Source organism: Pseudomonas sp. FP2338, assembly GCF_030687515.1.
Taxonomy (GTDB): domain Bacteria; phylum Pseudomonadota; class Gammaproteobacteria; order Pseudomonadales; family Pseudomonadaceae; genus Aquipseudomonas; species Aquipseudomonas salomonii.
In genome coordinates this window covers 2,245,231-2,302,031 of sequence record NZ_CP117436.1, presented here as the reverse complement: position 1 = coordinate 2,302,031, position 56,801 = coordinate 2,245,231, and the positions used below count along the sequence as shown (strand labels likewise).

53 protein-coding genes and 3 pseudogenes (2 of these 56 only partly in view) are annotated in these 56,801 nt (G+C 60.0%); 30 read left to right on the top strand and 26 right to left on the bottom strand.

Translation table 11 applies throughout. From position 1 onward, the window contains the following. The 4 genes from PSH96_RS10555 to PSH96_RS10540 all read left to right on the top strand — a co-directional run. Nucleotides 1-1,875, top strand: partial view of a DNA topoisomerase III gene (locus tag PSH96_RS10555; RefSeq protein WP_305459073.1) — the 3' portion only. It extends 75 nt beyond the left edge of the window; the window shows 1,875 of its 1,950 coding nt (coding positions 76-1,950); the start codon falls outside the window, past its left edge; the stop codon is at nt 1,873-1,875. A gap of 132 nt (nt 1,876-2,007) precedes the next feature. After that, a complete protein-coding gene (locus tag PSH96_RS10550; RefSeq protein ID WP_305459072.1) occupies nt 2,008-2,448 on the top strand; it encodes a CBS domain-containing protein in 441 nt (146 codons plus the stop codon). An 8-nt stretch (nt 2,449-2,456) separates the two neighbouring features. Continuing rightward, nucleotides 2,457-3,302 carry an NAD-dependent protein deacetylase gene (locus PSH96_RS10545; RefSeq protein WP_305459071.1) on the top strand — a complete coding sequence of 282 codons (846 nt, stop codon included), beginning with the start codon at nt 2,457-2,459 and terminating at the stop codon, nt 3,300-3,302. A 607-nt stretch (nt 3,303-3,909) separates the two neighbouring features. Further along, nucleotides 3,910-4,239, top strand: coding sequence for a hypothetical protein (locus PSH96_RS10540; protein ID WP_305459070.1), 330 nt, complete (start codon nt 3,910-3,912; stop codon nt 4,237-4,239). A 122-nt stretch (nt 4,240-4,361) separates the two neighbouring features. On the opposite strand, the gene PSH96_RS10535 is transcribed toward PSH96_RS10540, so the two are convergent. Next, a complete protein-coding gene (locus tag PSH96_RS10535; protein ID WP_056860408.1) occupies nt 4,362-5,264 on the bottom strand; it encodes a LysR family transcriptional regulator in 903 nt (300 codons plus the stop codon). A gap of 133 nt (nt 5,265-5,397) precedes the next feature. On the opposite strand from PSH96_RS10535, the gene PSH96_RS10530 reads away from it, so the two are divergent. From PSH96_RS10530 to PSH96_RS10520, 3 genes are read left to right on the top strand one after another with little or no spacing between them, the layout of a single operon-like run. Then, the gene (locus PSH96_RS10530; RefSeq protein WP_058420641.1) at nt 5,398-6,096 is read left to right on the top strand and encodes a CoA transferase subunit A; all 699 of its coding nucleotides are present in this window, start codon (nt 5,398-5,400) and stop codon (nt 6,094-6,096) included. A gap of 31 nt (nt 6,097-6,127) precedes the next feature. Continuing rightward, complete coding sequence (locus tag PSH96_RS10525; protein ID WP_017135011.1) at nt 6,128-6,787, top strand: CoA transferase subunit B; 660 nt, start codon at nt 6,128-6,130, stop codon at nt 6,785-6,787. Nucleotides 6,788-6,798: 11 nt separating this feature from the next. After that, complete coding sequence (locus PSH96_RS10520; RefSeq protein ID WP_305459069.1) at nt 6,799-7,980, top strand: acetyl-CoA C-acetyltransferase; 1,182 nt, start codon at nt 6,799-6,801, stop codon at nt 7,978-7,980. A 254-nt stretch (nt 7,981-8,234) separates the two neighbouring features. Here PSH96_RS10520 and PSH96_RS10515 read toward each other — a convergent pair whose 3' ends face one another. Then, a complete protein-coding gene (locus tag PSH96_RS10515) occupies nt 8,235-8,654 on the bottom strand; it encodes a PaaI family thioesterase (RefSeq protein WP_305459068.1) in 420 nt (139 codons plus the stop codon). Nucleotides 8,655-8,744: 90 nt separating this feature from the next. After that, the gene (locus tag PSH96_RS10510) at nt 8,745-9,830 is read right to left on the bottom strand and encodes a DUF1615 domain-containing protein (protein WP_305459067.1); all 1,086 of its coding nucleotides are present in this window, start codon (nt 9,828-9,830) and stop codon (nt 8,745-8,747) included. A gap of 146 nt (nt 9,831-9,976) precedes the next feature. Between PSH96_RS10510 and PSH96_RS10505 the strand changes: the two genes are divergently transcribed. The 4 genes from PSH96_RS10505 (at nt 9,977) to PSH96_RS10490 (ending at nt 16,520) form a co-directional block, all read left to right on the top strand. Next, nucleotides 9,977-10,591, top strand: a complete 615-nt coding sequence (locus PSH96_RS10505) for a LysE family translocator (protein WP_305459066.1) — start codon at nt 9,977-9,979, stop codon at nt 10,589-10,591. Between the two features lie 184 nt (nt 10,592-10,775). After that, nucleotides 10,776-15,515, top strand: a complete 4,740-nt coding sequence (locus PSH96_RS10500) for an RHS repeat-associated core domain-containing protein (RefSeq protein ID WP_305460029.1) — start codon at nt 10,776-10,778, stop codon at nt 15,513-15,515. Between the two features lie 3 nt (nt 15,516-15,518). Continuing rightward, complete coding sequence (locus PSH96_RS10495) at nt 15,519-15,899, top strand: hypothetical protein (protein ID WP_305459064.1); 381 nt, start codon at nt 15,519-15,521, stop codon at nt 15,897-15,899. 207 nt (nt 15,900-16,106) lie between these two features. Continuing rightward, nucleotides 16,107-16,520 (top strand): hypothetical protein, encoded by a 414-nt coding sequence (locus PSH96_RS10490; protein ID WP_305459062.1) that lies wholly within the window; start codon nt 16,107-16,109, stop codon nt 16,518-16,520. Between the two features lie 75 nt (nt 16,521-16,595). On the opposite strand, the gene hemB is transcribed toward PSH96_RS10490, so the two are convergent. The 3 genes from hemB to PSH96_RS10475 all read right to left on the bottom strand — a co-directional run bounded on the left by hemB (nt 16,596) and on the right by PSH96_RS10475 (nt 19,229). Then, nucleotides 16,596-17,570: a porphobilinogen synthase gene (gene hemB / locus PSH96_RS10485; protein ID WP_305459060.1), complete on the bottom strand. Its 975-nt coding sequence runs from the start codon at nt 17,568-17,570 to the stop codon at nt 16,596-16,598. A 114-nt stretch (nt 17,571-17,684) separates the two neighbouring features. Next, nucleotides 17,685-18,527, bottom strand: a complete 843-nt coding sequence (locus PSH96_RS10480; protein WP_305459058.1) for a PhzF family phenazine biosynthesis protein — start codon at nt 18,525-18,527, stop codon at nt 17,685-17,687. A 3-nt stretch (nt 18,528-18,530) separates the two neighbouring features. After that, nucleotides 18,531-19,229 carry a glutathione S-transferase N-terminal domain-containing protein gene (locus tag PSH96_RS10475; protein ID WP_058420871.1) on the bottom strand — a complete coding sequence of 233 codons (699 nt, stop codon included), beginning with the start codon at nt 19,227-19,229 and terminating at the stop codon, nt 18,531-18,533. Between the two features lie 252 nt (nt 19,230-19,481). Here PSH96_RS10475 and PSH96_RS10470 point away from each other — a divergent pair, with 252 nt between their 5' ends. Further along, nucleotides 19,482-20,183, top strand: coding sequence for a histidine phosphatase family protein (locus tag PSH96_RS10470; protein ID WP_305459056.1), 702 nt, complete (start codon nt 19,482-19,484; stop codon nt 20,181-20,183). A 177-nt stretch (nt 20,184-20,360) separates the two neighbouring features. Continuing rightward, nucleotides 20,361-21,416, top strand: a complete 1,056-nt coding sequence (locus tag PSH96_RS10465; protein WP_305459054.1) for a permease — start codon at nt 20,361-20,363, stop codon at nt 21,414-21,416. Nucleotides 21,417-21,534: 118 nt separating this feature from the next. Here the strand turns inward: PSH96_RS10465 and mnmH are convergent, their stop codons facing one another. From mnmH to PSH96_RS10445, 4 genes are all read right to left on the bottom strand, one after another. Continuing rightward, complete coding sequence (gene mnmH, locus PSH96_RS10460; RefSeq protein ID WP_305459052.1) at nt 21,535-22,638, bottom strand: tRNA 2-selenouridine(34) synthase MnmH; 1,104 nt, start codon at nt 22,636-22,638, stop codon at nt 21,535-21,537. Then, nucleotides 22,638-23,672, bottom strand: coding sequence for a selenide, water dikinase SelD (selD, locus tag PSH96_RS10455; protein WP_305459050.1), 1,035 nt, complete (start codon nt 23,670-23,672; stop codon nt 22,638-22,640). The genes mnmH and selD overlap by 1 nt, the downstream gene beginning before the upstream one ends. 93 nt (nt 23,673-23,765) lie before the next feature. Next, nucleotides 23,766-24,515: a TerC family protein gene (locus PSH96_RS10450; protein WP_305459048.1), complete on the bottom strand. Its 750-nt coding sequence runs from the start codon at nt 24,513-24,515 to the stop codon at nt 23,766-23,768. Nucleotides 24,516-24,543: 28 nt separating this feature from the next. Next, nucleotides 24,544-24,795, bottom strand: a complete 252-nt coding sequence (locus tag PSH96_RS10445; protein WP_305459046.1) for a hypothetical protein — start codon at nt 24,793-24,795, stop codon at nt 24,544-24,546. A 134-nt stretch (nt 24,796-24,929) separates the two neighbouring features. Between PSH96_RS10445 and nhaR the strand changes: the two genes are divergently transcribed. After that, complete coding sequence (nhaR, locus tag PSH96_RS10440) at nt 24,930-25,832, top strand: transcriptional activator NhaR (RefSeq protein WP_065912365.1); 903 nt, start codon at nt 24,930-24,932, stop codon at nt 25,830-25,832. 101 nt (nt 25,833-25,933) lie between these two features. Here nhaR and PSH96_RS10435 read toward each other — a convergent pair whose 3' ends face one another. Continuing rightward, nucleotides 25,934-27,088 carry an MFS transporter gene (locus tag PSH96_RS10435; protein WP_305459044.1) on the bottom strand — a complete coding sequence of 385 codons (1,155 nt, stop codon included), beginning with the start codon at nt 27,086-27,088 and terminating at the stop codon, nt 25,934-25,936. A gap of 241 nt (nt 27,089-27,329) precedes the next feature. On the opposite strand from PSH96_RS10435, the gene sstT reads away from it, so the two are divergent. Beyond that, on the top strand, nt 27,330-28,550 hold the full coding sequence (sstT, locus tag PSH96_RS10430) for a serine/threonine transporter SstT (RefSeq protein WP_305459042.1): 1,221 nt from the start codon (nt 27,330-27,332) through the stop codon (nt 28,548-28,550). 67 nt (nt 28,551-28,617) lie between these two features. Here sstT and PSH96_RS10425 read toward each other — a convergent pair whose 3' ends face one another. Beyond that, entirely contained in the window at nt 28,618-29,127 is a 510-nt protein-coding gene (locus tag PSH96_RS10425; RefSeq protein WP_053255427.1) for a DUF1993 family protein, read from the bottom strand. A gap of 116 nt (nt 29,128-29,243) precedes the next feature. Here PSH96_RS10425 and PSH96_RS10420 point away from each other — a divergent pair, with 116 nt between their 5' ends. Next, nucleotides 29,244-29,894 (top strand): YceH family protein, encoded by a 651-nt coding sequence (locus tag PSH96_RS10420; protein ID WP_305459040.1) that lies wholly within the window; start codon nt 29,244-29,246, stop codon nt 29,892-29,894. Between the two features lie 120 nt (nt 29,895-30,014). Here PSH96_RS10420 and PSH96_RS10415 read toward each other — a convergent pair whose 3' ends face one another. Next, nucleotides 30,015-30,833: a shikimate 5-dehydrogenase gene (locus PSH96_RS10415; RefSeq protein WP_305459039.1), complete on the bottom strand. Its 819-nt coding sequence runs from the start codon at nt 30,831-30,833 to the stop codon at nt 30,015-30,017. A gap of 156 nt (nt 30,834-30,989) precedes the next feature. Between PSH96_RS10415 and PSH96_RS10410 the strand changes: the two genes are divergently transcribed. The 3 genes from PSH96_RS10410 to PSH96_RS10400 all read left to right on the top strand — a co-directional run bounded on the left by PSH96_RS10410 (nt 30,990) and on the right by PSH96_RS10400 (nt 32,069). Then, nucleotides 30,990-31,343 (top strand): hypothetical protein, encoded by a 354-nt coding sequence (locus PSH96_RS10410; RefSeq protein ID WP_017135284.1) that lies wholly within the window; start codon nt 30,990-30,992, stop codon nt 31,341-31,343. A 257-nt stretch (nt 31,344-31,600) separates the two neighbouring features. After that, nucleotides 31,601-31,795, top strand: a complete 195-nt coding sequence (locus PSH96_RS10405; RefSeq protein ID WP_010211349.1) for a hypothetical protein — start codon at nt 31,601-31,603, stop codon at nt 31,793-31,795. Nucleotides 31,796-31,886: 91 nt separating this feature from the next. Then, the gene (locus PSH96_RS10400; protein ID WP_305459036.1) at nt 31,887-32,069 is read left to right on the top strand and encodes a hypothetical protein; all 183 of its coding nucleotides are present in this window, start codon (nt 31,887-31,889) and stop codon (nt 32,067-32,069) included. A 17-nt stretch (nt 32,070-32,086) separates the two neighbouring features. On the opposite strand, the gene PSH96_RS10395 is transcribed toward PSH96_RS10400, so the two are convergent. Both PSH96_RS10395 and PSH96_RS10390 read right to left on the bottom strand, forming a co-directional pair. Then, nucleotides 32,087-33,154, bottom strand: coding sequence for an AI-2E family transporter (locus tag PSH96_RS10395; RefSeq protein ID WP_305459035.1), 1,068 nt, complete (start codon nt 33,152-33,154; stop codon nt 32,087-32,089). A gap of 93 nt (nt 33,155-33,247) precedes the next feature. After that, nucleotides 33,248-33,787, bottom strand: coding sequence for a thioredoxin family protein (locus PSH96_RS10390; RefSeq protein WP_305459033.1), 540 nt, complete (start codon nt 33,785-33,787; stop codon nt 33,248-33,250). Between the two features lie 173 nt (nt 33,788-33,960). On the opposite strand from PSH96_RS10390, the gene yegQ reads away from it, so the two are divergent. Further along, a complete protein-coding gene (gene yegQ / locus PSH96_RS10385) occupies nt 33,961-35,274 on the top strand; it encodes a tRNA 5-hydroxyuridine modification protein YegQ (RefSeq protein WP_305459031.1) in 1,314 nt (437 codons plus the stop codon). Between the two features lie 65 nt (nt 35,275-35,339). Here yegQ and PSH96_RS29565 read toward each other — a convergent pair. The 3 genes and pseudogenes from PSH96_RS29565 to PSH96_RS10375 form a co-directional block, all read right to left on the bottom strand. After that, a pseudogene (locus PSH96_RS29565) lies at nt 35,340-35,930 on the bottom strand (methyl-accepting chemotaxis protein); the annotation flags it as partial. 315 nt (nt 35,931-36,245) lie between these two features. Continuing rightward, nucleotides 36,246-37,019, bottom strand: a pseudogene (locus tag PSH96_RS29560) (cache domain-containing protein); the annotation flags it as partial. Between the two features lie 247 nt (nt 37,020-37,266). Next, nucleotides 37,267-38,586: a Na+/H+ antiporter family protein gene (locus tag PSH96_RS10375; RefSeq protein WP_305460027.1), complete on the bottom strand. Its 1,320-nt coding sequence runs from the start codon at nt 38,584-38,586 to the stop codon at nt 37,267-37,269. A 332-nt stretch (nt 38,587-38,918) separates the two neighbouring features. Here PSH96_RS10375 and PSH96_RS29555 point away from each other — a divergent pair. Both PSH96_RS29555 and PSH96_RS29550 read left to right on the top strand, forming a co-directional pair. Then, nucleotides 38,919-40,160: pseudogene (locus PSH96_RS29555) on the top strand (chemotaxis protein); the annotation flags it as partial. Nucleotides 40,161-40,310: 150 nt separating this feature from the next. Then, nucleotides 40,311-41,066, top strand: coding sequence for a methyl-accepting chemotaxis protein (locus PSH96_RS29550; RefSeq protein WP_370694359.1), 756 nt, complete (start codon nt 40,311-40,313; stop codon nt 41,064-41,066). Nucleotides 41,067-41,144: 78 nt separating this feature from the next. Here the strand turns inward: PSH96_RS29550 and PSH96_RS10365 are convergent, their stop codons facing one another. From PSH96_RS10365 to PSH96_RS10355, 3 genes are read right to left on the bottom strand one after another with little or no spacing between them, the layout of a single operon-like run. Beyond that, the gene (locus PSH96_RS10365) at nt 41,145-42,458 is read right to left on the bottom strand and encodes a sensor histidine kinase (protein ID WP_305459026.1); all 1,314 of its coding nucleotides are present in this window, start codon (nt 42,456-42,458) and stop codon (nt 41,145-41,147) included. After that, nucleotides 42,455-43,123: a response regulator transcription factor gene (locus PSH96_RS10360; RefSeq protein ID WP_017135293.1), complete on the bottom strand. Its 669-nt coding sequence runs from the start codon at nt 43,121-43,123 to the stop codon at nt 42,455-42,457. The genes PSH96_RS10365 and PSH96_RS10360 overlap by 4 nt, the downstream gene beginning before the upstream one ends. Beyond that, on the bottom strand, nt 43,123-43,446 hold the full coding sequence (locus tag PSH96_RS10355; protein ID WP_305459024.1) for a PepSY domain-containing protein: 324 nt from the start codon (nt 43,444-43,446) through the stop codon (nt 43,123-43,125). Before PSH96_RS10355 ends, PSH96_RS10360 begins: the two co-directional genes overlap by 1 nt. A 171-nt stretch (nt 43,447-43,617) precedes the next feature. Here PSH96_RS10355 and PSH96_RS10350 point away from each other — a divergent pair, with 171 nt between their 5' ends. After that, nucleotides 43,618-44,697 carry a patatin-like phospholipase family protein gene (locus PSH96_RS10350; protein WP_305459022.1) on the top strand — a complete coding sequence of 360 codons (1,080 nt, stop codon included), beginning with the start codon at nt 43,618-43,620 and terminating at the stop codon, nt 44,695-44,697. Nucleotides 44,698-44,771: 74 nt separating this feature from the next. Here the strand turns inward: PSH96_RS10350 and PSH96_RS10345 are convergent, their stop codons facing one another. Next, on the bottom strand, nt 44,772-46,364 hold the full coding sequence (locus PSH96_RS10345) for an SGNH/GDSL hydrolase family protein (RefSeq protein WP_305459020.1): 1,593 nt from the start codon (nt 46,362-46,364) through the stop codon (nt 44,772-44,774). A gap of 56 nt (nt 46,365-46,420) precedes the next feature. Continuing rightward, nucleotides 46,421-47,821, bottom strand: a complete 1,401-nt coding sequence (locus PSH96_RS10340; protein WP_305459018.1) for an SGNH/GDSL hydrolase family protein — start codon at nt 47,819-47,821, stop codon at nt 46,421-46,423. A gap of 342 nt (nt 47,822-48,163) precedes the next feature. Here PSH96_RS10340 and queD point away from each other — a divergent pair, with 342 nt between their 5' ends. The 7 genes from queD (at nt 48,164) to codA (ending at nt 53,057) form a co-directional block, all read left to right on the top strand. Then, nucleotides 48,164-48,520, top strand: a complete 357-nt coding sequence (queD, locus tag PSH96_RS10335) for a 6-carboxytetrahydropterin synthase QueD (RefSeq protein WP_003237990.1) — start codon at nt 48,164-48,166, stop codon at nt 48,518-48,520. Nucleotides 48,521-48,646: 126 nt separating this feature from the next. Beyond that, complete coding sequence (locus PSH96_RS10330; RefSeq protein WP_305459015.1) at nt 48,647-49,021, top strand: hypothetical protein; 375 nt, start codon at nt 48,647-48,649, stop codon at nt 49,019-49,021. Next, nucleotides 49,018-49,215 carry a helix-turn-helix transcriptional regulator gene (locus PSH96_RS10325; RefSeq protein ID WP_056858770.1) on the top strand — a complete coding sequence of 66 codons (198 nt, stop codon included), beginning with the start codon at nt 49,018-49,020 and terminating at the stop codon, nt 49,213-49,215. Before PSH96_RS10330 ends, PSH96_RS10325 begins: the two co-directional genes overlap by 4 nt. Before the next feature lie 25 nt (nt 49,216-49,240). Then, on the top strand, nt 49,241-49,681 hold the full coding sequence (locus PSH96_RS10320; RefSeq protein ID WP_305459013.1) for a GNAT family N-acetyltransferase: 441 nt from the start codon (nt 49,241-49,243) through the stop codon (nt 49,679-49,681). Nucleotides 49,682-49,690: 9 nt separating this feature from the next. Further along, the gene (locus PSH96_RS10315; protein WP_305459011.1) at nt 49,691-50,314 is read left to right on the top strand and encodes an NUDIX hydrolase; all 624 of its coding nucleotides are present in this window, start codon (nt 49,691-49,693) and stop codon (nt 50,312-50,314) included. Nucleotides 50,315-50,454: 140 nt separating this feature from the next. Next, the gene (gene codB, locus PSH96_RS10310; protein WP_305459009.1) at nt 50,455-51,723 is read left to right on the top strand and encodes a cytosine permease; all 1,269 of its coding nucleotides are present in this window, start codon (nt 50,455-50,457) and stop codon (nt 51,721-51,723) included. 98 nt (nt 51,724-51,821) lie between these two features. Further along, nucleotides 51,822-53,057, top strand: coding sequence for a cytosine deaminase (gene codA, locus PSH96_RS10305; RefSeq protein WP_305459007.1), 1,236 nt, complete (start codon nt 51,822-51,824; stop codon nt 53,055-53,057). 25 nt (nt 53,058-53,082) lie between these two features. Here codA and PSH96_RS10300 read toward each other — a convergent pair whose 3' ends face one another. The 3 genes in view from PSH96_RS10300 to PSH96_RS10290 are tightly spaced (at most 14 nt apart) and all read right to left on the bottom strand, a layout consistent with a single transcriptional unit that may run on beyond the window. Continuing rightward, nucleotides 53,083-55,239, bottom strand: coding sequence for a lipase family protein (locus PSH96_RS10300; protein WP_305459006.1), 2,157 nt, complete (start codon nt 55,237-55,239; stop codon nt 53,083-53,085). Between the two features lie 14 nt (nt 55,240-55,253). Beyond that, nucleotides 55,254-56,039: a hypothetical protein gene (locus PSH96_RS10295; RefSeq protein ID WP_305459004.1), complete on the bottom strand. Its 786-nt coding sequence runs from the start codon at nt 56,037-56,039 to the stop codon at nt 55,254-55,256. Beyond that, nucleotides 56,032-56,801, bottom strand: partial view of a DUF4123 domain-containing protein gene (locus PSH96_RS10290; protein WP_305459003.1) — the 3' portion only. The gene runs 55 nt beyond the window's last position; the window shows 770 of its 825 coding nt (coding positions 56-825); its start codon lies off the right edge, out of view; the stop codon is at nt 56,032-56,034. The genes PSH96_RS10295 and PSH96_RS10290 overlap by 8 nt, the downstream gene beginning before the upstream one ends.

The window sequence follows — 56,801 nt, the reverse complement described above, 5'->3', positions numbered from 1 at the left end:
GACGGCTGCTGGCTGGGTAATGGGGTCACAGTCACCTGGTGCATCGGCCACCTGCTGGAAACCGCCCCGCCCGACGCCTACGACGCCAAATACAAGCGCTGGGTGCTGGCCGACCTGCCAATCGTGCCGGAAAAATGGAAGATGCTGGTCAAGCCCAAGACCGCCAGCCAGTTCAAGGCCGTCAAGCGTTTGCTCGGGGAAGCCCAGGAACTGGTGATCGCCACCGACGCCGACCGCGAAGGCGAAATGATCGCCCGTGAGCTGGTGGAGCATTGCCGCTATCGCGGGCCGATCCAGCGCTTATGGTTATCGGCGCTGGATGAAGCCTCCATCCGCAAGGCCTTGGCGGCCCTCAAACCCGGCGCCGAAACCTTCAGCCTGTACCACTCGGCCCTGGGCCGCTCGCGCGCCGACTGGCTGATCGGCATGAACATGAGTCGCCTGTTTACCCTGCTCGGGCGTCAATCCGGCTATCAAGGCGTATTGCCGGTGGGCCGCGTGCAAACCCCGACCTTGCGCCTGGTGGTGGACCGCGATCGCAGCATCGCCGACTTTGTGCCGGTGGCTTACTGGGCCATTGATGTCGACCTGCGCCACGGCCCCATGACCTTCACGGCTCAATGGCGCGCCGCTGAGGATGCCTGCGACGATCAAGGCCGCTGTCTTAACCCGCAACTGGCCCGCGATGCCGCCGATGCGATGACCAGCGCCGCCAGCGCCAGGCTGGTCAAGCTGCGTACCGAGCGCGTGCGCGAGGTGGCGCCCCTGCCCTTCGACCTCGGCACATTGCAGGAAATCTGCTCCAAAAAGCTCGGACTCGGCGCCCAGGAAACCCTGGACATCGCACAGTCCCTATACGAAACCCACAAAGTCATCACCTACCCTCGCAGTGATTGCGGCTACCTGCCGCTCAGCCAACACGGTGACGCGCCGAAGATCCTGGCCGCGCTGGCCCGCGCGGATGCGGCGGTGAATGAGCTGATGGCGCATATCGACCCGCAACGCCGTTCGCGGGCCTGGAACGACGCCAAGGTCAGCGCGCACCACGGCATCATTCCTACGGGTGCCGGTAAGGATGTCGCGCAACTGGCCGGCAAACACCGTGCGGTCTACACGCTGATTCGCGCACGTTACCTGGCGCAGTTCCTGCCCAACCATGAATACGATCGCACCCAGGCGGATTTCGACTGCGCAGGCCAAGCCTTGCGCGCGGTAGGTAAAGTCATCATCGAGCCGGGCTGGAAGCGCGCCCTGCCCGAGGCTCTCGCGCCCGCCAAAGGCCGCGAAGCCCCCGCACCGCAGGCCTTGCCGACCTTGGTGCAAGGCCAGGATTATGCGGTGGCCAAGGTCAACCTCAAGGACCTGTGGACCCAGCCGCCCAAGCCCTTCACCGAGGGTGACCTGATCAAGGCGATGAAAAACGTCGCCAAACTGGTGCAAGACCCGCTGCTCAAGCAAAAGCTCAAGGACACCACCGGCATCGGCACCGAAGCCACCCGCGCCGGGATTATCCAGGGTTTGCTCGACCGGGGTTATCTGGTCAAAAACGGCAAGGCACTGTCGGCCACTCCGGCGGCGTTCAGCCTGATCGACGCGGTGCCGCGAGCGATTGCCGACCCAGGCACCACTGCGATCTGGGAGCAGGCACTGGACATGGTGCAAAGCGGAGAAATGAGCCTGGAAGAATTCGTCGCCAAGCAGGCGGCCTGGATGAGCAAACAAGTGGCACGCTGCAATGGCATGCGCATGACCATCACCGGTCCGGCCAGCCCGGCGGGCCGAGGCGCCACGCCGTGGAAAAACAAACGCAAGGCCGCACCGCGCAAGACGACAGGGGCTCCAAAGCGGGCGAAAAAACCGAAAAGTGCCAGCTAAAACGCGAAATAAACCAGTGTATGACGTTTTTCGACGGGTTTAACGCCGCTTTAGGCCTTGCAGCGCTGTAGCCCGTCTAGGATTCTGTAAGGGACTCGCTGACTTCCTAACAACAACACCGGAGTGGCCGCCATGAAAACCGTTGCACAAGTGCTCAAAGCCAAGGACCAGAAGAATCAGGACGTGCATACCATCCAATGGGATCACACGGTGTTTGAGGCGCTGGTGCGGATGTCAGAGAAAAACGTCGGAGCCTTGCCGGTGGTCAAGGACGGTGCAGTTGTCGGGATCATCAGCGAACGCGATTACGCACGCAAACTCATCCTCAAGGGCCTGTCGTCGGTCAAAACCCGAGTGGATGAGGTGATGAGTTCCCCTGTGATCACCGTTGATACCCATAAAAGTGTCGAAGAATGCATGAACATCATGACCGACAGTCACCTGCGCCACCTGCCCGTGGTCGAAGACGGCAAACTGCTGGGCCTGCTGTCCATCGGTGACTTGGTAAAAGAGGCCATTGCCGAACAGGCCGACCTGATCAAACAGCTGGAGCAGTACATCCGCGGCGAATAGGGGAACCCATGCTCGATACGCTGGACCATCAAGAAAATCACCTCGACACCCTGTACCGGGCCATGGCTGAACGACGCTTTTTGGTCTTGACCGGTGCAGGTATCAGCACGTCATCGGGCATCCCGGACTATCGCGACAGCGAAGGCGTGCGCCGTGGCAAGGCGCCGATGATGTACCAGGAATTCCTCGCCACCGCGCAAGCGCGCCGCCGCTATTGGGCACGCGCCATGCTGGGTTGGCCACGGGTGCGTATTGCGCAGCCGAACCAGGCTCATCTGGCGCTGGCAACACTGCAGCAGCGTGGCCGTATCAGCGGGCTGATCACGCAAAACGTCGACACCCTGCATGATCAGGCCGGCAGCCATGATGTGATCGAACTGCATGGCAGCCTGCATCGTGTGCTCTGCCTGGACTGCCAGCAGCGCAGTACCCGGGATGTGATCCAGCGGCAGATGGAAATCGACAATCCTTACCTGACCCAGGTCCACGCGGTGCAGGCGCCTGACGGTGACACCCTGCTCGATCCGACGTTTGAAGAACGCTTCCAGGTGCCGCGCTGTCCCCATTGCAATGGCGAGCGCTTGAAGCCAGACGTTGTATTTTTTGGCGAGAACGTGGCACCGGCGACGGCAGCCAGGGCCATGGCTGCCGTGGAGCATGCCGACGGGCTGCTGGTGGTGGGTTCTTCGCTGATGGCCTATTCCGCATTTCGCCTGTGCAAGGCGATGGTGGAGCAAGGCAAGCCGGTGATAGCCATCAACCTGGGCAAGACCCGTGGGGATGAGCTGTTGCAGGTGAAAATCGAGGCGTCATGCGAGCGCTTGTTGCCTCTGCTGGCCGAACGACTGAGTTAGCAAAACCACCGAAAAACCAACTGTGGGAACTGGCTTGCCTGCGATAGCGGTGTATCAATCAACAACTCTTTGGCTGACACACCGCTATCGCAGGCAAGCCAGCTCCCACAGGGTTTGCGCGTTGGATTGGCTAGCTGCCCACCACGACCCACCGCACAAAAAATGACGCCCAAGTCACGTTTTCCCGCATTCTCCCGTCCCCACAGCAATTTATGTAGTGACTGAAAATAATCACTACATAACCGTTGACGTAACCTTTTTGTCCTTGCATTATCGAGACGTCTCCCGGATCGGGAGCGTTGGTAACACGCGTTTTGAGCAAGCTCGTCTGACCGCCGAGCTGTTTTTTCCGGATGTGCACTGCCCACAAGGCAGATTGATGAAGCTGACCGGCCCGCAAGGGTTGGTACAAGGAGCTCAAACGCTGCTTGTCTTCGTGATGAAACCATTGCGTAGCCGTTCATCAGCAAGACTACATGCATCAGGTTCAAGACCCTGCCCGTATTCGGCAGACCGTCACTGACGCCCGGTTTTCGCAACCGGAGACAACTAAGCAGTTTTAACGGAATCAACTGATAGATCGCCAACTGGTCAAGGGGCTTACATTATGAATCTGAACAACCAACCAACTATCGATGAATTGGCTGAGATGTTCGCAGCGCAGAAAGACAAACTCGACGACCATATCCTTTGGGTTGGCAAATCGGGCGAAGTCAAAATTGACTGCCTGGCGCCCCATACCGAAGAAGCCGAGTTCGACCGCAACCACCGCGAACTGGCGGCGCGCCTGAGGATGTACCGCCGCGGCCAGGGTTATGTTGGCAAGAAAGCGGCAGCCGATCGCAATTTTATCGAGCAAGTATTCGACACACTTAACAGTGCCTGGGCGTCTTTCAAAGACAACTCGCAAGTTAAAGTGATCGACCGCTACTACTAATTAAAACTTGCCCACTGTGGGAGCTGGTCTGTTTACGATAACGGTTTAACTGCCAACACTGTTGTTGAATGTTAACTAGCTATCGCAGGCAAGCCAGCTCCCACATTTGTTTTGTGGCACGCTCAAAAAGTTGGAAAGCGCCCTTTTGCCGCTTCATCGCGAAAAATATCAAACAACACCTGCGCCGCCGCCGACAACTCATGCCCAGGTTTGGTCAGCACGCCAATCGGCCGCTCGATCACCGGATCGCTCAAGGTGATGCAATGGGCGCCCGCCTCCTCCATCTGACGTGCGCACAATGCAGGCACGGCGCTGACACCCAGGCCACTGGCAACCATCTTGCCCACCGTGGCCAATTGATGACTTTCCAAGGCCACCGGCAATTTCATCCGCAAGGCCCCCAAGTGCTCCTCCAGCATCACTCGCACCGTCGAAGGCCGTTGCAGCGTGATGAAGGGGTGTTCCAACAGGGTTTTCCAGTCGACTTCGGTACATTGCGCCAGGGGCGAATCACCGGGCACCACCGCAATAAACCGGTCCAGGTATAAAGGCGTGAAGGCCAGGGACGAGCCTTCAGATGGCTCGAACGCCACGCCCAGCTCCACTTGGCGATCGCGGACCATCTCCAGCACCTGTTCATTGATCAGGTCGTGCACCGTCACATTCACCTGCGGGTAACGCGCGCGGAATATCTTCAGGATCGGCGGCAGCAGGTTGCCCGCGAACGACGGCATCGCCGCCACCGTGACGCGACCACGTTGCAGGGTGAAACGCTGGCGCAGTTCATCTTCGGCATTGTCCCAATCGGCAATCAACCGACGTGCCAGCGGCAGCAGCGATTCACCCTCGGGCGTCAGCGCAACATTGCGGGTATTACGGCTGAACAGGCGGCCACCCAGGCCCTCTTCCAAGCCCTTGATGGTCAGGCTCAGCGCCGACTGGGAAAGGTGCAGGCGCTCGCAGGCAGCGGCAAAACTCAGGCTTTGGGCCACGGCGAGAAAGGCACGCATCTGTTTGACGGTCATGAGGCTGCTCCGGGTGCGGATTGGACTATGCTGTTTTCTAAATCAATCAACCTTAAAAAACAACTTAACAAATCAATCCGTCGGCGCAACACTCAGTTCATTGGCTGGCCCACAAACAATAAAAGAGGTGCATATGGCAGGTTTCGATAAACGCGTGGCGTCCTATGAAGAAGCACTGGCAGGCCTGGAAGACGGCATGACCGTGCTCTCCGGTGGTTTTGGCCTGTGCGGCATTCCAGAAAACCTCATCGCAGAGATCAAGCGCAAAGGCACCCGCGACCTGACCGTGGTTTCCAACAACTGCGGCGTCGACGGGTTTGGCCTGGGCGTATTGCTGGAAGAAAAGCAGATCAGCAAGGTAATCGCCTCCTACGTCGGTGAAAACGCGCTGTTCGAAAAGCAACTGCTCAGCGGCGAAATCGAAGTGGTGCTCACGCCCCAAGGCACACTGGCCGAGAAAATGCGCGCAGGCGGCGCCGGCATCCCGGCTTTCTTCACCGCCACCGGCGTCGGCACTCCAGTGGCCGAAGGCAAGGAGACCCGCGAGTTCAACGGTCGCCCGTACCTGATGGAAGAGTCCATCACCGGCGACTTCGCCATTGTCAAAGGCTGGAAAGCCGACCACTTCGGCAACGTCATCTACCGCCATACCGCGCAGAACTTCAACCCGCTGGCGGCTACTGCGGGCAAGATCACCGTGGTCGAAGTTGAGGAAATCGTCGAACCGGGCGAGCTGGACCCGGCGCAGATCCACACCCCAGGCATCTACGTCGACCGAGTCATTTGCGGCACCTTCGAGAAGCGCATCGAACAGCGCACCGTCCGCAAATAATCCGCCAGCCCAAATAATAAGGAGACAACACATGGCTCTTACCCGCGAACAAATGGCTCAACGCGTCGCCCGCGAAATGCAGGACGGTTTCTACGTCAACCTCGGCATCGGCATCCCCACCCTGGTAGCCAACTACATTCCCGAAGGCATGGAAGTGATGCTGCAATCGGAAAACGGCCTGCTTGGCATGGGCCCGTTTCCGACCGAGGAAACCATCGATGCCGACATGATCAACGCCGGCAAACAAACCGTGACCGCACGCATCGGCGCCTCGATCTTCTCCTCTGCGGAATCCTTCGCGATGATTCGCGGCGGGCATGTCGACCTCACCGTGCTCGGTGCTTTTGAAGTGGACGTGCAGGGCAACATCGCGTCGTGGATGATCCCCGGCAAGCTGGTCAAGGGCATGGGCGGCGCCATGGACCTGGTGGCCGGTGCAGAAAACATCATCGTGATCATGACCCACGCGTCCAAGGACGGTGAGTCCAAATTGCTCAGCCAATGCAGCCTGCCGCTGACCGGCGCCAAGTGCATCAAGCGCGTGCTGACAGACCTTGCGTACCTGGAAATCGAAAATGGCGCTTTTGTCCTCAAGGAACGCGCACCTGGCGTCAGCGTTGAAGAGATTGTGAGCAAGACCGCCGGTAAACTGATCGTCCCGGACCACGTTCCAGAAATGCACTTCCAGTGAGGACAGATTCCATGCAAGACGTCGTGATTGTTGCTGCCACCCGCACCGCCGTGGGCAGCTTTCAAGGAGCGCTGGCCAGCATTCCGGCACCGGAGTTGGGCGCGGCGGTGATCCGTCGCCTGCTGGAGCAGACCGGCCTGGACCCGGCTCAGGTCGATGAAGTGATCCTCGGCCAGGTACTGACCGCAGGCAGCGGCCAGAACCCGGCGCGCCAGGCCTCGATTCTGGCTGGCCTGCCCCACGCCGTACCGGCTTTGACCCTGAACAAGGTCTGCGGCTCCGGCCTCAAAGCCCTGCACCTGGGCGCTCAAGCCATCCGTTGTGGTGACGCTGATGTGATCATCGCCGGCGGCATGGAGAACATGAGCCTGGCGCCGTACGTCTTGCCCGCTGCGCGCACCGGCTTGCGCATGGGCCACGCCAAGATGCTCGACAGCATGATCACCGACGGCCTGTGGGATGCGTTCAACGACTATCACATGGGCATCACCGCCGAGAATCTGGTGGACAAGTACGGCATCAGCCGTGAGGCCCAGGACGCCTTCGCCGCAGCCTCCCAACAGAAAGCCGCCGCCGCTATCGAAGCCGGCCGGTTTGTCGATGAGATCACCCCGGTCCTGATCCCGCAGCGCAAGGGCGACCCGGTGGCCTTCGCCGTGGATGAACAACCGCGCGCCGGCACCACTGCCGAGTCCTTGGCCAAGCTCAAGCCCGCGTTCAAGAAAGACGGCAGCGTCACCGCCGGCAACGCCTCCAGCCTCAACGATGGCGCCGCCGCTGTGCTGCTGATGAGCGCTGACAAAGCCAAGGCTCTCGGCTTGCCTGTATTGGCGCGTATCGCCAGCTACGCCAACGCCGGTGTCGACCCTGCGATCATGGGCATCGGCCCGGTCTCGGCTACCCGCCGCTGCCTGGACAAAGCCGGTTGGAGCCTGGGCGAGCTGGACCTGATCGAAGCCAACGAAGCCTTCGCTGCGCAATCTTTGGCGGTGGGCAAAGAGCTGGAATGGGACGCGAACAAGGTCAACGTCAATGGCGGCGCCATCGCCATCGGCCACCCGATCGGCGCCTCAGGCTGCCGCGTGCTGGTGACCCTGCTGCATGAAATGATCAAGCGCGACGCCAAGAAAGGCCTGGCCACCCTGTGCATCGGCGGCGGCCAAGGCGTAGCCCTGGCCCTCGAGCGCAGTTGATCTAAAGAGCAACAGGCTAATTGTGGCGAGGGAGCTTGCTCCCGTTGGGCTGCGCAGCAGCCCCTGTCGACAAGAGCAACATGAGAAAAGGCTCGATTCCACGAAAAATCGGGCCTTTTCTTTGCCCGGTTTTCCTGAAAAAACACAATACTCATGTGGGAGCTGGCTTGCCTGCGATAGCGGTGTGTCAGCCAAGCCGTTGTTACCTGATACACCGCTATCGCAGGCAAGCCAGCTCCCACAGTTGATCGCGGTTATCCTTCGGTATGAGGCACCGCAAACACCGCATTCGCCCGTGCCACCACCTTGTCCCCCACTTGCAGGCTCACTGTGGCAAACGCCATCTGCCGGCCACGCTTGTGGTGCTCCAGGCGCACCACAATCCACTCCCCCACCTGCACGGCACCCAGGTAGTCCAACGTCATGCTAGCGGTTATCAACGGTAACGGCGGTTCGCTGGAAAACGCCATCGAATAACCCATGCCGACATCCGCCAGGGTCGCCAACACCCCACCGTGCACCGTGCCGCGCCCATTGGCGTGGCGGTTGTCGGCACGCAGGCCGATTTCCAGTTGCAACCCTTCACCCCGGCAATACGCCGGACCTAACAGGTCGAGCAACGGGCTGCTGCGTGGCAGCGAGACAAAGCCTTCGGGCACGGCGTGCGTGATCATGGCGAGTGCTTCCTTGGCCAAAACACGAGGTGTAACCCAGCTGCCGCAAGACCGCTATCAAGATCAGCCAAGCCAATGATCAACAATCAGCTAACGCTTCATGCAACGCTGATAGCGCTCATCTACGCGCTTGGCAAACCACGCGGTGGTGAGGTTGCGGGTGATCTTCGGGCTTTTGAGCACGATGCCCGGCAAAATCGCGCGCGGCACCGGCTTGCCGGCGGCCTTGTCGGCCAGGGCAAAGACGCGCTTGTAGAGGGTGGTTTCCTCGAAATCGAACTGCTCACCCTTTTCCAGCTGGCTGCGGATGCTGGGGTTGCGCATATCCAGCTTCGCGCCCAGGGAACGCACCGCCAACTCGGTGGTGCCGGGCAGCAGTGAGCCATAACGAATCAGATCCCCATCCAGCGCCAGCTCGGTGCCGCTGACTCGGCTGACAGCGGCCTGGAACGCGGCATTGCGGCTGGCATACCACCCTGCGTTGAAATCGGCAAAGCGGTACAACGGCTGATCGTAGCTCACCGGGTAACCGAGCAAATGCGTAATGCCGAAGTACATGCCGCCACGACGGGTGAAGACTTCGCGGCGAATGGTGCCATCCACGGTGTAGGGATAATCGCGGGCGTGTTGCTGTGCAAAGTCGATACTGACCTGCATGGGGCCGGCGGTGTGCACCGGGTTGAACCCTGCGAACAAGGTATTACCCAAGGGCACCATGCTGATGAAATCGTCAAAAATGCCGCTCAAGTCCCTCTCTGTGCGTGCGGCACTGAGGCGCTCGGCGTAGGTCTTGCCGGTGGGCGAACGCAATTGCAGCGTGGTGCGCACCACAAAGGCCGGCACATGGACCTTGCCGGCGCGGCGCAGGATTTCATCCTGGGCGATCTTGCCCATATTCGGCACCGGCGGGTCTACCTGGTAGGTGGACTCTTGCTCGGTGACCGCCAGCACGGCGCAGATATTTTCGCTGCTGGGGTAGATTTTCTGGGTGTCGAAGGCGGTGTAGATGTCTGTGGCCCAGCCGTTGCGGTCCGCCACCGTGGCCGGTAACAGCCGCACAATCTGCGCCTTCACCTCGGCCTCGCTGCGCTCAGGCTGCTGCGGGCCGCGTGGGGTGGAGCAACCGGCCAGCAACAGCAACATGGTGAGGCACAGGATCAGGCGGCTTGAATACATGGGGCTTCCTTGAGTAACGACGGGCCGGGTGGTGCGGATATCGACAGGTAAGTCTAACCGGGGTTCGCCGACCTGCTGCACTCGCCAGTTATCACTGAACGTGACAGGATCGGTCATCGACCATTCGTACAAGGAGTTTGAATGCCATGCTCAGCCTGAATTTCCTCGTTACCTGCCTGGTCGTCGTGCTGATCCCCGGCACTGGCGTGATCTTTACCGTGTCCACCGGCCTCACCGCCGGCAAGCGTGCCAGCCTGTTTGCCGCGTTGGGCTGTACCGCCGGGATCATCCCCCACTTGCTCGCATCGATATTGGGCGTTTCCGCCCTGCTGCACACCAGCGCCCTGGCTTTTGAGGCGTTGAAATTCGCTGGGGCGGCCTACCTTTTGTATCTGGCCTATGCCACCTGGCGCGACCGCTCGGCCTTCGCCATGAGCGACACGCCGACGGTCGCGACTGCACGCAGCCTGATGTTGCGCGGCTTTCTGCTGAATATTCTGAACCCCAAGCTGACGATTTTCTTCCTGGCCTTCCTGCCGCAATTCGTCACCCACGGCAGCACGGCGCCCGCTTTGCAGATGCTGGTACTAAGTGGCGTTTTCATGGCGATGACATTTGCGGTGTTTGTGGTGTATGGCCTGCTGGCCAATGTATTTCGCCGTGCCGTGATCGAGTCGCCACGGGTACAGAATTGGTTACGCCGCAGTTTTGCCGCAGCCTTTGCGGGGCTGGGGTTGAACCTGGCGTTTGCACAGCGCTGACAAGGACTACCGAAACCTCCTACCCAACACCCGGATAAGCTCTACAGCTATCGCCTGAAAACCTCTGCAAAGTCCTTCGCCTGATCACACAGTGCGAGGGATTGCAGATGGTTTTGTTTGTTAGAGCCCGGGCCAAAGGGGCTACCGCTTGAACCCGGCCATTGGCAGGCTGGCCCTGACCCCAATGGACGTAAAGACGGTCGACGTTGAAAGCGTCTTCCGCGATTTTCGCGAATGCCTGAATACCTTTGACGACTGGGCGTCGAGCTTCTGGAGCTTCTCGGCGCTGGATGTCGAGCAGGTGTTCAAGGTCGGGGATGAGGTGGCGCTGGTCGCCCCGATAAACCGCTCCATCATTCCCAGCAGCACCGTCGCCACGTGCCAGGCCAACGGTACGTTGACCCTGGTGCATATGTTCCAAAGCACGCGTTTTGTGCCCATCGGCAATACGCCGGTGGTGCTGCAACGCGTCGACCCCAACGGCGGCCCATTGGGCGAGCCGATCCACCACACCATCGGCCCCAGCGGCATTCTCGAAATCACCGAGTGTGATCGTAATCAATCGTACCGAATCAGTTTTTATCCCGATGTTTCCAAAGATCACGTCAAGGCACTGTACGCGTCTTATCAGACAGTGATTGCGGGGTTGGAAGAGCGCCTGCGTAAAGCGTGGAACGACACCTTCCAGGCGCAGTGGGCAATTTATACCGACGCCAAACCGCTCGACCAGCGCAGGATGCTGGAGAAGGCGGTTCTCAATGGCATGGGCACGGCGCTCTACACCCTTTGGGACAACTTAACGCAGCTGTATGAACTGTTGGCGGACATCAGGCCCAACAGCGAAAAGTTGCTGAAGTACATCTCCCAGGCCGAGCTTGATGAGCTGCTGACACTCAGCAACGACGCGATCGCCAACGGCCTGCTGGTACTCAGCGATGAGCCGCTGTTGTTCATTTACGTGTCGGCGATGGTCAGCTGGATGCGCCTGCTGCCGCCGCAAGACATGCACGAGCTGATGGGCGAAATCACCGGCGAGGTGTTGATCAACTTGCTGTTGATTCGGGCGACGGCGGGCATGGGCGTGGCGGTACGCCTGGGCACTCAAGTCCTCGGGCACATCAAGTCCGGACGGGCGCGGAGTTTGCTCGAGTTGCTGGCAAAACAGCATGTGGGGCCGACGTTGGAGCCCCATGTAGCGGCGGTAAAACCTCTGTTGCTAGGCAGTGCCGCGACGCCGATAAAGACTGTGCCGGTTGCCCCGTTGAAGGCTGGGGACCAGTTGGTTGCCAACCCCGTGCCGGCGGTGCGCGGCAAGACGCAACAGACGACGTTGGTGCGCCAGGAACCTGTGGATGATGTGCCGGCTTCGGGCAAAAACCTTAATGGCGATGCGGCGGCACCTGCGGACAAAACTGTCACCCACGGTTGCCCCGTTTCGATGGTCACCGGCGAGGAATTGCTGACCCTCACCGATGGCACGCTGGACGGGGTTTTGCCGTTTGAGTGGACGCGGCTGTATCGCACCAGTGCGGTGGAAGTGGATTGCGGGCTGGGGTTTGGCTGGAGTCATTCGCTGGCGCACAGGCTTTCTGTTTCCGGTGAGTCGGTGGTGTGGACGGATCATGAAAATCGCCGTACTGAGTTTGTGCTGCCTACCGCTGCTCGACCGGCGATTACCAATAGCTTGGCTGAAGCGGCGATCTATTTGGGCGACTTGCCCGATGAACTGGTGCTGGCCCAGGCGTCGAGGTTTTATCACTTTCAAGAGGGCGTGCTGACCGCCATCAGCGATGCGTATGACAACCGACTGCGGGTTTTTCGTGATCGTTTGGGGCGGGTTGAACGGCTGGACAATGGCGTAGGCCGCTCGCTGCTGTTGCGGTATGAATTTGGCCGCATTGTGGCGGTGAACTATCAGGTTCATCGGGCCAAAGGGCATGAACCCTTCGAATGGGTGACGGAGCAGAAGGTTGTTTCCTACGCCTATGACGACCTTGGCCGACTGGTTTCCGCGACCAATGCTGTAGGCGAAAGCGAGGTTTATCGCTACGACGAGCAGCACGTCATTCTTGAACGCGGGCTGGCCGGTGGGGCGAGCTTCTTTTGGGCATGGGAACGGGCTGGCAAGGCGGCGCGGTGTGTTCGGCATTGGGCCAGCTTTTCGCAGATGGATACGCGGTATGCCTGGGGCGATGACGGCCGTGTCACGGTGCATAACGCCGATGGCAGCCGGGAAGTGTATGTCCACGATGATCGCGCACGCCTGGTGCAGCGTATTGATCCGGACGGTGCTGAGCACTTCAAATCCTATGACGACAAGGGCCGGCTGACGGTCGAGCAGGACCCGCTTGGGGCGGTGACGGCGTACCAGTACGACGAAGCCGGACGCTTGGTGGCGTTGTTTCCGGGGTACGATGAGCCGACGTCCTACGAGCATGACAACGGGTTCGTACGGGTCGTAAGGCGTGGGCTCGCCGTTTGGAAATACGAGCGTAACGATCAGGGCGACGTCATTCGCAAGACCGATCCTGACGGCAATGTCACGGACTACAGCTACAACAAATATGGGCAGCTGACAGGAGTTTGGTTTCCCGACAACAGTTGCCATCGGCTGGTCTGGAATGAGCGGGGGCAGTTGCTTGAGGAACTGTTGCCCAATGGGGGTATCAAGCGTTATCGCTATGACGACCTTGGTCGGCAGGTTGCCCGCGAGGATGAACAGGGAGCGCTGACCCAGTATCAGTGGGACAGCGTGGGTCGGTTGAATCGCGTCGTACTTCCAGGCGGCGCAACACGCGAATACAGCTACAACGCCTACGGAAAAATCATCGCCGAACACGACGAACTCGGCCACGTCACCCGTTACGAATACGCCGACGGCCTGCACCTGATCAGCCGCCGTATCAACGCCGATGGCAGCCACATCAAGTACCGCTACGACAATGCGCGCTTGCTGCTGACCTCGATCGAGAACGAGGCAGGCGAAACCTACCGGCTCGATTACCACCCCAACGGCCTGATCCAGCAGGAAATCGGCTTTGATGGCCAGCGCACGGCCTATGTGTATGACCTCAACGGCAACCTGGCGGAGAAAACCGAACACGGCGACGACGGCAGTCAGCTCGTTACCCGCTACAAGCGAGACCACGCCGGTCGCCTCGTAAGAAAAACCCTGCCAGACGGCAATATTGTCGACTATGCCTACGACCGCCAAGGCAATCTCCTCAGCGTCAACGACGGCCACTGGGCGCTGGCCTACGAATACGATCCACAAAACCGCCTCACCGCCGAACACCAAGGCTGGGGCACCTTGCGCTATGGCTATGACGCCTGCGGCCAACTGCACAAACTGCGCCTGCCGGACAATAACCGGCTGGTGTTCAACCACGACAAAGGCGGCCACCTTTCCACCGTCGAACTGAACGGCGAAACCCTCACCTCCCACCTGTTCAAAACCGGCCGCGAACACCAGCGCCAGCAGGGCCAGCTCCTCAGCCACTACCACTACGACGACCAAAACCGCCTGCACGCCCACGCCGTCAGCCAACAGCAACACACGCTCTACCAACGCCAATACGACTACGATAAAACCGGCAACCTCACCCGTCTGCTCGACACCCGCAAAGGCGAACACCACTACCACTACGACCCCCTCACCCGCCTGACCCGCGCCGACCACTCGCAAGACGTACAGGAACGCTTCGGCCACGACCCGGCCGGCAACCTGCTCATGCAAGACCGCCCCGGCCCGGACATCGTGGCCGGGAATCGGTTGATGATTCAGGGCGATCATCACTACGACTACGACGCCTTCGGCAATCTGATCCGCCAGCGGCGTGGCAAGTGCCATCAGCTCGTTACGGAATACCGCTACGACTGCCAGCATCGGTTGATTGGCATTACCCAACCCAACGGGCAAACCGCCAGCTATCGCTATGACCCGTTTGGGCGGCGGATCAGCAAGACCGTTAACGACATAACCACGGAGTTTTTCTGGCAAGGCGACAAGCTGGTAGCTGAACACCACGCGGATCGGCATCGCAGCTATATCTACGAGCCAGACAGTTTTCGGCCGTTGGCACTGCTGGAAGGCTTTGGGCCTGAAGACACCAAGCCCTTCCACTACCAACTCGACCACCTCGGCACGCCACAGGAACTGACAAACCCCGAAGGCGAAATCGTCTGGTCCGCGCACTACCGCGCCTACGGTGAAATCGCCCGTCTAGACGTCAGAAAAATCGACAACCCGCTGCGTTTTCAGGGCCAATATTTTGATGCGGAAAGCGGGCTGCACTACAACCGCCATCGCTACTACAATCCAGATATTGGTCGTTACCTGACGCCGGATCCGGTGAAGTTGGCGGGTGGGATTAATGCATACCGGTACGTCAAAAATCCTACTGAGTGGGTGGATCCGCTAGGCCTGAGTAGTTGCCCGGGTGGGGATGGATGCAAGCCAACTACAAATACAGAAAACACGGGCAAACAACCAAATGTTGATGATCGAAGCCCCTCACTACCCACTTCCGATCAAAAACGAGAATATCTGTATCGTGGAGACTCGAGGCATCCAGATGAGATTTTTGAGGGGGGCTTTGAAAGTAGAGGCAAAAGCACAGATCTCTATCTGCACTCACAAAATAATGCGAATCCCCCAAGCAATTTTGTGAGTACATCAGTATCTAGATTGCAAGGCGTGATGTTCGCAACGACTTACGGGCTAGAAGATGGCTATCTTTACATCTTGAAAAAAATTCCAGGCCGAGATGTCAACAAAGAGCTCGGAATTCTATCCGACTTCCAAAAAGAACGTGAAATTGCTATACCTGGCCGAATAGACACAAAAGATATTTTAGGAGCCACGCCCCTACACGATGATGGCACACATAAAGGCTACTCACTAATTAACCCCAACAGAAGCTAAAAAATGAAAGAATTAGAGATAACCATAATAAAAAATTCGATTCGCGAAAATGCGACCATCGAATATGACAGAAAAACAGCAACACTCTCGATAACATTTTCTAACGGCGTAAAAAAAACTTACACCGACATTGACATCTATATGTGTTTCGGCTTAATGAGAAAAGACTTTAATGACATAAAATTTCTCTGCAAAGGAGCAAAGGTCAACGTGTATCCTTCAGCAATGGCATCACAAATGTCTAGTGGAGTGGTGGCTTACGAAACAAAACTAGGCGATCCGGATGCAAAGCTTGTTCGTATATTTGATTATGATGAAAATGAACTAACAAACGACATCAACGAACAGATTGCATACCGCACAAAATGGTCTGAATCGCTGTAGGTGCTGAGTGAAAACCTGTGACGAGCAACCTTTCTAGCCACAGGCCAGTGACCTCACCTCGAAATTTTAGGATCAGAATCCCTCCCCAAAATAAAAAAGAACTTTCATTCACCACAAAATATACACAGCAGGCACTCTAGCTTCCATGCCAATAAAACCCAATGAAGGCCATGAAACCCACTCAACCCAACCCCAAACAGAAAAAATATGGAAACGAAAAAAATAAACATACTGATAAATGATAAAAAAATAGAAACAACAGTAAAGTTTGACACAAGAAAACTCATCATGAAATTTTCAGAAGCAGAAAACTTCAAGAAAATTTATGAGGGAAGGGATATTTACGTTTGCCTCGCAAAAGTCAGAGCCGACTTCCCCCATATGACCTTCTTATGCAAAGGCGCAAAATTAAATGTAATGCCTTCAAGAATGGCATCTCAAATGAGTGCAGGACTTGTTGCTTACGAAATAACCTTAGGCAAACAAGCCACCAGAAAAGATATAGTTCACATCTTTGATTACGAGGAAGAAAACCTAACGAACGATCCAAAAGAACAAATCGACTTCTTTAAAAAATGGCTCGCATCATTGGGTGCACAAGACTATGAAAAATTCAACTGAGCGTGATCGCAAAACATCCAAGAGCACTGCTCCTGTGACGAGCAACCTCACTCGCCACAGGCCCACCAAACAAAATCAGATCCCAGCCAACGCCAGATCCATCGCAAAATACGTAAAAATCAAATCCGCGCCTGCCCGCTTGATCGACCCCAACGTCTCGCGCACCACCCGCGCCTCATCAATTGCCCCTGCCTGGGCGCCAAACTTGATCATCGCGTATTCGCCACTTACCTGATACGCCGCCACCGGCAAGCGTGAGGCTTCGCGAATGTCGCGGATGATGTCGAGGTAGGCGCCAGCCGGTTTGACCATCAGCGCATCGGCGCCTTCCTGTTCGTCGAGCAGGGATTCGCGCACGGCTTCGCGGCGGTTCATTGGGTTCATCTGGTAGCTTTTGCGGTCGCCTTTGAGGGCGCTGCCGCCGGCTTCGCGGAACGGGCCGTAGAGGGCCGAGGCGAATTTGGTGGAGTAGGCCATGATCGGGATATGGGTGAAACCCGCGTCATCCAAGGCGCGGCGGATGGCCTGGACCTGGCCGTCCATGGCGGCCGACGGTGCGATGACATCGGCGCCGGCACGGGCGGCGGCCACGGCTTGTTTGCCGAGGTTGACCAGGGTCGCATCGTTGTCGACGTGGGCGCCGTGCATCACGCCGCAGTGGCCGTGGTCGGTGTATTCGCAGAAGCAGGTGTCGGACATCACGATCATGTTCGGCACAGCATCCTTGATGATTGAGGACATGCGCGAGACCAGGCCGCGCTCTTTCCAGGTGTCGCTGCCGTTGGCGTCCAGGTGGTGGGACACGCCGAAGGTCATCACCGACTTGATCCCGGCACGGGCATAACGCTCGATTTCACCGGCCAGTTTTTTCTCAGGAATACGCACCACGCCCGGCATGCTGGTAATCGGCACAAAGTCGTCGATTTCTTCTTCGACAAAAATCGGCAGTACCAGGTCGTTGAGGGTGAATTCGGTTTCCTGGAACAGGCCACGCAGCTCCGGGGAGCGGCGCAGGCGGCGAGGACGGGCTTGGGGGAACTGGCTGGTCATGGCTTTCCTGGATAGCATCAGAATATTTGGGCAAAAGCTTATGCCCCATGGCCCCCGCAGCACAAACGCCTGGGGACCAATAGTGTATTGCGTGGGTCGTAACAATATATTGATCTAGAGCTGGACTCGCCCTTCGATACACGCCGCCACTGCGCCGCCCACCCAGATTTCATCGCCCTGGCGCTCTACGCGAATCCGCCCGGCGCGCCCAATCGCGGTGCCCTGGCTGACCACATACCGCTCGGGCGCAAGGCCTTCGGCCAGCAACCATTGGGCAACACCGGCATTCAAGCTGCCGGTGGCCGGGTCTTCCTGGGCGCCGTCACCGGCGATAAAAGCGCGCACTTCAAAATGGCTGTCCACCTCGTCACGCGCCGGGTCACAGAGTGCGATGACGCCAATGGCCAAGCCGTGCAATTGCGAGTAATCGGGCTGCAAGGCCAACACTTGATCGCGGTCGGCCAGCATCACCGCCAACCAGCCAGCGCCGTTATCCACCCACTGGCTGCGCACAATGGCTTCAGGCGCCAGGCCCAACCCCAGGCGCACGCGCTCCAGCAAGGGCGCGTCCACCGGCCCCATGCGCAACAACGGTGGTGCAATAAAGGCCAGTTCATCGCCTTGACGTCGGACACGCACCAGGCCGATTTCGCACTCCTGGATAATCTCCTCGCCTTTGGGCACGCCGCCTGCCTGCAGCCACGCATGGCAGCTGCCCAATGTCGGGTGCCCGGCAAACGGTAGCTCTTTAAGCGTGGTGAAAATTCTTACTCGGTAATCCGCCCGTGGATCACGCGGCGTCAGCAAAAACGTGGTCTCGCTGAGGTTGGTCCAGTTGGCGAAGTCGGCCATTTGCTGGTCCGTGAGGCTATCGGCGCCGAGCACGACCGCCAGGGGGTTGCCCTTGAGCGAAACACGGCTGAACACATCCAGTTGCTTGAAATCGAAAGTCGGCATGTCTTAGCTCGGAATACTCAGACCGCGCATCACCGCCGGGCGGGCGACAAAACCGTCCAGTGCACGCAGCACATTAGGGAAATCAGCGATGCCGACCAGGTCACCGGACTCGTAAAACCCGATCAAATTGCGGATCCACGGAAAGGTGGCAATGTCGGCGATGCTGTATTCATCACCCATGATCCAGGTGCGACCCAGCAAGTGTTTTTCCAGCACGCCGAGCAAACGCCGAGATTCGGCGGCGTAGCGGTCACGCGGACGTTTGTCTTCGTATGCTTTGCCGGCGAACTTGTTGAAGAACCCGACCTGGCCGAACATCGGACCGATACCGGCCATCTGAAACATCAGCCACTGCAGGGTTTCGTAACGGGTGGCCGGGTCTTCGGAGAGCAACTGGCTGGTTTTTTCCGCCAGGTAAATCAGGATCGCGCCGGACTCGAACAACGCCAGCGGCTGGCCGCTCGGGCCATTGGGGTCGATGATCGCGGGAATCTTGTTGTTGGGGTTCAGGGACATGAACTCCGGCGACAACTGGTCCTGGGTCTCGAAACTGACCTTGTGTGCTTCATAAGGCAGCCCCAGTTCCTCCAGCATGATCGACACCTTGACCCCATTGGGCGTGGGCAGCGAATACAGCTGCAAGCGCTCCGGGTGCTGGGCGGGCCATTTGCTGTTGATCGGGAAAGCGGCGAGTGCGTTCATCGGGAAGTCCCCAGGCTCAAAGTCCCCATGATAGCCACCTGCACGCCGTCCTGCATGGGTCATCATTGCGCAACATAGCCGCGCTATGGTGCGCGCAGGCGAACCAAAGAGCCGATTCACACTCTTAACTGCGCCATGACGGTGAAAGGAAGACACCCCGTAACAATCACAGGTTAAACCGCAGCACGCCGGATGCGTCGCTGGGGCCAGGCTTGCCCGCCTTAATCGCTGCACTGAAGACTCGAACCTACAATGACAATCAAGCCTCTGTGCCTTGCGCAACGTCTTAAACGTTATGCCTACATCATGTTGCCGCTGTCGCTGGTGGGCGGCGCCATCGGCCTGACTCTGGAGTCTCGAATCAGCCGCGCCGCGCCGGTGGACGGTGTGCAAACCCTGGTGTTCCTGCGCCACGGCGAAAAACCCGTCGGCGGCCTCGGCCAGCTCAATTGCCAGGGCCTGAATCGCGCAATGAACCTGGCCACCGTGCTGCCGGAAAAATTCGGCAAGGCCAATTACGTGTTTGCGCCCGACCCGACGCGCAATGTCGAGGAAGGCGAGCAGGACAATTCCTACAGCTACATTCGGCCCCTGATGACCATCAGCCCCAGCGCCATCAAGCTTGGCCTGCCGGTGAACATCAAGTACTCCGCCAATGACACCCACGACCTCGCCGATGAACTGGTGGAAGACAAGTACCACAACTCAATCATCTACACCGCCTGGTCCCACGGCTATCTGCCGGAGCTGATCAACCGGGTGGCCAGTGAAGCCTCGGGTGAAAAACACACCATCACCGACGATTGGTCGGGCGGCGATTACGACACGCTCTATGTACTGACGCTGACCTGGCATAACGGCAAGGCTTCACTGCTGAGCCGCAACTACAAGCAAGGCCTGGATAACGGCCAGCAGACATGCCCGGATGCAACCCAAGTGAGCGCGGATATTTGAAACCCTGCCGATAGAGCCTACGCTCCCGCGTAGGAATTCACTCCGTGACGCTCAAGGTGTTGGGGCCAGCGTCACGACGCAGAGCGTCTCAGCCTGCATTCCCACGCAGGAGCGTGGGAACGATCGGTGGTAGGCGCGTATGATGCCCCGCTATTGAATCATCTGCGGACCTGCACCATGCCCAACCTCATCTCCACCCAGCCCAACCGGGGCTGGTCGTTCTGGTGGAAACCAGCGCTGTTCGTGTTGGTGGCCTGCATCGGCCTCTATTACGTGAAGTGGTCGCCCTACTACCTCAAGGCCTTTGTCGCTGCGGATAACCACAGCATCGGCGCCTCGATACTCAACGATCAGCAAAGCTCACCCTTGGCCGCGGCACTGGCCTATGCCCAGGTGTATTTCCTGGCGATCTGGAAAGCAGCCGTGCTGGCGGTGATTCTGGGTTCGCTGCTGCAAGTGTTGATCCCCCGTGACTGGTTGCTGCGCCTGTTCGGCCGCGCCGGGCTGGGTTCGACCGTGCGTGGCGGGCTGTTCGCCTTGCCGGGGATGATGTGCAGTTGCTGCGCGGCCCCGGTGGCAGCGGGCATGCGCCGTCAGCAGGTGTCGGTGGGCGCGGCGCTGGCCTTCTGGATCGCCAACCCGGTGCTGAACCCGGCAACGTTAGTGTTCATGGGCTTCGTACTCGGCTGGGGCTTTACTGCGCTGCGGCTGGTGGCGGGGGTTGTGCTGGTGGTGGGCGTGTCGCTGGTTGCACAACGCATTGCCCGCCCCGATCACGTGCCGGAAGCGGCATTGGACGCCGTGGCTGAGGTGAGCCAGACCGAGTCGCAGCCATTTTTGAGTCGGTGGCTGCAGACTCTGTGGCAGCTGTTCTGGAGCACGATCCCGATCTATATCGTCGCCGTGCTGATTCTGGGCGCCGCACGGGTGTGGCTGTTTCCCCATGTCGACGGCGCCATGGCCAACAGCCTGGTGTGGCTGGTACCGCTGGCCATCGTCGGCACGCTGTTCGTCATTCCTACGGCAGCCGAGATTCCTATCGTACAAACCATGATGACATTGGGCATGGGCACCGGCCCGGCCGTGGCATTGCTGATGACCTTGCCCAGCGTGAGCCTGCCGTCGCTGTTGATGCTGCGCAAGGATTTCGACGCGCGGGTGCTGGTGACAGTGGCTGGGCTGACCATGCTGGTGGGGGTGGTGTGTGGGTTGATCGGGGCGGTGATTCTTTAGGCTTTGTTGTGGGGCTTAGGGCCTAATCGCAGGCAAGCCAGCTCCCACATGCTGATCTGTGAATGCAGTCAAATGTGGGAGCTGGCTTGCCTGCGATGAGGCCCTCAAACCCACCGCATCACCCCCGCCTGGCACCCCGCTCGCGCAAGTACTCCACCACCGCGCCCTGCTCCCCGGCAAACTCGATCCGCGCGCCTTTGCTTTCACGCTGGAACGCATACATCGGGTCGTAATACTCGCGCAACAAGCCTTCGATCCACACCCGGTGCAAATCCACCGCACCGCTGCGCGCCTGCTCTGCCAAGGCTTCCTGCAAAATGGCCTGCAAGCGCTGGAAGCGCTCACCACCCAGGCGCTTGTGGATGTTGGCCAGGCTCTGGGTCAGGCGCTCGGCGAACAAGGCCTGCCCGCTGTCGCCAAACACCTGGATAAATTCGGCGCAAAGATCAACCACGTATTCGCGCAAAATCCGTTCGACGCGGCCTTCAACACTGTCTTGCAGCCACACCATCGGGAAGGTCTGCATGCCCTTGTGCAACGGCAACGGCAAAGCACAGCTGCCGATCATGCGGCTCTCGTCCTCGACCACAAACTGTTCGATACCACCCGCGCGCTTCTTCAGCAGGTCGACCGCCAGGCGGTTTTCAAAGTCGATGTTGGACGGTTGCGCCGTGGCGCGCTTGCCGAAGCTGGAGCCGCGATGGTTGGCGTGCCCTTCAAGGTCCAGGGCATTGCGCAACTGGCCCAACACCTCGGTCTTGCCGGTGCCGGTCATGCCGCCGAGCAAGACAAAATCACACTCGGCGGTCGCCTGCTCCAGGGTCCCCAGCAGAAAGGTACGCATGGCCTTATAACCACCGCCAACACGCGGATAGTCGATACCCGCCTCGGTCTTCAACCATTGCTGCACGATCTGCGACCGCAGCCCGCCGCGAAAGCAGTACAGATAGCCGTCGGGGTTGGCCTGGGCGAACTGCGCCCAATGCTCGATGCGCTCGGCCTTGATGGCCCCGGACACCAACTCATGGCCCAGCACGATGGCCGCTTGCTGGCCTTGCTGTTTGTAGCAGGTGCCGACCCGCTGGCGTTCGTCGTCGGTCATCAGCGGCAGGTTGACCACGCCAGGGAACGCGCCCTTGGTGAACTCGATCGGCGCGCGGGTATCCATCATCGGCCGGTCATTGAGGAAGATGTCGCGGTAGTCGGTGATGTCAGTTGCCATCAAAACACCTCTACCGCGTGGGTCTGTCGCTCAACCAGTGCGCCGATCGGCTCAAGGTTCAGGCCCAGTTCGGAGGCGACGGTGTGAAATTCGGCGTCGCCTTCCGGGGTGACGGCGATCAGCAGGCCGCCGCTGGTCTGGGGGTCGCACAACACGCGCTTGTGCAGCTCCTGCAGACGCCCGAGCTTGCTTGAATAGCTGTCGAAATTGCGCAAGGTGCCACCGGGCATGCAGCCCTGGTCCAGATAGTCCTCGATCCCAGGCAGGAGTGGGACCTTTGCGTATTCGATGCGGGCCGTGAGACCACTGCCGTCAGCCATTTCCACCAGATGCCCCAACAGACCGAAACCGGTCACATCGGTCATGGCCGTTACGCCGGCCAACTTGCCAAAACGGCTGCCAGGCTTGTTGAGCGTGCACATCCAGTCACGGGCCAGGCCGATATCCGCCTCGCGCAATTTGCCCTTTTTCTCGGCGGTGGTAAGGATGCCGATGCCCAGCGGTTTGGTCAGGTACAGCTTGCAACCCGCGGTGGCGGTGTCGTTGCGCTTCATATGGCGCTTTTGCACGATGCCGGTCACGGCCAGGCCAAAGATCGGCTCCGGCGCGTCGATGGAGTGCCCGCCTGCCAGTGGAATGCCGGCGGCGTCGCACACCGAGCGGCCGCCACGGATCACTTCGCGGGCGACTTCCGGCGCCAGCACATTCACTGGCCAACCCAGAATCGCAATGGCCATCAGCGGGTCGCCGCCCATGGCGTAAATGTCACTGATGGCGTTGGTGGCGGCAATACGGCCGAAGTCGAACGGATCATCGACAATCGGCATGAAAAAGTCGGTGGTGGAGACCACGCCACGCTCGTCATCGATGGCGTACACCGCCGCATCGTCGCGCGAGGCGTTGCCCACCCACAGGTTGGGGTCGAGGTTCTGTGCGCCGCTGCCGGCAAGGATCACTTCCAGCACCTGGGGCGAAATCTTGCAGCCACAACCCGCGCCGTGGCTGTACTGGGTGAGGCGAATCGGCTCGTTCATGGTGGACCTCAAGGTAACAAGTGGGCCGATTCTAACAGACAGCAAAAAGCCGGCTGGGCTCTTGTGAGCGCAGCCGGCTTTTGGGTTCAGCGCTTACTGGCGGGCTGCGAGCAAGCGTTTGTGGCGGTTACGTCGGGCAATGTTCAAGCATTCGATCGCCGCCGAGAACGCCATGGCCGCATACACGTAGCCTTTTGGCACATGGGCACCGAAGCCTTCGGCGATCAGCGTCATGCCGATCATGATCAAGAAGCCCAGGGCCAGCATCACCACGGTCGGGTTGTCGTTGATGAACTTGGCCAATGGTTCAGCCGCCACCAACATCACGATCACCGAGACGACTACGGCGATGATCATGATCGGCAAGTGCTCGGTCATGCCCACGGCGGTAATGATGCTGTCGATGGAGAACACCAGGTCGAGCAACAGGATCTGCCCAATCGCGGCGGCAAAGCCGATGGCCACGGTGTTGCTGACGGAGGCCTTGTCCTCGGGCTCCGGATCCATGCTGTGGTGGATCTCGGTGGTGGCCTTCCACACCAGGAACAGGCCACCGGCGATCAGGATCATGTCTTTCCAGGAGAACGCCTGACCGAAGATCTCGAACACCGGCGCCGTCAACTGCACGATAAACGCGATGGTGCTCAACAGGCCCAGACGCAGGATCAACGCCATGCTGATGCCGATACGCCGCGCTTTGGCCCGGTGTTTTTCGGGCAGCTTGTTGGTGAGGATCGAGATGAAGATCAGGTTGTCGATGCCCAGCACGATTTCCATGACGATCAAGGTGGCCAGTGCGACCCAGGCGGTCGGGCTGGCGGCCAGTTGTAAAAGGTAGTCCATAAGTCAGTCCTGACGTTGTGCTGGGAAATTAAGCTTCTTTACGCTCGGTTTCAGATTGTTTTTCGGCCTGCTCAGCGTCTTTTTCAGGCTGGATCAGACCTTGGGTCGCTTCACTCAATGCCTGCTCGGCGGCCTTGTGGGTGTCATCGATGGCTTGCTTGGCCGATTCGGTGGCTTTGCCCAGCACCTGCTGCGCGCTCTTTTCAACTTGATCACAGCCGCTGATCATCACCAATGAAAGCGCAAGGACGGACGCCGCGCCCAGGGAATTGAGTTTCATCATGTATTCCTCGTTAGAACCATTGGGTCCAAATAGTGGCCCCTCGATAGCGAGGCATTCTATGCAGCTGAACAGTTCAGTAAAATTCGTATTTTTCTCACGTATACTTCGATTTTTACGAAGTGTAGACCGCCATGCTCAATTACCGTCAGTTGCATTACTTCTGGGTGGTGGCCAAGACCGGCAGTATTGTGCGCGCCTGTGAGCAGCTGAACCTCACGCCCCAGACCATCAGCGGCCAGATCAGCCTGCTGGAGCAGACCTTTGGTATCGCGCTGTTTCAACGCGTCGGTCGCCAATTGGAACTCACCGAAGCCGGGCGACGGGCCCTGCCCTACGCCGAGCAGATGTTCCAGACCGGTAACGAGCTGGAAGCCATGTTGCGCGCAGCACCCGACGAACAGCAGATCCTGTTTCGGGTCGGGGTCGCGGATGTGGTGCCCAAATCCATCGTTTACCGGCTGATCGCGCCGACCATGGAGCTGAGCGAGCCGATGCGCATCACCTGCCGTGAAGACAAACTCGAACGGTTATTGGCCGACCTGGCGATCCAGCGCCTGGACCTGGTGATCTCCGACAGCCCGATGCCCACGCATTTGGACATCAAAGGTTACAGCCAGAAACTCGGGGAATGCGGCATCAGCTTTTTTGCCACTCAGGCGCTGGCTGACCAATACGGCGGCGATTTCCCACACTGCCTGCAGGGCGCGCCGTTATTGATTCCGGGTGCGGAGACGGTGGTGCGCAGCCGCTTGCAGCGCTGGTTTGCCGAGCAGCAGATCCAGCCGAGGATCATCGGTGAGTTCGACGACAGCGCGTTGATGCAGGCGTTTGGGCAGTCGGGCAGCGGGATATTTATCGCCCCCAGCGTGATCGCCGATGAGGTGGTGCGCCAGTATGGCGTGGCGCTGATCGGCCAGACCGATGCGGTCACCGAGTCGTTCTACGCGATCTCGGTGGAACGCAAGATCAAGCACCCCGGCATCGTGGCGATTACCGAAGGGGCGCGGCGCGAACTGTTTACCGCCCTGCCCTGACGGACAGGTGGGAGCAGGTTTGCTCGCGAATGCGGTGGGCCAGTCAATATATCCAGTGACTGACACTCCCTCTTCGCGAGCAAGCCCGCCCACCACAGGGATCAGACGCGGGCAGCCAGAGGTTTCGCGGTCATCAACCACAGCGCCAGCAAAATCGACACCAGGATAAACCCGGACGCCGCAAAGCCCAGGCTGGCAAGGCCCAGGGTGTCGATCACATGCCCACCCACCATTGCTCCCAGGCCAATCCCCAGATTGGCCCCGGCGATGTTCAATGACGCGGCAAACGCCGGGGCATGGGGCGCGGCCTTCATCAGGCGCACATGGCTGACCAGAAACATCGCCGCCTGGGTCACGCCCCACACCGCCATCGCCGCTGCCAGGCCAATGCTGGAGTGAATCGCCGGGACCACCGCGACCATGCCGGCGATCATGAACCCGCAGAACACCATGGACGCAATCAGCGGGTGACGGTCCACTGCCCGCCCGCCAAGGGCGTTGCCGATCAGGCCGACCGCGCCAAAGCCCATCAGGCACCAGCCCACCAGCGTGCCGTCGAAGCCGGCCAGGCGTTCGAGGATGTCCGCCAGGTAGGTGTATGCGGTAAACATCCCACTGAACACCAGGACCGACAGCAGGATATGGCCCTGCATCAACGGGTTGCGCAGGAGCTTGAACTGCGAGCGCAGGCTCACCTGATCGTTCTTGGGTGTGGTCACCGGCAGGTAGATAAACAGCAGCAAGGCCTTGGCCAACGCGACCACGGCGAGAATGGCAAACGCGGTGCGCCAGCCGAACATATCGGAAATCAAGGTGCCTACCGGAATGCCGAACACCGTGGCGCAGACAATCCCGAAGCCGATTTTTTCAATGGCCCGGCCGGCAAATTCCGGCCCGACGATATCCACCGCCGTTTCACTCGCCAAGGCCCAAAACACCGGCAAGCCCAACGCCGGAATCAAGCGCGCCAAGGCCATGATCCAGATATTCGGCGCCAATGCCGCCACGGTATTAGCCAGCGCAAACATGATCAGGATGCAGATAAACAGGCGCTTGCGCTGGAACCGAGCGAAGTATGCCGTCAGGAACGGTCCGAACGCCGCCACGGTAAACGCGAACAACGTCACCAGTAACCCGGCCTGGGACACGCTGACGTTCAGGTCGCGGGCGATCGACGGCAGCAGCCCGACAATGATGAATTCTGTGGTCAGCACGGTAAAACCGGCGGCCGACAGCAGCAGGATAGGGAACAACATGAAAACTCCAGAAACGACGACATCAACGACAGCCCGAAGGGCTCGCTGACAGAGAGGAAAGATGAGAAGCGGCAATCTTAACAGAATATGTCTTGGCCTGGCCAAACCCTACAGGTGCGGGTGACGGAATGCCGCACCGAATGGGACGCTTCCTACAGCATGTTAGACTTTGGGCCTGCTTCCTACGGCGCTATCTGCCTGCAATGCTGCGTCCTACTAAAAAAACTAGAGACAACTGTTTATGACTGCTGCCCCTTCCCTGCTGCAACGACTGATGCGCGTCAGCCTGGTCACCCAAATTGTCATCGGCCTGCTGGCCGGTATCCTGCTCGCCCTGTTCTTGCCCGAGGCGGCACGTGCCACCGGGTTTATCGGCAAGGTGTTCGTCACCGCGCTGAAAGCCGTTGCACCGATTCTGGTGTTTGTATTGGTCATGGCGTCTATCGCCAACCATAAACATGGCCAGGAAACCCATATCAAGCCAATCCTGTTCCTGTACCTGCTCGGCACCTTTGCCGCTGCCGTCGTCGCGGTGGTTGCCAGCATGCTGTTCCCGTCGTCTTTGGTGCTGGCCACCCATGACGCCACCGTCAGCGCCCCCGGTGGCATCGGCGAAGTGCTGCAAAGCCTGCTGCTGAGCGTGGTGGATAACCCCGTAAGCGCGCTGATGAATGCCAACTTCATCGGCATTCTGGCCTGGGCCATCGGCATGGGCATCGCGATTCGCCATGCAGGTGTTGCCACTCGCACGGTGCTGGACGACCTGTCCAACGGCGTCACCTTGATCGTGCGCGTGGTCATCCGCTTTGCGCCGCTGGGCATCTTCGGCCTGGTGGCCTCGACCCTGGCCACCTCAGGTTTCGGCGCCCTGCTCGGTTATGCCCACCTGCTGGTGGTGCTGATCGGCTGCATGCTGTTCGTCGCGCTGGTGATCAACCCGGCCATCGTGTTCTGGAAGCTGCGCCGCAACCCTTATCCGCTGGTGCTGATGTGCTTGCGCGAAAGCGGGATCACCGCGTTCTTCACGCGCAGTTCGGCGGCGAATATCCCGGTGAACCTGGCGCTGAGCAAACGCCTGGGCCTGCATGAAGACACCTATTCGGTGTCGATCCCGCTGGGCGCCACCATCAATATGGCCGGCGCGGCGATTACCATCACCGTGTTGACCCTGGCCGCCGTGCACACGCTCGGTATTGCCGTGGACATGCCAACCGCCGTGCTGCTCAGCGTAGTCGCGGCGGTATGCGCCTGCGGCGCGTCGGGTGTGGCCGGTGGCTCGTTGCTGCTGATTCCCTTGGCGTGCAGCCTGTTCGGCATTCCCAGCGAGATCGCCATGCAGGTGGTGGCCGTGGGCTTCATCATCGGTGTGCTGCAGGATTCGGCGGAAACCGCGCTCAACTCGTCCACCGATGTGCTGTTCACGGCAGCCGCTTGCCTGGGCAAGGAAGAGCAAACGGCTTAAACACAAGGCGTAAAAAAGCCCGGGGCGTTCGACAAGAACGACCCCGGGCTTTTTTGTATCTGGATGCTTAGAACGCGCCCATGTAATCGCGCTTGCCCACTTCCACACCGTTATGGCGCAGCAAAGCGTAAGCAGTGGTGACGTGGAAGAAGAACTGCGGCAGGCCGTAGGTCAGCAGGTAGGACTGGCCGCTGAAGCGCTTCTCTTTCGGCGTGCCTGGGCGGGTGATGATTTCGATGCCTTCCTTGCCATCGATTTGCTCAGGCTTGATGGTGTCGACAAATGCCAGCACCTTGGCGATCAGCGCTTGCAGGTCGGCGAAGGTCACTTCGCTGTCTTCGTACTTCGGCACTTCGATTTCGGCCAGGCGCGCGGAAACACCCTTGGCGAAGTCGACGGCGATCTGCACCTGGCGCACCAGCTGGAACATGTCCGGGAACAGACGCGCTTGCAGCAAGGCATTGGGTTCGATGTTCTTGGCGGTAGCGTGGGCTTCGGCTTTGTTCAGTACATCGCTCAGGGCGTTGAGCATTTGCTTGAAGACCGGGATGGAAGCGGCGTACAGGGAAATAGTCATGACAGTCTCACGGTAATGGCAGGGTTTGAACCAGCGGCGATTATAGCCATGCCTGCGGCTTGTCTTTTATTTTTTCAGGATTAGGCTAGTGAGCTTCACTGCATAGGGAAAGCGCGATGACTGCCGAGCACGACACCGACATTGCTGAGCCACGCCTGAACAGCACGGAAATCCGCATCCTAGGCTGCCTGATCGAAAAACAGGCGACCAACCCGGAAACCTATCCGCTCACGCTCAATGCGCTGGTGCTGGCCTGCAACCAGAAGACCAGCCGGGAACCTGTGACCAACTTGAGCCAGGGCCAGGTCGGCCAGAGCCTGCGGGTGCTCGAGGGCCAAGGTTTTACCCGCCTGGTCATGGGCAGCCGCGCCGACCGCTGGGAGCACCGTGTGGACAAGGCGCTGGAGCTGGTGCCGGCCCAGGTGATTTTGATCGGGCTGCTATTTTTGCGTGGGCCGCAGACCGTCAACGAACTGCTGACCCGTAGCGGGCGCATGCATGATTTTGAAGACGCCGAACAGGTCGTGCACCAGCTCGAACGCCTGATTGCACGCGGGCTGGCCGTGCTGGTGCCGCGCCAGGCGGGGCAACGGGAAGACCGCTATACCCATGCGTTGGGGGATCCGGCGGATATTGAGGCGATTATCGCGGCACGCGGGAGCCCGGTGGAGCGTTCGGCCGGCGGGGTTTCGGTGGAGCGTATTGAGGAGCTTGAAGCCAGGATTGCAGCGCTGGAAGAGCGCCTGGCCCAGTTGGAACAGGCTTAACCCGATTAAAAATGTGGGAGCGGGCTTGCCCGCGATTGCGGTGGGTCAGTGATGTATAAGGCGGCTGACACGCCCTCATCGCGGGCAAGCCCGCTCCCACATTTGGATCTGCGCAGCGCTTCAGGTTCGGGCAAAGGCCACCGCCGCCTCAAACTGCTCTTGCGTCGGCCGCACACCGGTGTACAACACAAACTGCTCCAACGCCTGGATCGCGATCACTTCCAACCCGGTAATCACCCGTTTGCCCTGGGCACGTCCGCGCAGGATCAACGGCGTTTCTGCGGGGATCGCCACCACATCGAACACAGTCTCAGCAGCGTCCACAGCGTCGGCGTCAAAGGCCAACTGGTCCGCTTCTGCCCCGCCGGTCATGCCGATCGGCGTCACGTTGACCAGCATCTGCGGGCGCAACTCGCCCAGTTCTGCTCGCCATTCATACCCCAGGCTCTGCGCCAACGCCCGGCCCGCCGCTTCATTGCGCGCCACAATCACGCCGTTGGCATAACCGCCGTCACGCAGGGCACTGGCCACCGCCTTGCCCATACCGCCGCTGCCACGCAGGGCAAAGGTCGAGTCTTTAGGCACCGCGTGCTTTTTCAGCAATTGTGCCACCGCAATGTAGTCGGTGTTGTAGGCCTTGAGATGCCCGTCGGTGTTGACGATGGTGTTGAGCGAGGTGATGGCCTTGACCGAAGCGTCCAGCTCATCCACCAGGGCGATGCTGGCTTCCTTAAACGGCATGGACACCCCGCAACCACGGATGCCCAGCGCCCGGATTCCGCCGATCGCACCGGGCAAATCCTGGCTGCTGAAGGCTTTATAGTAGAAATTCAGCCCCAGTTGTTCGTACAGATGGTTGTGAAATCGCAAGCCAAAATTCCCCGGGCGCGCCGACAATGACATGCACAGTTGGGTGTCCTTGTTGGGGTGCATCTGCATGGAAAACTCCTTTGAGTAAGCAAATCGGTACAGACCTTACACAACCTTTACCTAGCGGCGGTGCTGTTTTTCAGAAATACGTTGTCTTAAAAGTATCCCCGCGACAATCCTTGAGTCTATTGATTGCAGACCACAAGCGCAGGGGCTAACCGAGGAATGACCATGATTCGTAAAATCCCCAAAATCGCCTTGCTTATCGGCGCACTCGCTATGGCAGGCCAAGCCTCCGCCCACGGTGGTGGTTGGGGTGGCCCGGCCATATTGGGTGGTTTGATCGGCGCAGCCGTTGTCGGCTCCGTAGTTGCCAGCCAATCCCAGCCGGTCTACGTGCAGCAACCGGTGTATGTCCAGCCGCAACCGGTGTATGCCGCGCCGCCGCCGGTCTACTACGCACCGCCACCGCCGGTGTATGTGCAACAGCGGGTTTACTACCGCCCGGCGCCGGTCTATTACGGCCCACCGCGCGGCTACTACGGCCCTCCCCACGGTTATTATGGCCGCGGCTGGTAATACGCAGTCACGCTGGAAATGAACAGGCCTCGCCCACACGCGGGGTCTTTTTTTTGCCTGGGTTTTGCCTGAGCGTTGCCTGAAAAGCCCGGTTTTATCATGCCAAGGTCGCTATGAGGACAATGCTCGAGCCGCAATCCCACATCATGACAGTCAAATGTCCGCTTGCAAGACCTGAGCCTGCGCTGTCATGTTTGCGTAACCCAACGGTCTCACTATCGAGCGGTCCACCCAATAACAATTAAGGACGACTGAACATGCCCACGCAAAACCCGCACCGCACCGCCGGCCTGTGCACGTCCAGCAAGGTCTACAGCGCACTCACCGAACTCAAGCACCTTGAGGGCCACCGCAGCGCAAAATTTCTCGCGCTGCTGGCAGAAAACCTGGTACGCAAAGGCCTGCTCAGCGAACAGGAAGTGGTGAACATGCTCGATCAAGTGGTCGATTGACGCCTGGCGTTAATGTTGACTATCGAGATGGGTGATTTTTCCTACGCGCTATCAGCCCGTAAGGTGACCCCCATAGCCATTGGAGGTCCCTATGCCCACTGTTCAAATCATGTCCGTTGTCGGCAGTGCCGTCCCCGCCCCACTCCGGGAGCTTGGGTTGTTGGCCTGCTGGTATGTGGTACGCGATGGCGAAACCATCAGCGGCCCGCTCACCTCGCTGTCCGCTGCGCAACAACAGCAACAGCAGGCGTCGAACTTCAGGCTCCATGCCTGAAGCCTCTGGCCTGAAAACTAAGGCAATGGCAGCTTGACCCGCGGCTTGCTTTCGACGAACAACGCCCAGCTGGACATAAACAGCGCCGCCACCAGCGGCCCGATCACAAAGCCATTCAAGCCAAACACCGACAGGCCGCCCAAGGTCGAGATCAGGATCAGGTAATCCGGCATCTTGGTGTCTTTGCCCACCAGGATCGGGCGCAATACATTGTCCACCAGCCCGATCACGAACACGCCGAACAAGCCCAGTACCACGCCCTGCCAGATCGAGCCGCTCAACAGGAAGTAGGCCGCCACCGGCCCCCATACAATCCCTGCGCCGACCGCCGGCAACAACGACAGAAACGCCATCAATACCGCCCAGAGCAACGCGCTGGGAATGTCCAGGAACCAGAAGATCAAACCGCCCAGCGCACCCTGGGTCACGGCGACCAGCACGTTGCCCTTGACCGTGGCGCGCACCACCCGATTGAACTTGAGTTGTAACCGGCGCTTTTGCGGCTCGGCCAACGGCACCGCCGTACGTACTTTGCGCACCAGTTCCGGGCCGTCACGCAGCAGGAAAAACAGCAGGTACAGCATGATGAAAAAGCTCACCAGGAAATCAAACGTGCCCTGGCCGAAGCTGAACGCCTGGGTGGCAAAGAACTGGCTGCCCTGCATCGCGCTCTTGACGATTTTTTCCCGCAGGCCCTCCAGGTTGCCCATGCCGAAGCGGTCGAGCAGGTGCTGGAAGTACGGCGGCAGGAAGTTCTTGAACTGTTCGATATAGCCCGCCACGTCCAACTGACCGCTTTCTATATTTTTGTAGAGGGTGGCGCCCTCTTGCACCAGCAGCACGCTGGTGATGATCACCGGCAGAATCGCAATCACCAGGCAAACCGTCAGAGTCGCCAGCGATGTCAGGTTGCGGTTCCAGCTGAAGCGTTGCTGCAGGCGCCGCTGCATCGGGGCGAAGATGATGCCAAGGATGACCGCCCAGAACACCGCGCCGTAGAACGGCAGCAATATCCAGATAAAGGCGATGGTCACCAGGACCAGCAATAACAGCAGGGTTTTGAATTGAAGGTTGGTTTGGTTCATGTCCGGTCCATGTCAGAAAAGCAGAGGGCCTTCAGCGGGCCTGTTGCTTAGTCCGCGGCAAAACCTGGGAGTGCCCTTCAAGCATAGACCGCCTTATTGAATCGTCTTGGCCTCGGTCAACAGTGCCTGGATCGCCTGCTCCTGAGCGTCGTAGCGTCCCTCGCCGAAGTGGCTGTAACGCACCTGCCCCTTGGCATCGATCAGGTAGTGGGCCGGCCAAACCTGGTTATCGAAGCTGCGCCAGATCGCGTAGTTATTGTCGATGGCCACCGGGTAGCCGATGCCCAGCTTGCGCACCTGCTCTTTGACATTGGCCGGGATGTGCTCAAACGCGTATTCGGGGGTGTGCACGCCAATCACCACCAAACCGTCCTGTTCATAGCGTTTGGCCCAGGTATTGACGTAGGGCAGCGCGCGCCGGCAGTTGATGCAGTCATAGGTCCAGAAATCCACCAGCACCACTTTGCCTTTGAGCGCTTCAAGGCTCAGGGGCGGCGAATTAAGCCATTCGACCGCCCCCGCCAGTGAGGGCATGGCGGCGTCAGGGTGTTTGCTCTCGCCACTGGCTACCCAACTGGCGGCCAGGGCAAAAGCCAGCAGCAGCATGCCAAACAGGAACGTGATAGGTCGCATGGTGATTACCTTGTCGAGTCGCAGAGTGCCTATTGGAACCCTGCGAGGTATCTCGCCTGTGTCGGGCAGCAGCCACCGATACACGGCGATACAAAACCGGCAAAAGCCCGACCTGGATCAATAAAAGCTCAGGCCAGCTCCCTTACCCTCCCGACCTTTTGCGACCTGAGCCCATGCCCCCCGTGATTGCCCCCGAACTGCTCGCCCCCGCCGGCACCCTGAAAAACATGCGTTATGCCTTCGCCTACGGCGCCGATGCGGTCTACGCCGGCCAGCCGCGCTACAGCCTGCGGGTGCGCAATAACGAGTTCGACCACGCCAACCTCGCGCTCGGCATCCAGGAGGCGCATGCACTGAGCAAGCGTTTCTACGTGGTGGTCAACATTGCCCCGCACAATGCCAAGCTCAAGACCTTCCTCAAGGATTTGGCCCCGGTGATCGCCATGGGCCCGGACGCGCTGATCATGTCCGACCCGGGCTTGATCATGCTGGTACGCCGTCACTTCCCGTGCATGCCGATTCACTTGTCAGTGCAGGCCAATACAGTGAACTGGGCCAGCGTCGAGTTCTGGCAGCAGCAAGGTATCGGCCGGGTGATCCTGTCGCGAGAGTTGTCACTGGAAGAAATCGGCGAAATCCGCCAACAGGTGCCCGCCATGGAGCTGGAAGTGTTTGTGCATGGCGCCCTGTGCATGGCCTATTCCGGGCGCTGCTTGTTGTCCGGCTATATGAACAAGCGCGATGCCAACCAAGGCACCTGCACCAACGCGTGCCGCTGGAAATACTCGGCCACGCCGGCGGTGGAGAACACCACGGGCGATATCGTCCAACACTGTGAACCGACCTTGGGTATCGGTGCGCCGACCGACCAGGTGTTTTTGCTGCAAGAAGCCAACCGCCCGGATGAGCAGATGCCCGCCTTCGAAGACGAACACGGCACTTACATCATGAACGCCAAGGACCTGCGCGCCGTGCAGCACGTGGAGCGCCTGACGCACATGGGCGTGCATTCGCTGAAGATCGAGGGCCGCACCAAATCACACTTCTATTGCGCGCGCACCACCCAGGTGTATCGCCAGGCCATTGACGATGCGGTGGCGGGCCGTGCGTTTGACCGCAACCTGATGACCAATCTCGAGTCCCTGGCCCAACGTGGCTACACCGAAGGTTTCCTGCGTCGCCATGTACACGACGAATACCAGAACTACCAGAACGGCAGCTCGGTGTCGGAGCGCCAGCAGTTTGTCGGCGAATTGACCGGCGAGCGCCGGGGCGAGCTGGCCGAGGTCAAGGTGAAGAACCGCTTTGCCGTGGGCAATCATCTGGAATTGATGACACCGGCCGGCAACTTTCACTTTGACCTCGCCAACCTGCACAACGCCAAGGGCGAGGCCATAGACGTGGCGCCCGGGGATGGGCACACGGTGTATGTGCCACTGCCGAGCGACATGGACCTGCGCTTCGGCCTGCTGATGCGTGACGTCTAACGCAGGGGCGGTGACAGGCCTATGCGTATTAGCACTAGGCAAACATACGCTGAGGCCAGGGTTGATCAGATCCTGAACTGCCCCACCAACTGCCCCAGGCGCTGGCCCAGGTCCGCCAGGCTACGCGAGGTTTGCGCGCCCAACTGGGTTTCATCAGCCACGCTGTCTACCGCCACGGCAATCTGATGCACGCTGCGGTTGATCTCTTCGGCCACGGCGGTCTGCTCTTCGGCGGCGCTGGCGATTTGCGCGTTCATCGAGTTAATGGTGCCGATCAACTGCGCCATGGTGTCCAGCGACGCGCCGGCTTGGTTGGCCTGGGCCGAGGTGCCATCACCGGCATCGCTGGAGCGGCGCATGGCATCCACAGCGGCAACCGTGCCTTTTTGCAGGCGGTCGATCATGCCCTGGATTTCCTGAGTGCTGGTTTGAGTGCGGCTGGCCAGCGCACGCACTTCGTCGGCGACCACCGCAAAACCCCGCCCGGCTTCGCCTGCGCGTGCGGCTTCGATGGCGGCGTTGAGGGCCAGCAGGTTGGTTTGTTCGGCAATCGAGCGGATCACGCCGAGCACGCTGACAATCGACGACACGTCCTGCTGCAAGCTGTCGAGGGACACGCCGCTGCTGCGAATGTCATTCACCAGTGCATGGATCTGCGCGATGCTGCCGTCCACCACCCGCTTGGCGGCCTGGCCTTCGGCGTCGGTCTGTTGCGCGGCGACGGCGGCGCCTTGCGCACTGCGTGCCACTTCGTGGGCCGCCGAGGACATTTGGTTGATCGCAGTCGCCACCTGATCGGTCTCGTGACGCTGGCGTTCCATGGCGGTTTCCGAGCGCTGGGCCTGCTCGGACACCTGGCTGACCAGCCCGGTAAGTTGCGCGGTCATTTCGGTGATCTGACGCACCAGGCCGTGGATCTTGTCGACGAAGCGGTTGAACGCGCCGGCCAATTCCCCCAGCTCATCCTGGCTGGTGATGGCCAGGCGGCGGGTCAAGTCGCCCTCGCCCGCGGCGATATCGTCAAGGTTGGCTTTCATCAGGTTCAGTGGGCGCAAGATGGTATTGGCCACCAGCATGCCCACCGCTGCAATCACCAACAGCACCACCACCGCCACGCCGAGGATGCTCAGCAGCACGCCTTCCATGCGTTTTTCGACCTTGGCCTCGACCACCGCCACCTGGGCTTCGATGCCATCGAGGTTCACCGACGTACCAATCACCATGTCCCACTTGGGCAGGTACTCGGTGTAGCCTAGCTTGGGCACCAGCTCGGTCTGGCCGGGCTGGGTCGAGCTGTATTGCAGGTAGTGGGTGCCGTCCTTGCCGACCTTGACCAGATCGCGGTTGACGTAGACACCGTTGGGGTCACGGTTGTCCTTGAAACTCTTGCCCACGCCGTCGGGGCTGTTGCCCTTGAACAGGCGGATGGTCTCGGAGTCGTAGCCGAAGAAGTAGCCGTCCTTGCCGTAAGCCGTGTTGGACAGCAGCTTGACCACCTGCGCCCGCGCCGCCGTGTCGCCGGGGGCGGCCGCGTCGTAGAGCGGCTTGATGGTGGTCATCGCCACTTCCACATACCCTTGCAGGGTGGCCTTGGCGTCATTGAGCAGGCGCTGGCGGGTTTCGTCCACCTCATTGCGCGCCTGGCCCTGCAGGATCCACACCGTGGTCAGGCTGATGACCACGGCAAACAACAACACCGGCACGACGGCCAGGGACAGGACTTTGGCCTTCAAACTCAGACGCATGGCTTTTCTCTCTTATTCGTGGCGACTTGAGAGGTTAACGGCCAGTGGCGAAATATCTGTAGGACACCGGGACGTGGTGGAGACTGGGACTGTTGTGGCGAGCAGGCTTGCCCTGCGCTGGGCTGCGTAGCAGCCCCCTTTTCAGGCGCCGTAACACGCCAGGTAGATCGAGGTGTCTGGATTCAGGACCGCTTCGCGCTCCAACGCAGGGCAAGCCTGCTCGCCACAATTGAACCTGTTCCAGATACTAGAGGGTCATCGCAGCAATCCAGCCAAACGCCAGCAACGGAATGTTGTAGTGCAGAAAGGTGGGCACCACGGTGTCCCAGATATGGTGATGCTGGCCGTCGATATTCAGGCCGGACGTCGGGCCGAGCGTGGAGTCCGACGCTGGCGAACCAGCATCGCCCAATGCACCCGCCGTACCCACGATGCACACAATCGCCAACGGACTGAAGCCCAGTTGCACACACAACGGCACAAAAATCGCCGCCAGAATCGGCACCGTAGAAAATGACGAACCAATGCCCATGGTCACCAACAGCCCCACCAGCAACATCAGCAACGCACCCACCCCACGGCTATGCCCGATGAATGCCGCCGAGGCTTGCACCAGCGAACGCACGTCACCGGTAGCCTTGAGCACCTCGGCAAACCCCGAAGAGGCGATCATGATGAAGCCGATCATCGCCATCATCTTCATGCCTTCGGTGAACAGGTCGTCGGTGTCGCGCCAGCGCACAATGCCCGACACCGAGAAGATCAGAAACCCAGCCAGGGCGCCGATGATCATCGAGTCCAGCCACAGCTGAATGATAAACGCCGAGGCAATTGCCAGGCCGGCCACCAGCAGGGTCAACGGGTTGTATTGCACCGCCACTTGCTCGACGCGCTCGATTTTTTCCAGGTCATACACGCGCTTTTTGCGGTAGCTGATAAACACCGCCACCAGCAGGCCGACCACCATGCCCAACGCAGGCAAACCCATCGCGTGAGTGACGTTGACCTGGCTGATGTCCACGCCGCTCTTGGCCACGTTGGCCAGCAGGATCTGATTGAGGAAGATATTGCCGAAGCCCACCGGCAGGAACATGTAGGGCGTGATCAAGCCGAAGGTCATTACGCAGGCGATCAGGCGACGATCCAGTTGCAGCTTGGTCAGCACGTAAAGCAGTGGCGGCACCAGCAGCGGAATAAACGCGATATGGATCGGCAGAATATTCTGCGAAGCAATCGCCACCCCCCACAACAGGCCAATCAGCAGCCATTTGACATGACTGCCGCCGGTGGCTTCCTGGCGATCGACCAGCAGCAGCGCCTTGTCCGCCAGCGCGTGAGCCAGGCCGGACTTGGCAATCGCCACCGCGAACGCGCCGAGCAAGGCGTAGGACAACGCCACGGTCGCGCCGCCGCCCAAGCCACCGTTAAAGGCCTTGAGCGTGGCCTCGATGCCCAATCCGCCGGTCAAGCCACCGACCAGGGCGCCGACGATGATGGCGATGACCACATGCACGCGGGACAAACTGAGCACCAGCATGGTGCCGACCGCGGCGATGACTGCGTTAATCATGGTTACCTCAAGCAAAAAACATAAAAGACAGACAGGCCCGCGACCGGGCGGCCATCAAGTGGCGTCCGCGTGCAGGCGTAAAGAGGTCTTATTAGAGGGCGCGCACTTTGCAGCAGGCGGGCGTGCATGTCAAAAACTGTGGCGAAGGAGCTTGCTCCCGCTGGGCTGCGCAGCAGCCCCAAAAATCGCGACCTGGGCGCCTGCTTCGCAGTCGAACGGGAGCAAGCTCCCTCGCCACAACAGCAGCTTTAAATTGAACGTTTGAATAAAGAAATATCCGGAACAGCCGATAAACGGGTCTCTCTGTGTTTTCAGGTAAGGATGTCCCGATGTCGCTTAGACAGCTCTCCATTCAATGGAAAATCACCCTGCTCGCGGGCTTGTGCCTGCTGGGGATCGTGACCCTGCTGGTGGGTCTGTCGCTGTTTCGCATGGAGCAGAGTTCACAGCAGGTCAAAGCGTCCAGCATGCAGATGCTCGACGCGTCCGCCCAGGCGCGTATCGAGGCCCAAGGTGAAGTGCAGGCGCTGGGCATTCGCCAGCAATTCATGGACGCCTACCAGTACGGCCATGGTTTTTCGCGCCAGGTGCTGTTTTTGCGCGAACAAGCCGAAAAACGCTTCCTCGACGCCTTCGACACCCGCGAAGACCTGACCCGTCAGGTCAAGGCCGCCTTGCAGGCCAACCCCGATCTGCTGGGCCTGTCGCTGGTGTTTGAAGCCAATGCGCTGGACGGCAAGGACGAGTTGTTCGCCAATCAGGCAGAACTGGGCAGCAACGACAAGGGCCGCTTCGCCCTCTACTGGTCGCAGCCCACGCCGGGCAAACTCACCTCCATGTCGCTGCCCGAAAGCGACATGGCCGACGTCAGCGTCGGCCCCAGCGGCGAAAAAGCCAACGCCTGGTTCACCTGCCCACGCACCACCCTGAAACCCTGCGTGATCGAACCCTACTTTTATGTGATCGACGGGCAAAACGTGCTGATGACCAGCATCGTCTTCCCGCTGATGGTCAACGGCAAAGTCATCGCCTCGCTGTCGGTGGACATCAACCTCAACAGTTTGCAGGCCGTGAGCCAACAGGCCAGCCAGAAGCTGTACGACGGCCAGACCCAGGTCAGCATCCTCAGCCCCACTGGATTGCTCGCCGGCTACAGCCCGGACGCCGGCAAACTCAGCCAGCGCCTGGATCAGGTCGACACCATCAGCGGCGCGCAACTGATCAGCGTGCTGGCCAGTACCCCCCAGACCAGCAGCCTGCGTACCGGTCACCAACTCAAGGTGCTGGCGCCCTTCGCGCCGATTCCCGGCGGCAAGCCGTGGGGCGTGTTGCTGGATGTGCCGGAAAAAGTCCTGGTCGGCCCCGCCGAAACACTCAAGGCACAGTTGGACGCGGACAACGCCCGTGGCACGCTGCTGGAGTTGAGCCTGGGCCTGCTGGCGGCCGTGGTTGGCTTAGTGCTTGTGTGGCTGATGGCCCGCAGCGTGACCCGGCCGATCCTTGGCGTGGCGCGCATGCTTGAAGACATTGCCAGCGGTGAAGGCGACCTCACCCGCCGCCTGGCCTATGACAAACAGGATGAACTGGGCGAGTTGGCCGGTTGGTTCAACCGCTTCCTCGACAAGCTGCAACCGATCATTGCCCAAGTGAAACGCTCGGTGCAGGACGCCCGTGGCACTGCCGACCAGTCCGCCGCGATCGCCACGCAAACCAGCGCCGGCATGGAGCAGCAGTACCGCCAGGTCGATCAAGTGGCCACTGCTTCCCACGAAATGAGCGCCACCGCCCAGGACGTGGCCCGCAGCGCTGCCCAGGCGGCACACGCTGCTCGCGATGCCGACCAGGCCACCCGCGACGGTTTGAGTGTGATCGACCGCACCACCACCAACATCGGCAACCTGGCGGCGGACATGAGCACCGCCATGGCCCAGGTCGAAGGCTTGGCGGCCAATAGCGAGAAGATCGGCTCGGTGCTGGAAGTGATCCGTGGCATCGCCGAGCAAACCAACCTGCTGGCACTCAACGCCGCCATCGAAGCCGCCCGCGCCGGTGAGGCTGGGCGTGGCTTTGCGGTGGTCGCCGACGAAGTACGCAACCTGGCGCAGCGCACCCAGGAGTCGGTAGAAGAAACCCGCCTGGTGATCGAGCACCTGCAAAGCGGCACCACCGACGTGGTCGGCTCCATGGGCAACAGCTATCGCCAGGCCCAGGGCAGTGTCGAGCAGGTTGGCCAGGCGGTAACCGCCCTGCGCCAGATTGGCGAAGCGGTCACGGTGATCAGCGACATGAACCTGCAGATCGCCAGCGCCGCCGAACAGCAAAGCGCCGTGGCCGAAGAGATCAACAGCAATGTGGCGACGATTCGGGATGTGACTGAATCGCTGTCGGAGCAGGCCAATGAGTCGGCACGGGTGAGCCAGGCATTGAACAGCCTGGCGAATCAGCAGCAGGGGTTGATGGATCAGTTTCGGGTGTAAGTGACCTGCAAAGGATCTGATCTTTAAGGAGATCCAATGTGGGAGCGGCGGTTCGACGCTCCCACAGTTTGTTCGGTGTTAACGCTTGGGTAATTCGATCAGCACCTTGAGCCCGCCCAGTTCGCTGTCCTGCAACTGCAACGTCCCCCCCCACACCTCGACGATATCCCGCACGATCCCCAGCCCCAGGCCATGGCCGTCAATCTGCTCATCCAGGCGCGCACCGCGGCTGAGCACTTGCTCACGCTGGGCCTGCGGAATGCCGGGGCCGTCGTCTTCGACGGCCAGCAGAAAGCTGCGCGGGGTTTCGTTGAGCGTCAAACGCACGTCGGCGTCCGCCCATTTGCAGGCGTTATCCAGCAGGTTGCCGAGCAGCTCCAGCAGGTCTTCGCGGTCCCAGGGCAATTGCAGGCCGGGGTCGACGTGGTAGCTCAAATCCAGGTGCTCACCGTGGATCATGCTCAAGGTGGCCAGCAGGCCGGGCAATTCTTTTTCACAGTCGAACAGCGCGCCGGGCAGGGTTTCGCCGGCCAGGCGGGCGCGGTTGAGTTCGCGGTTGAGGCGTTGCTGCACTTGATCGAGCTGCTCGCGCAGCAGTTTGCCGAGTTCGGGGTGATCCTTGAGCGCTTCACTGGAGGCCGCACTCAACAGCACCGCCAACGGGGTTTTCAGCGCATGGCCAAGGTTGCCCAAGGCATTGCGTGAGCGCTTGAGGCTGTCTTCGGTATGGGCCAGCAGATGGTTGATCTGCGCCACCAGCGGCTCCAGTTCCAGCGGCACTTGGGTATCGAGTTGCGAGCGCCGGCCCTGTTGCAGTTGGGCAATCTGGTTGCGTGCCGTCTCCAGTGGGCGCAAGGCACGACGCACGGTGACCCGTTGCAGGATCAGCACCAGCAACAGCGCCGCCAAACCGATGATCAGGCCAATCTGGCGCATCAGGCGAAAGCTTTCGCGCACGGGCGTGTAGTCCTGGGCCACGCTGATGGAAATCAACTGCCCGAAACGCTTGTAGTCCGAACGCAACACCAGCAGTTGCTGGCGTTCCGGCCCCAGTTGCAGGTTGCCCTTGAGCCCAGGTTCAGTCAGGCGCGGCAGTTCCTGGTCCCACAACGAGCGGGAGCGCCAGTGAACGTCGGCAAAATCAATGCGGAAATAATGCCCGGAAAACGGCCGTTGGTAGGCCGGTGACAGACGCTGCTCATCCAACTGAACACCCTCGGGCCCACGCACCAGTGCTGTCAGCAGGTTCTCGCTGTCGTTGCGCAGCCCGGCTTCCAGGTAGCGCTGCAAACCGGCCTCGAACAACCACAAGCTGGTCTGCGCCAGCACCACGCCGACCACTACCATGACGCTGATCAGCCCCAGGCTCAGGCGCCGCTGAATCGACCTCATGCCGGGGCGGCGCCAAACCGGTAACCCTGGCCACGCCGGGTTTCAATCACACTGCGCCCCAGTTTGCGGCGCAGGTGGTTGACGTGCACTTCCAGTACATTGGAGTCGCGCTCGGTCTCGCCGTCATACAAATGCTCGGCCAAGTGGCTTTTCGAGAGGATCTGTTCCGGGTGCAACATGAAGTAGCGCAGCAGGCGGAATTCGGCGGCGGTCAGTTGGATCTCGTCGCCATCGCGCAACACACACTGGCGCCCTTCATCCAGGTGCAAGCCGGCGGCTTGCAGCGTCGGCTGGTTGGCCTGGCCGTGGGAACGGCGCAACAGCGCCTGGATGCGCAGGTAGAGTTCTTCGGGGTGAAAGGGTTTGCTCAAGTAATCGTCGGCGCCGGCCTTGAGACCTTCGATACGCTCGGCCCAGGAATCGCGTGCGGTCAGCACCAGCACGGGTGTGGCCAAGGCCGCCGCGCGCCATTGCGCCAGCACCTCCAGACCCGGCAGGCCCGGCAAGCCAAGGTCGAGGATGATCAGGTCGTAGGGTTCGCTGCGGCCTTGATACGCGGCATCGCGTCCATCGGCCAGCCAGTCGACTGCGTAGCCCTGGCGCTGCAGGCCAGCCAGCAATTCGTCAGCCAGGGGTACGTTGTCTTCTACCAGGAGCAGGCGCATCAGTCGTCTTCCTTATCTTTGAGCAGCTTACCGGTACTGGCGTCCAGCTCGATTTCGCGCACCACGCCTTCGACGGTCAACAGTTCGATTTCGTAGATATAGCGCACCGGCCTATCCTTGTGTTCCTCAAGTTCGGCGTCCAGCAGCTTGGCGCCCGGGTAGCGCTCCAGCGCCGGCCCCAGCAACTCTTCCAGCGGCGCGATGACGCCCTCCTGACGCAGGCGCAGGGCTTCATCCTGCCCGAGGTCATGGGCCGACAGGCTCGCGCTGCTTAGAAGCATTACCAGCGCCGCTAGCCTGCCCGCGCGTAGATTTACCTTCATTACGTATCCTGATGTTCCTTGAGGGCGGCCCGATGAGGGACATGGGCCACCACGGTACCCGTGACAACTTAACTGAAACTGAATTGCCACCATGGCAATTTTCAATCGGCAACCTTACCCGCCGCTGCAGGATTTCTCTTATATTGCCTGTTCGCTGCAACCGAGACCTGTATGACTGCCATCCACATCAAGTTTCCCGCGCTGACCCTCAAGGCCGGCAAACGCGCTTTCACACGCATTCGCGAGCAAGGCCTTGCGCCGGCGGATGTCGGTATCCTACCCGGTGCGGCCGGTGGCCCCAAGGCGTTGGGCATTCAAGGCCTGGACCTGGCGCTGTTCGGCGATTGGCTGCCACGCGCGCCGCGTGAGCGCGCACTGATCGGCGCGTCCATCGGCTCCTGGCGGTTTGCCAGTGCGTGCCTGCCCGACCCGGTACAAGGCTTGCTGGACCTCGGCCGCCTGTATAACGAACAACGCTTCGCCAAGGGCGTGACCATGGCCGAAGTCAGCCGCAGCTGCCAGCGCATGCTCGACGACCTGCTGGCCGGCCGCGATGCGCGGGTGCTGGACAACCCCGACTATCGCCTGAATATCATGGTGGTCAAGAGCCACGGCCTGCTCGCCGATGACCACCGTGGGCGACTGGGGCTGGGCCTGTCGTCGGTGATTGCCGACAACCTGCGTGGCCGTGCACGGCTGTCACTACATTTTGAGCGGTTGATCATCCACGACCCGCGCCAGGCGCCTCCGGTACATGCGCTGACGGACTTCCCCTCGCGCTTCCTCGACCTGCAGTTGGGCAACCTGCGCCAGGCGCTGCTGGCCTCCGGTTCCATCCCCATGGTGATGCAAGGCGTGCGCGACCTGCCCGGCGCAGGCGCGGGCACTTACCGCGATGGTGGCCTGCTGGACTATCACCTCGACCTGCCCTATCACGGCGACGACATTGTGCTGTACCCGCACTTCACCGACCGGGTGATCCCCGGCTGGTTCGACAAGGGCTTGCCGTGGCGGCGCAGTAACCCACAAGGCTTGCAGGATGTGCTGCTACTGGCGCCCTCGAGGGACTACCTGAACCGCCTGCCCCACGGCAAATTGCCGGACCGCAGCGACTTCAAGCGCTTTATGGGCGATGACTCGAGCCGCAACAAATACTGGCAAACCGCGATGAGCGAAAGTCGGCGGCTGGGGGATGAGTTTCTTCAGTGGGCGGATAACGGCACATTGGGCGAGCACCTGCAGGCACTTTGACGTACCAGCGGCCTGCTCACAGTGGGCTGTATCCGGCTGAGCCGGCGCGCTGAATGCGTGCCGGCCCGCAGCTATCAGTGGCTGACTGGCGCCGGGGCGGGCACGCCGCCCCTGGGCTGCGAGCGGATGTGCTGCAACAAGGGGCGCAGCGCCCCGCCCCAGATCACCGCATTGGCAAGCTTGGTAGGGTGGTTAATCATGTTTCCACCCTGGCTGCCGGGGTTGGTGGCGAAATCCCCGAGACCATATATTTGAACATCATTCAAATCTGGAACACCGCGCGCCTCAGGCACGCCCAGATTCGCGACCCAGTTGGAGATAACACCCTCGGCGCCTGACACCAACAAGCCGACTTTACCGAAGCGCAGGTTATTGAAGTCATACGTGGAAATAACGTTGATGCCATTTAAATACACGTCGTGCTTCGCCCCGCGCGCCGTTACTTTCAGGCTGACCGAAGTCCCATCCGGGATGTCGGAGTAAACCGGTGAACGACCAATAAGGGTGCCACCCCAATAAAGCAGCACTTGGCTGGCCGTCACTTGCGCGGTGTACTGACTCAGGCCAGAACCCATGGACCGATAGCGAATGCCGCCGATTTGCCCAGCCCAGTGGGTCATGGTGAACGTGGCCGACAGACTGACATCCTGGCTCTCCCGGTTCAGCATCGTGGCGCCCTGCCCCTTCAGGGTCGATTGCGCAGGCGAACCCGATACCGCAAACGTAGTGCCGGGTTCCGGGTTCCAGCCGGCAGGATACGTCGCCAGGTTATCCTCGCGAATAAAACTCAACTTATCGACATCGATGGCAGCGCGGTGAATATTGAACAGTCGGTTAATGTCCAGCACCGTAATATTGCGTACTTTCGCAACATCCCGCGCAGCGTCAGCCGCCACTTGAACCTGCTCTTGATAGCCAAACGCAACGGACGGTAACGCCGCCGGCGCAATCGCCGTAGACGGCACTTTTGCCCAGGTATTCTGGTAATCAAGCGACTTGAAATAGTAGTCGGCGTTGACACTGCTGCTACCCGTAAGATCATTGGCACCAAACATGTAAATCACCAGGTCCGGAGCAAAATCCCGGACGTGATCTGCCCAACTCTTGCCCTCAACCGACCCGCCAGGCCATTGCCCCGTCACCTCGCTGCCGGGCTCTCTGAAGAAACCCGTGAGCGGGTTTTCGGCGGCGGCCGTCGCCCCCTTGTAGTTGGGGTTGAAGTACATCCCCATCCCACGCCCCGCCAGGCTGAAATTACCAAATGTGAAAGCAATATCGGGGTTCTGCTCACGGGCTGAGCGCATCAAGGTGGCCACCACCGAGTTTTCGTACTGCCCATCAACATCGCCTTGGGAGATCGAGTCGCCGACCACTGCGATTCTCACCGCGCCCTCTTTAATGGCGGCATCCAGCCGCTCCAGATTGCCCACGCTCGACAGCGTGGACACCTCATCCGGCGCGGCCTGGTCGGGCACGGGGCTCGGAACGCTGGCAGCAATAGCGCCAGCGCTTATCTGCCCGTCGCTTTGGGCGGGTGCAACCACGCCAGCAGGATCCGCCGCAAAAACGTCCCCCCCCAAACCAAAGAGGTTCAGCGGGACGCTGAGGAACAAAGCAATCAAGAAAGTCAGGGATTTGGTTCTGTGGTGAGCAAGGGAAGCAGACACGTCGTGACGCCAATCTAATAGAGAATTCTAATTCTACTGACTTCTCCCTTCGACCGTCACCGCCCTGCTCTTTTTTGCACCCGAATGTGATCCACCAGAGCCGAGAAAGCCGCGGCCCAGCACACGCGATTGGCGTAGCGGGTGGGGTGGTTGATGCCGTTGCCGTCTGGCACCCCCGTGTGAGTCGCCACGTTATCGCCGCCGTACAGCTCGAGATCACTCAGTTGCGGCACTTCAGTTGCGCAGTAGTCACCTGTGTGCACGATAAAGTCAGCGATGGTTCCCGTGCCGCCGATTATCGCCACCCCGTGGCTGCCGCGCCGCAGGTGGTGGTAGTCGTAGACCGTCAGTTGCAGCACGTTGTTGACATAGACCCTGTGCAGCGCGCCTTGCACATCCACCTGCAACACCACCTTTGAGCCGGATGCCAGTGCCCCCATGGCCTTGAAGCCCAGGGTGTGTGTCCCCCAATAAAGAACCAGGGAGCCCGATGAGATTTGCGCGCTGTATTGGTGTGCAGGCAACCCCATCGACCGATAATGCAGGGCACAGGTCGTGGAGAACCAGCTTGGGCAGCTGAACGTGGCCTTGATAAGGATGTCCAGCGACTGCACGTTACGCAGCGCCGAGCCATTACCGCTTATCGAGCCGCCACCGGCAGTGGCGAGTGAAAACGTGGAGCGCGCCTCAACATTCCAGCCCGCGGGGTAGCCGGCGAAGGTGTCGTCACGCGTGTAGACAAGGTGTTCGACATCCACACCTGCGCGCAGCCGGTTGAATGCCCGGTTGATATCGACCAGGGTCAGGTTCAGTTCCCGAGCCACGCCGCGCACGCCATCGGCCGCGATTTGAGCCTCTTCCTGATACCCCGCTGAAATGGCTGGCAAGGCCGTGGTGGCTACGCCGACAGACGGCGCCTTGGGGAAATGGCGAATCAGGTCGAGCACATGCTTCAGCGCGGTCGTGTTCGCCAGGCTTGAACCAGACAAATCGTTGGCGCCGTGCATGACCATCACAAAGTCGGGGGCAAAGTCCCTGAGGTGCGCCATCCACGACTTGCCGACAACCGATCCCCCCGGCCACTGGTCAGTCACCGGGCTGCCATCCGGGCGATAAAACCCGGTAGCCAGGTCTTCCGGGTAGGGTTGCCCCACATAGCTCTCGGTTGCCAGTGCTCCGATACCACGGCCTGAAAGGCTGAAGTTACCCGCTACGAAGTCGATGCCAGGGTTCTGCTCGCGCAAGGCGCGCATGAGCGTTGCGACAACCGAGTTGTCATAGAGGCCGTCGCGGTCGCCCTCGACAATCGAATCGCCAGCAAAGGCAATGCGTACGCTGCCTTCGAAAACAGCGGCATTGAGCCGATCCAGATTACCCAGACTGGAAAGCCTCTCGACATCGCTGCAGGCGCGTCGCTGCTCAGTGCCTGCGGGGTGAACAACCTGCGTCGCCTTCATGCCGGCCCATCTCTTCAGAGCCTTGGCCAACCTTGCACGCCAGGTAAGGTCTGAATGATCGCTCGAGTCATTCGGTTCGACAGGTGTTTCGGTGTTAAAAACCATGGTGTTCCCCGAGGCAAAAAAAACCCGCGCAGCGGCGGGCCTTGAAACAGTTGGTAGTATGCGGCGGCGGGTGGGCCGTTGTCGTCGTCCGTGTAAAGCAGCGGCAAGTACCGCCAGAGGGTTTATCGGCGATCAGGCGGGGCAGATTCACAAAACAGGTTAGAATACGCGCCATCTCTGCACCAGAAACCGGCAATCACCTCAAACCCACGCAACACAAGCCCTACAGGTCACACCGTGGAAATCTTCAAAGAGTTTACCTTCGAGTCCGCCCACCGCCTGCCCCACGTACCGGAAGGCCACAAATGCGGGCGCCTGCACGGGCATTCGTTCAAGGTGGCGATCCACCTGAGCGGCGACCTGGATCCCCATACCGGCTGGATCCGCGATTTCTCGGAAATCAAGGCGATTTTCAAGCCGCTGTACGAACGCCTCGACCATAACTACCTCAATGACATCCCTGGCCTGGAGAATCCGACCAGCGAAGTCTTGGCCAAGTGGATCTGGACTGAGCTCAAACCCCTGTTGCCGGAACTCAGCGCGATTCGCATCCATGAGACTTGCACCAGCGGTTGCATCTATCGCGGCGAGTAAGCGGCTGAGTGTTTGAAACCACCTGCGGGTGGTTTTTTTATGCCTGGCCAGTGCCAATGTAAAGCGTGCTTGACATGAAAAGCCTGAACGCCCAGTGTAAAGCTCCCTTTACTCATGGAGAGAGTCATGTCGACCAAACGCTTCCTCGTGGAATTTATAGCCATTGTGCTGCTGTACATTGCCTGCGTGGTAATTTCCAGCGCATCTGTACGCGCCATGCCTGACGGCGCCGCCAAAATCGCCTTGGCATTGCTGCCGGTTATTCCAATGATCGCGATGGCCGTGTCAATCATCCGCCGGCTGAACAGCATGGATGAGTTGGGCCGCAAGATTCAGTTGGAAGCGCTCGCCGTGGCGTTTGTGTGCACCGCCCTCACCACTTTCAGCTACGGTTTCCTGGAAACCGCAGGCCTGCCGCGCCTGTCGGCCTTTATGGTATGGCCGATCATGGGCGGCGTCTGGTGTGTGGCCACGATCATTGGCACAAGGCGCTATCAATGAACAATCAGCTGCGCCCGTTGCGCGCCGAACTGGGTTGGTCCCAGGCCGAGCTGGCGCAGCGCCTGGGCGTATCGCGCCAGACCATCAATGCCATCGAGACCGGCCGCTACGACCCGAGCTTGCCGCTGGCGTTCAAGATCGCCAAGGTGTTCGAACGGCCCATCGAGGCGATCTTCGAAGCGCCAGTGGATTGAGCCTTTATGACAGGAGCACGCTGAATTGATACGCCCCGCCACTGCCGGTGACAGTGCCGCTATCGAGGCCATCGTCCAGGCTGCCTATACGCCCTACATCGAGCGCATCGGCCGAAAGCCCGGGCCAATGCTGGAGGACTACCCGCAGCGGGTCGAAGACGGGGGCGTGCATGTGCTCGACCACGCCGGGCAGGTTCAGGGCTTTGTTATCCTGATGCACACCGACACGGCATTGCTGTTGGATAACCTCGCCGTCGCCCCACACGCCCAGGGCCTTGGTTTCGGGCGACAGCTGATGGATTTTGCCGAACAGCAGGCCCTCGATGCCGGCTACAGTGCTATCCGTCTGTACACCAATGAGGTGATGACCGAGAACCTCGCGCTGTACAGTCGCCGTGGCTATGTGCGCACCCATTGCGCCGAGGAGCACGGCCTGCGCCGCGTCTATATGATCAAACATCTATAGGAGCATCCCATGGAAAACCTCTGGCTGGCCCAGGCCAAACGCTTACAGGCACTGGCGTCTACGGGGCTGCATTTTTGCACCGACGACTTCGAACGCGAACGCCTTGAGGAAATTGCCGAGATTGCCCACAGCATGCTCGCGCAACTGGCGGATGTGCCGCTTGCGCGCATCACCGGGCTGGTGCCGGATTTTGCAAAGCGCTATTCAACCCCAATGATTGACGTACGTGGCGCGGTGATCGAAAGCGACCGGATTCTGCTGGTGCGCGAATTGACCGACGGCTGCTGGGCGCTGCCCGGTGGCTATGCCGATATCGGCCTGTCGGCGGCGGAAAACATCGTCAAGGAGATCCGCGAGGAAGCCGGGCTGAGCGTCACGGCACGCGCGCTTTACAGCGTCACGCACAAGGCCAAGGGCTTGTATCGCCCGGATGTGCGGGACTTCTACAAGCTGTATTTCCTGTGCGAGCGGGTCGACCAACTGGCGCCAGTGGCCGGGTTTGAAACCACTGAAGTGGGCTTTTTTACCCTCGACGAGCTGCCCCCGCTGTCCCGTGGACGCACCATCGAAAGCGATCTTGAAGCAGCGTTTGCGTTTCATCGTGGCGAGACCACCCAGACGTTGTTCGACTGATCCACTTTGTCTCACCGCTGCACTGCTTTCGTGCCTTCCTGGGCGCGCTCGACATAGTGCCTGGCGACAAATACGCCGCGCTGCCGGTTTGGCACGCGCAGTGCAACAGCACGGCTGTCAGTCATCCAGGGAGCAAGGCCATGACGCAGCAAGAACCGGGTAACGATTACCCCCTCAGCGAAGTGCCGATGCATGCGCGCAAGGGCCTTGCGTCCACCGCCATGGTGTTGCTGGGCTTCACCTTCTTTACCGCGACCATGTTCGCCGGCGGCAAGCTGGGCGTGGCGTTCAGTTTTACCGACATGCTCGGTGTCGTGGCTTTGGGTAACCTGTTGCTGGGTATTTACGCCGCAGGCCTGGGCTATATCGCGTTCAAGAGCGGCTTGAATTCGGTCCTGATGGGGCGCTTCTGCTTTGGCGAAGTGGGCAGCAAACTCAGCGACCTGATCCTCGGCTTCACCCAGATCGGCTGGTACGCCTGGGGCACCGCCACCGCCGCCGTGGTGCTGGGCAAATATTTCGAATTGAACCAAGGCACGGTGCTGGCACTGATGGTGCTGTTTGGCCTGCTGTTCTGCGCCACCGCCTATGTGGGCTATCGCGGGCTGGAGATTCTGTCTTATATCGCGGTGCCGGCCATGGGCATCCTGCTGTTGCTGTCGATGTGGGTCGCCACCGTCAAAGTCGGCGGCCTGGAGGGCTTGCTGGCCGTGGTGCCGACGGCGGAACTGGACGTTTCCACCGCCATCACACTGGTATTCGGCACCTTTGTCAGCGGCGCCACCCAGGCGACCAACTGGACGCGTTTTTCTCGCTCGGCCAAGGTCGCGGTGCTGGCCAGCCTGATCGGTTTTTTTATCGGCAATGGCTTGATGGTGTTGATCGGTGCATATGGTGCCATCGTCTATCAGCAGCCCGATGTGGTCGAGGTACTGCTGCTGCAAGGTTTCGCCATGGCGGCGATGGCCATGTTGCTGCTCAACATCTGGAGCACCCAGGACAACACCATCTACAATTTCGCCGTGGCCGGCTGCAACCTGCTGCGAACCCGGCGGCGCAAAACCGTGACCCTGGCCGGCGCAGTGATCGGCACGCTGCTGGCACTGCTTGGCATGTACGACCTGCTGGTGCCTTATCTGATTCTGCTGGGCACCGTGATCCCGCCGATTGGCGGGGTCATCATGGCGGACTTCTTCTACCGCTATCGCGGCCAGTACCCACGCCTGGCCGATGCACGCCTGCCGGCGTTCAATTGGCCGGGGCTGGTGGCGTATGCCGTGGGCACAGTGCTGGCGTTTCACTCACCGTGGGTGGCGCCATTGGTGGGGATTGTGGCCGCGTCCTTGGCCTACGTCGCACTCACCGCAGCCCTGCGCGTGCGCGCACCGTTGACTGACGTGCAGGCATGAACCCGACTGCCGCCATGAGGATGGTAACCTTGTGGCTGATAACCCTGATGACCTGGCGGCTGCCTGCCTGATTATCCAAAGCCAAGAGGAACTTGCCCATGCATATCATCAATGCCCGCCTGCGCAACCGTGAAGGCCTGCATGATCTGCACCTGGAACACGGCCGGATCGCCCGCATTACCGCACAAACAGTGGCCCCCATATTAATGGCCGGTGACCTCGACGCCGCCGGCAACCTGGTGATACCGCCCTTCGTGGAGCCACATATCCATCTCGACGCGACCCTGACCGCCGGCGAGCCACGCTGGAACATGAGCGGCACCCTGTTCGAGGGCATCGAGTGCTGGGGCGAGCGCAAAGCCACCATCACCCAGGAAGACACCAAGGCTCGCGCCAAGAAAACCATCCAGGCCCTGGCCGCCCATGGCATCCAGCATGTGCGCACCCATGTCGATGTCACTGACCCTGACCTTACCGCGCTCAAAGCCATGTTGGAGGTGCGCGAAGAAAGCACCCACCTGATCGACCTGCAAATCGTCGCCTTCCCGCAGGAAGGCATCGAGTCTTACCGCAACGGCCGCGAGCTGATGCAGGAAGCCATTCGCCTGGGCGCTGATGTAGTCGGTGGCATCCCGCACTTCGAATACACCCGCGACCAAGGGGTGAGTTCGGTGAAGTTTCTGATGGACCTGGCCGAACGCACCGGCTGCCTGGTGGACGTGCACTGCGACGAAACAGACGACCCGCACTCGCGCTTTCTCGAAGTGCTCGCCGAAGAGGCCCGCAGCCGCGACATGGGCGCGCGCGTCACCGCCAGCCACACCACAGCGATGGGTTCCTATGACAATGCCTATTGCGCCAAACTGTTTCGCCTGTTGGGGCACTCGGGCATCAGCTTCGTCTCCTGCCCTACCGAAAGCATTCACCTGCAGGGGCGCTTCGACAGTTTCCCGAAACGCCGAGGCGTCACCCGCGTCAATGAACTGCTCGAGGCCGGCATGAATGTCTGCTTCGGCCAGGACTCCATCGTCGACCCCTGGTACCCGCTGGGCAACGGCAACATCCTGCGCGTGCTGGAAGCCAGTCTGCATATCTGCCACATGCTGGGTTACCGCAACCTGCAAAGCGCCCTGGACCTGGTCACCGACAACAGCGCCAAGGCCATGGCCCTGGGTGACCGGTACGGCCTGGAACCCGGTCGCCCGGCCAACCTGCTGATCCTTTCGGCAGACAGTGACTACGAGGTGATCCGCAGCCAGGGCCTGCCGTTGTATTCGATCCGCAATGGCAAGGTGCTGATGCAACGCAGGCCGGCACAGGTGGAGTTTTTGTAAGCACCGGGGTCGTAGGTAACCGGGGTCAGACGATTGAGTCGATATCCAGTGGCTGCACCTGGCCGGCGCTGTCCTTAAGCGGCGCAGGAATACTGGCGATTTGCGCCAACCTGCGGTTTTCAGGGTGGCGCAACCAGCGCTTCACGCTGGGCCGCAGGCCGGTGGAATCGGCGTGGCTGCCATACACGTCACGCAGGTCCAGACGGCGCCAGCGCAACGACTCCAAGCGACGTCGGCTGCTGCGCAAGCGGTCGACTTCAGCGTTCAGCGCTTGGTTATGCGCATGCCCATAATCGCGTTGGTTCGGTGGGCGACGACGCTCGAGCTCGCGGTTCTTGTCGCGCAGTTGTTGCGTCATTGTGTCAAGCGCCACGTCTATCAACTCGAACTCTCTGGCGGTGATCAAAGGCCCCTGGCTATCGACGGTTTGCTGCCAGCGACGCAGAGTGGCCCACGCGGCTGGAATGTAACTGGCGGTCATGAAGTGCTGGCTGGCCTGGAACAGTTGTTTCAACAGGTTGGCACGCTCGGGCATATCGCCTTGCAGTTGCAGCACACGGTTGCATCCGGCCTCGAGGATGGACTCACAACCGGGCGCCCATAACACCGAGGAGTGCGTGCCGTCCGGTAGCTTGATAGGCATGAAGTGCTGCTGTTCGCCGTGGTGCTGGTAGGGGTTGCCGCCGACACCCACAAGGCCGGCGGCGAACAGCAGGCCACCCGCACCGGGCGCGGCAAAAAGTGTGATGGCGCCCGGCACCCAGAGTTTGGCGGTGGTATTCATCCACGTGGCCGGGACACTGGGGACCGGATCGTTGTGGTTGACGATGCGGTGATGGATGAGGGCTGAGGCGCCGTCGGTGAACTCGGAGTCTGCGGCGCGGGGAGCGCCGTAGGTGTAGAGGAGGATGTTGTACTTCACGCGAGTAACTCGGCGTAACCCCTCTGCCAGGAGCAACGCGATGGCGCCGCCAAGGCTGTGGCCACAAATCACAATACGCTGGCCGCTGTGGAATTGATCAAGGTAGTGCAGAACAAAATCGCGCATCGCTCGATAGGCCAGATAAAAGCCCTCATGGGCTTTGCCAACACCATCGGTAAATGGCACTTGGTGGGCATTAGCGTCGCGTAGTGCATCGGCACCACTGGCGGTGCCTCGAACAGCGATCAGAATTACTTCGTTGTGATGACTGATAAACGCCTGGGTATCCGTACCGGAAGCTTCATCATCAAAAAAGTGCAGGCTAGCGGGATGTTCCTGTTTCTCTCCAAGCTCCGGCCGATTCTGTGGATACAACTCAGGATCGAAGGGCAAAATCTCAAACCGCTGGGAGTATGGAACCTCTTCATACAACGGGAAGAAGCGCTGAGTTTGATCACGATCGACCTTCCAGGCTTCTTGAAACCCCGAGAGTTTTTCCGCGAACAGATTGCCTGCGCTGGGATCCAGGGGGAAGTTGACGTTTTCCACTGGCGGCTTTGGAGGTTGCTGGCCAAAATCGCAGTAACTCAATGTAGACATCAACGCCAATTGATACAGGTTCAACGCACACAACTGATCATCGGTCGACAACATCGGGCGCAGGGCCCGCAAAGGCCGTACCTCCAACACCGTGTGCAGGTTGGGGAACAACACGACGCCTGACAATGCGGGCTGCGGTGGACCAAACCCCAGTTCGGCCATCATTTTCAGCGCATGCCTTGCGGGGTGATAGGTTCGGGAGGCAAACGGCGGCAGGTGGGCAATATGTCGTACCAGATCGCGCACCTCAACCTGATAAAACCGGTCGGCCTGGTGTTGTGCAGGGTTGCCCTCGATACGTTGGCCATCAGCCGCTGAAAATCGGGTGTGTTCGGCGCGGGCTTGAAGTTCGGTGATAGGCAACGGGTAAGTCTTGCGTTTTCTCAATGTCGAATACGGCTCTTCCTCGCCGGAATACTGCGAATCCAGAGAAAGAATGACCGGGCCACAATAAAACCCTTCGAGCTTGGCGTACCCCTCCCCATTCAACCTTCCTTTGTACAGACGCCCGGTATTGTCCTGGATCGTGTAGACAAGCCCGCCATAAGCCTTCCCGCTGCCCGTTTCATCAACCAGAGAAACGCTTGCCCAATGCCCTTTCAATGGGCAAGCAGACATCTCGCTACTGAAAAAAGATTGCTTCCATGCTGCCTGGTTCATGAATCAACTCCTTGTTAATTGCACGTTGGATAAACATCGCAGACACGTCCATCCGGCATCGTTATAGGTTTAAAGTCCGTGGTGTTACTGCCACAGTATCCGGACAGATCTTCAAAACTTTTACCCCTGCACCGTCTCCACCCCCCCGGTACAGCCAGCCAGGTATCCTCAAAAGCGGGTGCCTCTTCGTCTGTAACGCTCAACGTCAGCCTTACTTTTTTCCCAGGGAGCAGCTCTCTCTGAACTACACCACCCGGGCGCGTTTTTTGCCTTTTCCCCTTCGCGTCCAACGCGTTACATTCCAAAAGTTTTCTGATCGCATGCTCGGGGCCGGCCGTTCGGAAAAACCACATGCATTGTCCAAATAACTCCTGTACGCCCGACTCAGGCATCGCTGCTACGCGTTCAGACTCAATAGGATCTGCGAAAGAAATTGCCGCGAAACTACCCCCTACATCAGTGTCAAGCTCACCCCACTTCGCATAAAGAGTGAACTCCACGCTACGCAACACCGTAGGGCACCCCTCAATGGTTTCAGTCAGCGGGAACTCATAGCTCACTCGTTCAGCCACGGGTTTGTAATCGGCAATAAAGATCTTGCGTTCAGGCCTTTTGCCTCGACGCTGCGGCAAGGTACAGAGCTCATACCTGGCGGGACGGTAGTTGGCCGCACCGATAAATCGAAATTGCGCCGGCAAATCCACCTCCAGCGTAAAACGCTCAGCCGGCGGTGCCAGCGCACAACCCGAGAGCCATCCAGCACCGAGCGTTATCAAAACGCTGTGCGTCCACCTATTCATGCTTTTGCCACTCCCGTAGCACCCGCTCAAAATGTTCCGCTGATGCCTCGCCCTCTATCGGCTGCCACCGCATCGTGCTGCCTTGCGTCGCCTCCTCCAACCGGCGCACCACCAGGAATTCGAGCTGCTGGGGGCTTCGCCATTGCCAGGCACGAGCTTGCTCCAGAACCTGCGCCAGCCAGATTCTGGGGTCTTGAAACTCAACCAGGCCGGCGAGCTTTTCGCTGTGTTCAGTCAGTAGATAACGCAGGATATTGGCGTGCAGGATCACTTCGGCCTGAGGGTTGGGCGTGTTCAGCCAGGGCGCAGGCACAGGCACCGGATACTCACCAGGCGTTGGGTTCTCACCCTGACACCAACGGCCTTGGTGCCAATAGCACACACTGATCAGTGGGCCGAGAAACACTGGCCAGTGCTCGCCCTGCAAATGGGTCAAAGCACGTGCCAAGGTACGATTATCGTGAAAGCGATACAGGGCCTGGCTTCCCTGGCGCCCTACCAGCAGACGTTCGCGCCAATGCCGAACCACACCAGCCAGATCATCGCCGGGCAGGCTGCCCAACCAGCCCCAGTTCGCTTCGGGGCGCTGCAGCAGGTCAACCAGCGCAGGTTCGTCCGCCTGCTCCACCAGCAGAATCACCGGGCCCGCCGCTGCCAACTCGGCCAGGGCGGTCTCAGCGTACAGGCAGCAATACTGTGACAGGTTGCGCACCGCCAACAGCTGCTGACATGCGTCGTGGTGACCATCAAGGATCAAGCACA

Coding starts and splice junctions, on each gene's coding strand:
- PSH96_RS10550 (WP_305459072.1), top strand. CDS start 2,008: ATGAAAACCGTTGCACAAGTGCTCAAAGCCAAGGACCAGAAGAATCAG.
- PSH96_RS10545 (WP_305459071.1), top strand. CDS start 2,457: ATGCTCGATACGCTGGACCATCAAGAAAATCACCTCGACACCCTGTAC.
- PSH96_RS10540 (WP_305459070.1), top strand. CDS start 3,910: ATGAATCTGAACAACCAACCAACTATCGATGAATTGGCTGAGATGTTC.
- PSH96_RS10535 (WP_056860408.1), bottom strand. CDS start 5,264: ATGACCGTCAAACAGATGCGTGCCTTTCTCGCCGTGGCCCAAAGCCTG.
- PSH96_RS10530 (WP_058420641.1), top strand. CDS start 5,398: ATGGCAGGTTTCGATAAACGCGTGGCGTCCTATGAAGAAGCACTGGCA.
- PSH96_RS10525 (WP_017135011.1), top strand. CDS start 6,128: ATGGCTCTTACCCGCGAACAAATGGCTCAACGCGTCGCCCGCGAAATG.
- PSH96_RS10520 (WP_305459069.1), top strand. CDS start 6,799: ATGCAAGACGTCGTGATTGTTGCTGCCACCCGCACCGCCGTGGGCAGC.
- PSH96_RS10515 (WP_305459068.1), bottom strand. CDS start 8,654: ATGATCACGCACGCCGTGCCCGAAGGCTTTGTCTCGCTGCCACGCAGC.
- PSH96_RS10510 (WP_305459067.1), bottom strand. CDS start 9,830: ATGTATTCAAGCCGCCTGATCCTGTGCCTCACCATGTTGCTGTTGCTG.
- PSH96_RS10505 (WP_305459066.1), top strand. CDS start 9,977: ATGCTCAGCCTGAATTTCCTCGTTACCTGCCTGGTCGTCGTGCTGATC.
- PSH96_RS10500 (WP_305460029.1), top strand. CDS start 10,776: ATGGACGTAAAGACGGTCGACGTTGAAAGCGTCTTCCGCGATTTTCGC.
- PSH96_RS10495 (WP_305459064.1), top strand. CDS start 15,519: ATGAAAGAATTAGAGATAACCATAATAAAAAATTCGATTCGCGAAAAT.
- PSH96_RS10490 (WP_305459062.1), top strand. CDS start 16,107: ATGGAAACGAAAAAAATAAACATACTGATAAATGATAAAAAAATAGAA.
- hemB (WP_305459060.1), bottom strand. CDS start 17,570: ATGACCAGCCAGTTCCCCCAAGCCCGTCCTCGCCGCCTGCGCCGCTCC.
- PSH96_RS10480 (WP_305459058.1), bottom strand. CDS start 18,527: ATGCCGACTTTCGATTTCAAGCAACTGGATGTGTTCAGCCGTGTTTCG.
- PSH96_RS10475 (WP_058420871.1), bottom strand. CDS start 19,229: ATGAACGCACTCGCCGCTTTCCCGATCAACAGCAAATGGCCCGCCCAG.
- PSH96_RS10470 (WP_305459056.1), top strand. CDS start 19,482: ATGACAATCAAGCCTCTGTGCCTTGCGCAACGTCTTAAACGTTATGCC.
- PSH96_RS10465 (WP_305459054.1), top strand. CDS start 20,361: ATGCCCAACCTCATCTCCACCCAGCCCAACCGGGGCTGGTCGTTCTGG.
- mnmH (WP_305459052.1), bottom strand. CDS start 22,638: ATGGCAACTGACATCACCGACTACCGCGACATCTTCCTCAATGACCGG.
- selD (WP_305459050.1), bottom strand. CDS start 23,672: ATGAACGAGCCGATTCGCCTCACCCAGTACAGCCACGGCGCGGGTTGT.
- PSH96_RS10450 (WP_305459048.1), bottom strand. CDS start 24,515: ATGGACTACCTTTTACAACTGGCCGCCAGCCCGACCGCCTGGGTCGCA.
- PSH96_RS10445 (WP_305459046.1), bottom strand. CDS start 24,795: ATGAAACTCAATTCCCTGGGCGCGGCGTCCGTCCTTGCGCTTTCATTG.
- nhaR (WP_065912365.1), top strand. CDS start 24,930: ATGCTCAATTACCGTCAGTTGCATTACTTCTGGGTGGTGGCCAAGACC.
- PSH96_RS10435 (WP_305459044.1), bottom strand. CDS start 27,088: ATGTTGTTCCCTATCCTGCTGCTGTCGGCCGCCGGTTTTACCGTGCTG.
- sstT (WP_305459042.1), top strand. CDS start 27,330: ATGACTGCTGCCCCTTCCCTGCTGCAACGACTGATGCGCGTCAGCCTG.
- PSH96_RS10425 (WP_053255427.1), bottom strand. CDS start 29,127: ATGACTATTTCCCTGTACGCCGCTTCCATCCCGGTCTTCAAGCAAATG.
- PSH96_RS10420 (WP_305459040.1), top strand. CDS start 29,244: ATGACTGCCGAGCACGACACCGACATTGCTGAGCCACGCCTGAACAGC.
- PSH96_RS10415 (WP_305459039.1), bottom strand. CDS start 30,833: ATGCAGATGCACCCCAACAAGGACACCCAACTGTGCATGTCATTGTCG.
- PSH96_RS10410 (WP_017135284.1), top strand. CDS start 30,990: ATGACCATGATTCGTAAAATCCCCAAAATCGCCTTGCTTATCGGCGCA.
- PSH96_RS10405 (WP_010211349.1), top strand. CDS start 31,601: ATGCCCACGCAAAACCCGCACCGCACCGCCGGCCTGTGCACGTCCAGC.
- PSH96_RS10400 (WP_305459036.1), top strand. CDS start 31,887: ATGCCCACTGTTCAAATCATGTCCGTTGTCGGCAGTGCCGTCCCCGCC.
- PSH96_RS10395 (WP_305459035.1), bottom strand. CDS start 33,154: ATGAACCAAACCAACCTTCAATTCAAAACCCTGCTGTTATTGCTGGTC.
- PSH96_RS10390 (WP_305459033.1), bottom strand. CDS start 33,787: ATGCGACCTATCACGTTCCTGTTTGGCATGCTGCTGCTGGCTTTTGCC.
- yegQ (WP_305459031.1), top strand. CDS start 33,961: ATGCCCCCCGTGATTGCCCCCGAACTGCTCGCCCCCGCCGGCACCCTG.
- PSH96_RS29550 (WP_370694359.1), top strand. CDS start 40,311: ATGGAGCAGCAGTACCGCCAGGTCGATCAAGTGGCCACTGCTTCCCAC.
- PSH96_RS10365 (WP_305459026.1), bottom strand. CDS start 42,458: ATGAGGTCGATTCAGCGGCGCCTGAGCCTGGGGCTGATCAGCGTCATG.
- PSH96_RS10360 (WP_017135293.1), bottom strand. CDS start 43,123: ATGCGCCTGCTCCTGGTAGAAGACAACGTACCCCTGGCTGACGAATTG.
- PSH96_RS10355 (WP_305459024.1), bottom strand. CDS start 43,446: ATGAAGGTAAATCTACGCGCGGGCAGGCTAGCGGCGCTGGTAATGCTT.
- PSH96_RS10350 (WP_305459022.1), top strand. CDS start 43,618: ATGACTGCCATCCACATCAAGTTTCCCGCGCTGACCCTCAAGGCCGGC.
- PSH96_RS10340 (WP_305459018.1), bottom strand. CDS start 47,821: ATGAAGGCGACGCAGGTTGTTCACCCCGCAGGCACTGAGCAGCGACGC.
- PSH96_RS10330 (WP_305459015.1), top strand. CDS start 48,647: ATGTCGACCAAACGCTTCCTCGTGGAATTTATAGCCATTGTGCTGCTG.
- PSH96_RS10325 (WP_056858770.1), top strand. CDS start 49,018: ATGAACAATCAGCTGCGCCCGTTGCGCGCCGAACTGGGTTGGTCCCAG.
- PSH96_RS10315 (WP_305459011.1), top strand. CDS start 49,691: ATGGAAAACCTCTGGCTGGCCCAGGCCAAACGCTTACAGGCACTGGCG.
- codB (WP_305459009.1), top strand. CDS start 50,455: ATGACGCAGCAAGAACCGGGTAACGATTACCCCCTCAGCGAAGTGCCG.
- codA (WP_305459007.1), top strand. CDS start 51,822: ATGCATATCATCAATGCCCGCCTGCGCAACCGTGAAGGCCTGCATGAT.
- PSH96_RS10300 (WP_305459006.1), bottom strand. CDS start 55,239: ATGAACCAGGCAGCATGGAAGCAATCTTTTTTCAGTAGCGAGATGTCT.
- PSH96_RS10295 (WP_305459004.1), bottom strand. CDS start 56,039: ATGAATAGGTGGACGCACAGCGTTTTGATAACGCTCGGTGCTGGATGG.